The following is a 53,819-nucleotide window of genomic DNA, read 5'->3' on the forward strand; positions in this document are numbered from 1 at the left end:
CGCCACCAGCAGGCCCAGCGCTTCTTCGGAGCCGTAGCGGTTCAGTGTGTAATAGCCCTGCAGGCCCAGCACGAAACCCACGAACAGGCCCGAGACCCCGATGATGAGCAGCGAATGGTTGCCAATGAAATGCACCTGCTGGGCCGTGAGGCGCGGGCGCCGCCACAGGATGCTGCTGCGTGCAAGAATCGCCCCCAACAGGCGGGCAAACGCGCCCAGGCCGGTGATCAGGGTGATGAATCCACGCCCCAGGGTGGAAACGGAGTGCACGAGATTCATGCCCGGAGCCCTTTGCGGTAGTCCGCCAGCCAATGCTCGAACGCCGGCGTGATCGGATAATGAAAGCCGATGGGGCCATCAGGCCGCCCCTGCAGAAACTGCTGCAGATAATCGTCCTTGGCCGCCGAGAGCTCGTCCGGCGTACCGTGCGCAATGAGACGGCCCTGGCCGATGAGATAGACCCGATCCACGATGGCGAAGGATTCGGCGACGTCGTGCGTAATCAGGACGGAGGCACAGTGCAGCTGGTCCGTCATGGTGCGGATAAGCTGCGCGGTAATGCCCAGCGAAATCGGATCCAGCCCGGCGAAAGGCTCGTCGTACAGAATGAGTTCGGGCTCGAGCACCACGGCACGCGCCAGTGCGACGCGCCGAGCCATGCCGCCGGAGATCTCGGAAATGCGCAGATGCGCCGCATGGCGCAAGCCCACCGCCTGCAATTTGTCCAGCACCCGATCAAGGATCTCCGCCTCTGAAACATGGGTGTGTTCACGCAGGGGAAAGGCGACGTTTTCGAAAACGTCCAGGTCGGTGAACAGGGCTCCGCCCTGGAACAGCACCCCCATGCGTTGACGCGTTTCGCGCAGGGCTTCACCGTGCAGGCTGGCCATGTCGCGGCCGAAGACCTTGACGGTGCCTGCGCTGGCCTGCAGCTGCCCGGTGGTCGCCCGCAGCAGCGTGGTCTTGCCGGAACCCGACCCTCCCATCATGGCCACGACCTGTCCCGGCCGCACCTGCAGGTCGACGTCGCGTAATACGGTGAAGTCGCCGTAGGCGAGCGATACGCCGGTGAATTCCACTACGGGAGAAGGATCAGCAGTCGTCATGAGTGCAAAAAGAAGTACCGTTGCCGATTGTACCTGCCGCTGGCAGCCGCACGGACCCAGTTGTGTCCAAATCGTGCCGGACGGGATTGCGCCAAGACCGGACGTGCGGCGACTGCCCTACCAACAAGAGCAGCGATCAACCGCTTATAATGATCGATTGGGCCCACTGTGGGGCCCAAACTTTGTCCATGCCCGCTTTAGATCTGCAACACGTCTCCAAGATTTACGCCCCCAGCCGCCAGCGATGGATCGATCGCCTGCGAGGGCGCCCTGCGCCTCAAGGCTTTCAGGCCCTGCACGAGGTGAACCTGACGGTCGAGCACGGTGAATTCTTCGGCCTGCTGGGCCCGAACGGGGCCGGCAAGACGACGATGATCTCGATTCTGGCGGGTCTTGCGCACGCCACGACGGGTCACGCTGAGGTCTGTGGCTACGACGTGGTCAAGGATTTTCGCCGCGCACGGCAGTCGCTGGGCGTGGTGCCGCAAGAGATCGTCTACGACCCGTTTTTTTCGGTACGCGAAACGTTGCGGCTGCAGTCGGGGTATTTCGGGCTGCATCACAACGACGACTGGATCGACGAAATCCTTGAAAACCTGGGGCTGCTGGACAAGGCCGACGTCAATATGCGGGCACTGTCGGGCGGCATGAAACGCCGCGTGCTGGTCGCGCAGGCGCTGGTGCACCGGCCACCGGTGATCATCCTGGACGAACCCACGGCAGGCGTGGACGTCGATCTGCGCCGTACGCTGTGGGATTTCATCACACGTCTGAATCAGGCCGGACACACGATTCTGCTCACCACGCACTACCTGGAAGAAGCCGAAGCCCTGTGTGGCCGGGTGGCGATGCTCAAGGCTGGCCACATCGTGGCGCTGGACACGACGCAATCCATCATGGCGCGCTTTGGCGGCGGCGATCTCGAAGAAGCCTTCGTGCACATCATGCACGACGACACCATCCGCGACGACACGCTGCCCGAAGTCGGCCAGACGCCGGCACTGGGAGTGGAATCATGATCCGCCCGCTTTCGCAGACCCGCCCCGCCATGGGGTCCGGCTTCCCGACGCTGCTGCACAAAGAACTGATGCGCTTCTGGAAGGTGGCCACGCAGACCATTGCCGCCCCGGTGGTCACGGCGCTGCTGTATCTGCTGATTTTTTCGCACGTGCTCGAAGACCGGGTGCAGGTGTATGGGTCGATCTCGTACACGGCATTTCTCATTCCCGGGCTCATGATGATGAGCATGCTGCAAAACAGCTTTGCCAACCCGTCGTCCTCGCTCATCCAGAGCCGCATCACGGGCAACCTCATCTTCGTGCTGCTGCCGCCTTTTTCGCACCGCCAGATCTTCGCGGCCTATCTGGTGGCCTCGGTGGTACGGGGGCTGATGGTCGGGGCCTGCATCTGGGCAGTGGCGCTCTTTTTCATCACTCTGCCCGTGCACGCGCCGCTGTGGCTGTTGATCTTTGGCGTGCTGTCGTGCTGGATTCTCGGTACGCTGGGCCTCATCGCGGGGCTCTGGTCTGAAAAATTCGATCAGCTCGCGGCTTTTCAAAATTTTCTCATCGTCCCGGCCACATTTCTATCGGGCGTCTTCTACTCGATCTACAGCCTGCCGCCTTTCTGGCAAGCGGTATCACGCTGGAACCCCGTCTTCTACATGATCGACGGCTTTCGCTACGGTTTCTTTGCGATGTCGGACGTGTCACCGTGGCGCGGCTTCGCCATCGTGCTGGCCGTGGCCGTCGCCCTGAGCCTGTTTGCCCTGCGGCTGCTTGCCAGCGGCTACAAATTACGGAGTTGAGCTCATGCAGCCTACCCCTGAACAAGTCCATCAATACATTGCCGAGCATCTGGCCTGCGAACATCTCGAGGTCCAGGGCGACGGCGCCCATTTTCAGGCGCTGATCGTCAGCATCGCCTTCGAAGGCAAGCGCACAGTCGCTCGTCACCAGGTGGTCTACCAGGCTCTGGGTGAGCGCATGCGCGAGGAAATCCACGCACTGTCGATGCGCACGCTCACGCCAGCGGAATACCAGGCTGAAGCCAGCCATGGATAAGCTGCGCATCCAGGGGGGCCAGCCTCTGCGGGGCGAAGTGCGCATCTCGGGGGCCAAGAACGCGGCGCTGCCCATTCTGTGTGCATCGCTGCTGACTGACGAACCCCTGGTGCTCACCAACGTGCCGGTGCTGCGCGACATTGCCACCACGCTGTCGCTGCTGGGCCGCATGGGCATGCGCACACAACGCCATGACGGCGAAAGCGTCACCTTGCAGGCCGACGCCATCCACAGCCAGGAGGCCCCCTACGAGCTGGTGAAGACCATGCGGGCTTCGATCCTTGTGCTGGGGCCGCTGCTGTCGCGCTTCGGGCACGCCCGGGTCAGCCTCCCGGGGGGCTGCGCCATCGGCCAGCGTCCGGTAGACCAGCATATCAAGGGGTTGGCCGCCATGGGGGCCGACATCCGCATTGAACACGGCTTCGTGGAGGCCCGTGCGACCCGGCTCAAGGGTGCCAGGATCCTCACCGACATGGTGACAGTCACGGGGACCGAAAACCTGCTCATGGCGGCCACGCTGGCGGAAGGCCGCACCGTGCTCGAAAACGCGGCCTGTGAACCCGAAGTCGTGGACCTGGCCAACGTACTGGTCGCCATGGGTGCCCGAATCGAGGGCCAGGGCACGGACCGCATCGTGGTCGAAGGCGTATCCCGGCTGCATGGCGCCACGCACCGTGTGGTGCCCGACCGCATCGAGGCCGGTACCTTTCTGTGCGCCGTGGCCGCAGCTGGCGGCGACATCACGCTGCGCGCCGTCCGCCCCGACACCTTGGGCGCCGTGCTCGACAAGCTGCGCGACACCGGGCTGGAAATCACCACCGGGCCGGACTGGATCCGCGCACAGATGCACGGGCGTCCGCATGCCACGGGGTTTCGCACCAGCGAATACCCGGGGTTTCCGACCGACATGCAGGCGCAGCTCATGGCACTGAACACGCTGGCGGACGGCACGGCAGTGATCACCGAAAGCATTTTCGAAAACCGCTACATGCACGTGCAGGAACTTTGCCGCATGGGTGCAGACATCGAAATCGACGGTCACACGGCGGTGGTGAAAGGCATCCCGGAACTGCTGGGGGCCACCGTCATGGCCACCGACCTGCGCGCATCGGCCAGCCTGGTCATTGCCGGCCTGGCGGCGCGCGGCCAAACCACGGTCGAACGCATCTACCATCTGGACCGGGGCTACGAGTGCATGGAGCACAAGCTCCAGGCGTTGGGCGCTCACATCGAACGCGTCTCTTAGACAGGACATTGCATGGCTACCGCACCGCTCACGCTCGCGCTCTCCAAGGGCCGCATCTTCGACGAGACCCTGCCCTTGCTGGCGGCCGCCGGCATCACCGTATCAGAAAGCCCCGAGTCTTCACGCAAGCTGATCCTGCCCACGGATTCCGACGATCTGCGCATCATCATCGTGCGGGCCTCGGACGTCCCCACTTACGTGCAATATGGGGCGGCCGACTTCGGCATCGCGGGCAAGGACGTGCTCTACGAGCACATGGCGCAACACCCGGGCGGGATGTACCAGCCCATCGATCTGAACATTGCACATTGCCGACTGAGCGTGGCCGCCCCGGAGGGCTTCGACTATCAGGCCGCCGTGCATCAGGGTTCGCGCCTGCGCATCGCTACCAAATACCCGCGCGCGGCCCGTGAACACTTCGCCGCCAAGGGCGTGCATGTGGACATCATCAAGCTCTACGGTTCGATGGAACTGGCTCCGCTGGTGGGACTGGCCGACGCGATCGTGGACCTGATCTCCACGGGGGGCACGATCCGTGCCAACCATTTGGTCGAGGTGGAGGAGATCCGCCATATTTCATCGCGGCTGATCGTGAATCAGGCAGCTCTGAAGATGAAGGGCGCACGCCTCCAGCCGATCATCGACGCATTCGACCGCGCTTCGGCCAAGATGTGACGCGCGCGGTGCTGGCGGGGTGGCCCGGGCGCGGGTAGGGAGGCGCCGGATGCTGACGAAGGGAGGGCGGGGGCTTTCGGCGGACATGTCTGAGCCGCGCAGCGGCGAGTTTGTCCGCCGCCCGTCCGTACGAGGCAGATCAGGGCAGCCCGACCAACGGGAGGGCCGCCGACCGTAGCGCCCGGGCCACCCCGCCAGCACCGCAGGTATTTCGACATACGGACGGTAAATCCCGGCGCAGAACAACGGCCGGAGGACACCGCAGACATCTACATACACGATCGACACAACCCGTCAAACAGGCATACACGCTAGAATGAGTGAGTTTCACTTTCTCTGGCTCTGATTTCCCCCGCCATGTCTCTGATCAACCGCCTGGATGCCCGCGACCCGGATTTCGACACGGCGCTCAAGCACCTGCTTGCCTACGACGCCTCGCAAGACGAGGCCATCGAAACCACCGTACGCAACATCTTGCACGACGTGCACACACGCGGCGATGCGGCGGTGCTCGAATACACAGCCCGTTTTGACCACGTCACGGCCGCTTCGGTCGCCGAGCTCGAAATCCCGCACACTGAACTGCAGGCAGCGCTGGCAGGCTTGCCGGCCGACCAGCGTGACGCCCTGGAAGCCGCCGCCGACCGCGTGCGGAGCTACCACGAACACCAGCGGGCACAGACCTGGACCTACACCGAACCCGACGGCACCGTGCTGGGACAGCAGGTCACGCCGCTGGATCGCGTCGGCCTGTACGTACCCGGGGGCAAAGCGGCCTACCCTTCGTCCGTCCTGATGAACGCCATCCCCGCCAAGGTCGCGGGCGTGCCTGAACTCATCATGGTGACACCGACGCCCGGCGGCACGCGCAACGCCATGGTGCTGGCGGCCGCTTCCCTGGGTGGCGTGGATCGCGTCTTTGCATTGGGTGGTGCGCAGGCCGTGGGCGCACTGGCCTATGGCACACAAACATTGCCGGCCGTGGACAAGATCACCGGGCCGGGCAACGCCTACGTGGCCGCCGCCAAGCGCCGCGTGTTCGGTACCGTGGGCATCGACATGATTGCCGGCCCTTCTGAAATCCTGGTCGTGGCCGATGGCAGCACGCCGGCTGACTGGCTGGCGGTCGATCTGTTCTCGCAAGCTGAACACGACGAGCTCGCGCAAGCCATTCTGCTGTGCCCCGACGCGGCGTATCTGGACGCGGTGCAGGCTGCCATGGAGCGCCTCTTGCCCGACCAGCCGCGCGTGGACATCCTGCGTACCAGCCTGTCACAGCGCGGCGCGCTCATCCACGTGCGCGATCTGGCACAAGCCTGCGCCATCGCCAACCACATCGCCCCGGAACACCTGGAGCTTTCCGTCCGCGATCCCCAGGCGCTGCTGCCGCAAATCCGCCACGCGGGCGCCATTTTTCTGGGCGCACACAGCTGCGAGCCATTGGGTGATTACTGCGCGGGCCCGAACCACGTGCTGCCTACGGCCCGCACGGCGCGGTTCTCATCGCCACTGGGGGTGTACGATTTTCAGAAACGCAGCAGCCTGATTCAGGTCTCGCAAGCAGGCTCGCAAACGCTGGGTCGCATCGCCGCCACGCTGGCGCGCGGCGAAGGCCTGTACGCCCACGCACAAAGCGCAAGCCTGCGCCTTACGGATTGAACCTACCATGCGCACCGCCACCGTCGAACGCAATACCCAGGAAACCCGCATCCGCGTCGCCATCAACCTGGACGGCACAGGGGTCCGCACACTGAACACCGGTGTGCCGTTCCTGGACCACATGCTGGATCAGATCGCGCGCCACGGACTGTTCGATCTGGACATCCAATGCGAAGGCGACACGCACATCGACGATCACCATAGCGTCGAAGACGTGGGTATCACCTTGGGCCAGGCCTTTGCACAGGCGGCGGGCAACAAGGCGGGGCTGCGCCGCTACGGACATGCCTACGTTCCGCTGGATGAATCCCTCTCACGCGTGGTGGTCGATCTCTCTGGCCGCCCGGGGCTGTTCTATCACGTGGATTACGCCCGCGCCCGCATCGGTACCTTCGACGTCGACCTGGCGCGCGAATTCTTCCAGGGCTTCGTCAACCACGCCCAGGCCACCGTGCACATCGACAACCTGCGCGGCGAAAACGCCCACCACCAGTGCGAGACCATCTTCAAGGCCTTCGGACGGGCCCTGCGCATGGCGGCCGAACTCGATCCGCGTGCGGGCGGTGCCATCCCTTCGACCAAAGGAGCGCTCTGAGCGCCCACCGGATTTCACACCGTGACACGAATCGCCATCGTTGATTACGGCATGGGCAACTTCCACTCGGTCGCGCGCGCCTTGCAGGCTGCCGCCCCCGAGCAGGACATTCGCCTTGCCCACACAGCGGCCGACATTGCCTCGGCTGACCGCATTGTCTTCCCGGGCCAAGGGGCCATGCCCGACTGCATGCGCACGTTGCGTGAATCCGGCCTGCAAGAAGCGGTGCTGGCTGCCGCCCGCAGCAAACCCTTGCTGGGTGTGTGCGTGGGCGAACAGATGATGTTCGAAGCCAGTGACGAAGGCCCCACTCCGGGCCTGGCACTGTTTGCTGGCCAGGTACGCCGCTTTGCAGGGCAGGCCTTCGACGCCCCACCGGCCGACTCCATGCCGCTGAAGATCCCCCACATGGGCTGGAATGCCGTGACCCAGACCCGGGCACATCCGCTCTGGCAGGGGGTCGCCCAGGACACTCCGTTTTATTTCGTGCACAGTTACTACGCCGTGCCTGCCGAGTCATCGCTGATTGTGGGCACCAGCCTCTATGGGCAAGATTTTTGCTGTGCGATTGCCGCCGAGAATATTTTTGCCGTACAGTTTCATCCAGAAAAGAGCGCCGCGCCCGGCTTGCGCATCTATCGCAATTTCGTACACTGGCAGCCCTGACCTTTATTGATTCCGACTTTCCAGCACTGAACTAGACGACCATGCTCCTCATCCCCGCCATCGACCTCAAGGATGGGCACTGTGTGCGCCTGCGCCAGGGCGACCTGCACGACGCCACCGTGTTTTCCGAAGACCCGGCCGCCATGGCCACCCAGTGGGTCGCCCAAGGCGCCCGCCGGCTGCACCTGGTGGATCTGAACGGCGCCGTCGCCGGCAAGCCCCGCAACCGCGCAGCCATCGAATCCATCGTGGATGCCACAGACGAAGATGTCCCCATCCAGATCGGCGGCGGTATCCGCGACCTGGATACGGTCGAGTATTACCTGGACAACGGTATCTCGTACGTCATCATCGGCACCGCAGCCGTGAAAGACCCGGGCTTCCTCAGCGACGCCTGCTCGGCTTTTCCGGGCCACATCATCGTGGGACTGGATGCACGTGACGGCAAGGTAGCCACCGATGGCTGGTCCAAGCTCACACGCCACGACGTGCTCGACCTGGCCCGCAAGTTCGAAGACTACGGCTGCGAATCCATCATCTATACCGATATCGGTCGCGATGGCATGCTCTCGGGGGTGAACGTCGAGGCCACCGTGCGTCTGGCACAGCACGTGCGCGTACCGGTCATCGCCTCCGGCGGCGTGGCCTCACTGGACGACATCCGGGCGCTGTGCGACGTGCAAGACCAAGGCATAGACGGCGCCATCCTGGGCCGCAGCCTGTACGAAGGGACGCTGCAGTTTGCCGCCGCGCAGGCGCTGGCGGACGAACTCTCCGGCACAGATGACCAAACAGACGAAGACGACGCAGAAGACACGACCGGGGATGCCTGAGCGCGTGCCTTTTTTCACTCGCCACACCGCCCCTGGCACCTCCCGGACCCGCCCATGACAGTTGCCGCTTACCCTGCCACGAGCCCTTCATCCGGATTGTGCTGCCGCATCATTCCCTGCCTGGACGTGAACGCCGGGCGGGTCGTCAAGGGAGTGAACTTCGTCAACCTGGCCGACGCGGGCGACCCGGTCGAGATCGCACGGCGCTACGACGAACAGGGTGCGGACGAACTCACCTTCCTGGACATTACCGCCACCTCGGATGAGCGTGGGCTGATCCTGCCCATCATCGAGGCCGTGGCGCGCCAGGTCTTCATTCCGCTCACAGTGGGGGGCGGGGTGCGTCAGGTGTCAGACATTCAGCGCCTGCTGGATGCAGGCGCCGACAAAGTTTCGATCAATAGCGCTGCCGTCGCACGACCCGAGCTGGTCGCCGAGGCCTCGCGACACCACGGGTCGCAGTGCATCGTCGTAGCCATGGATGCCCGCCGCGTCTCAGCGCCTGGCAAACCGGCCCGGTGGGAAATCTTCACTCACGGTGGGCGCAAGGCCACAGGGCTGGACGCCATCGCCTGGGCTCGCCGCATGGCGGATTCTGGCGCAGGCGAACTGCTGCTCACCAGCATGGACCGCGACGGCACCAAATCGGGCTTCGATCTGGAGCTCACTCGCGCAGTGTCTGATGCAGTCCCTATCCCCGTGATCGCCTCCGGGGGCGTGGGTACGCTGCAGCACCTGGCTGATGGCGTGATTCAGGGGCACGCCAGCGCGGTGCTGGCCGCCAGCATCTTCCACTTTGGCCAATTTTCGATTGCCCAGGCCAAGGCCCACCTGGCCGCACAGGGCATTCCCGTGCGCGGCATTGCCGAGCCCGTTGAATCATGACTTCACCCTCCCTGCCCACTTGGCTCTCCGAACTGCACTTCGATGCGCAAGGCCTCATTCCTGCCATCGCACAGGATGCACATAGCGGCAAGGTGCTGATGATGGCGTGGATGAATGCTGAGGCCATCCAGGAAACCGTGCAGTCGGGCCAGGCGGTGTATTTTTCGCGATCGCGCCAGCGCCTGTGGCGCAAGGGCGAGGAATCCGGCAATACGCAGACGGTGCACGATATCCGGCTGGATTGCGATGGCGACGTGTTGCTGCTCAAGGTGACCCAGAACGGCGGCATCGCGTGCCATACAGGCCGCGAGAGCTGCTTCTTTCGCAGCCTGGAACCCTACGACGGCGATCACACCTGGGTCGTGCAAGAGCCCGTGCTGAAAGACCCGCACGAGATCTACCAGCATCCAGGGCACTCGCATTGACCCATTCCGGCGCGGCCCGGGTTGGCGGTCAGCCCCTGGCTGACACCGATGATATTCACCGCGCCGCGCCACCTCTCTTCACGGATTGATCATCATGACTGTCGAATCCACTTCTGATCTGCTGGCTCGCCTGGCTGATACTCTGGCCACCCGCCGCCCCGATCGCGGCGGCGACCCCAAGACTTCGTACACGGCGCAACTGCTGTCACGCGGGCCGGACGCCTTCCTGAAAAAAATCGGCGAAGAAGCGACCGAACTGGTCATGGCTGCCAAGGACGGCACGCCGGATCGCATCGTGGCCGAGACCGCCGATCTATGGTTTCACTGCCTGGTGGTCTTGACGCACTTCAACCTGCGCCCGGAAGACGTGTTGGCCGAACTCGCTCGCCGCGAGGGACTTTCGGGGCTGGAAGAAAAGGCCGCACGCAAGCACTCAAGCTAACCAAAAAGGAGACTAAGGGCATACCCCGGGCTGCTGTGGCCCAGCGCCCGCCCAAAATGTGGCAAGATATGAGTCTGACGGGCCGACGTTCGGCCGCCTTCCAGAGCGCTATGAGCCACGATTGCCTGTTTTGCAAGATTGCACACCACGAAATCCCGGCCAAGGTGGTGTTCGAAGACGATGAATTCATCGCCTTCCACGACATCAACCCGGCGGCTCCGGTACATCTGTTGCTGGTCCCCAAGCATCACGTGGGCTCATTGGCCGACATCGGCACCAACGACGGTGCCTGGCTTGCCCGCATGATGCAGCTGGTGCCGCGCCTGGCGTTCGAAAACGGCGCCAACCCCTTGCCCGCCGGTGGCTTCCGCATGGTGGCCAACGCAGGGCTCGAAGGTGGCCAGGAAGTCGATCATTTACACTTTCACATTCTGGGCGGCGCACGCCCCTGGAACAAACGCGCGGCTCCGGCTGCTTAGGAGAACCTCATGGGTGGTTTGAGCATTTGGCACTGGCTCATCGTGCTGGTCATCGTGGCGCTGATCTTCGGCACCAAGAAGCTGCGCAATATCGGTGAAGACCTGGGTGGAGCCGTCAAAGGCTTCAAAAAGGGCATGAAAGACGCGCAAGACGAAGCCACCGCACCAGCGGCTGCGAACCCTGCCGTCGCCCAAAAGGTCCAGGACGACAACACTGTTGATGTGCAGGCGCGCGAAAAAACCGACGCCTGATCCTGTCGTCTGATTCCCTTTCTGACCTGGAAACTCCATGTTTGACATCAGTTTCAGTGAGCTGATGGTGATCGGCGTGATTGCGCTCATCGTCCTCGGCCCCGAGCGTATGCCCAAGGTCGCCCGTACTATCGGCCACCTGCTGGGTCGTGCGCAGCGCTACGTCAACGAGGTCAAGTCCGACATCCAGAAAGAAATGGACCTGAAAGACATCGGTGACATCAAGACGCAGATGGAAGACGCGGCCCGTTCGGTGCAGTCTTCTCTGGCTGAGTCCACCGAAGCACTCAAGTCCGCTGTCGAAGCGCCCACGCAAACGTTGAAGGACAGCCTGAACGAGGCCCGGCAAGCCTTGGGCACGGCGGCCCCCGCGGCTGCGGCGGGTGCTTCCAGCACCGAGACACCGTCCCCGACAACCGCCGAGCCCCCGGCAGCAACGCCCGTCCTGACCTCAGAGGCCAGCCCGGTAGCGCCTGCCGTTGCGCCAGTAGCCACAGAAACGGTCGTCGCCTCCAACAAGGCGCCTACCCCTGCTGCCGATCCCACCGCTGCAGCACCCGGGGTGGCCGGCACTCCAGCAGCTGCGGCTCCACCTGAACCCAGCTCCCACAGCCCGGCATGACAAACGCTTCCGAAGACACCCAGGACTCCTTCATCTCGCACCTGGTCGAGCTGCGCTCGCGCCTGATGAAGGCGGTAGCCTCGGTCCTCGTGGTCGCCATTGCCCTGTTCATCTGGCCCGGCTCCGACACCATCTACAACTTGCTCGCCCGCCCGATGCTCGAAGCGTTGCCGCAGGGCTCGCACATGGTGGCCATCGGCATCACGACCACGTTCATCATTCCGCTGAAGGTCACCTTGCTGGTGGCGCTGGTGATCTCGTTGCCCTTCGTGCTCTACCAGATCTGGGCGTTCGTGGCCCCTGGCCTATACCGCAACGAGCAGAGGCTGGCACTGCCGCTTATTGTCTCGAGCACCCTGCTCTTTTTGCTAGGCATGGCGTTCTGCTATTTCGTCGTGTTCCACACGGTCTTTCGTTTCTTTGCCCGGATCGCGCCTTCCAGCATCGAGATGATGCCGGACATCGAACACTACGTGAATTTCGTGCTCACGCTGTTTCTGGCCTTCGGCGCAGCCTTCGAAGTCCCTATCGCGGTGGTACTGCTGGTCAAAACGGGCATGGTCACTGTCGCGAAGCTGCGTGAAGTCCGCGGCTACGTGATCGTGGGCTGCTTCGTGGTGGCCGCCGTCATCACACCACCCGACGTGCTCAGTCAGCTGATGCTGGCCACGCCGCTGTGCTTGCTGTACGAAATCGGCATCATCACCAGCGCCATTCTCGAGAAGCGCAAAAAAGAAACCGACGATGCGGACGCCGCGCGCGAGCTGGTTGCCAACGACCAAGACCCACCGTCTGACGGGCCTGCCGAGCCGTAACGAGCACCCGGCGATCTTCCGATCTTTGCTTGCATGACCCAGCGGGCCTGAATGGAATTTATCTATTCAGTTATCTACCCATGATCTGGAAGCCGAGCGCCCATCAGACTCTCGATGAAACACCTTTCAACCTGAACTCTAACGCGCCGCGAGCACCCGATCCTGGACACGGCCAAAGGCATCGGCTTTCAGGAACCCAACCACCCGAGCCTGCGGAACAAGCCCTTGACGGGGGTCGAAGAAAAGAATCCCTGGGGGCCCAAACAGGTCAAACTGCTTGAGCAAGGCGCGGTCGTCAGGCGTCATTCGGGTGACGTCGGCTTGCAGCAGAATCATGCGGCCCATGCGGGCAGCCACTTGCGGGTCACTGAAAGTGAATTTTTCCATTTCCAGGCACGAGACACACCAGTCGGCGTAAAAATCCAGCATGACCGGGCGGTCGGCCTGCGCAAGGCGCGCCTGCAGATCCTGCACGGAGGCCACTTTGGTGAAGCGTGCGCGAATGGCGGTCGGGTCGCTCAGACCTGCGACGGCACCCACTGCCCTGCCGCCTCCTGCGCCAGTAAAGGGCGCCAGTGGCCTGAACATGTCACCTCCGCCCGCCAGCAGGCCGGCTCCTTGCGCCAGGCCCCACAACGCCAGCGATAGCGCCAGTGCCCGCAACAGCAGACGCAGGGGCGGCATGGTAGCCAGCGTACCGTCGGCAACGCCAGGGTCGGCGCCTTGAAGGCGGCTGCTTCCGGAGGCACCCACCGAGGTCCACAGCAACAGCGCAGCCCAGAAAGCCAACAAAATCCAGCCAGCGACGTAGAGCGTCCCGGCCAGCAGCGGCCGGGCCATCCACCACGCGGTGGCCAGCAGCAGCAGCCCGAATCCCGTCTTGAGCGTCGTCATCCAGGCGCCTGCACGCGGCAGCAGAGCCGCCGAGCCCGCTCCCACAAACAGCAGAATCAGGCCCTCGCCCCAGGCCATGGCAAAGAGCGCGCTGCCGCCCACCACGACGTCGCCGGTCTGTGAGATGAAGAGCAGTACGCCCGCCAGAGGGGCCGCCACACAAGGTCCGACGATGAGCGCTGAAAGCATCCCCATGACGAAAGCGCCGCTGGCATGCCCGCCGGGAATGCGCTGCAGACGCGACTGCAGCCGCGACTGCAGCCCCACCGGTACCTGCAGCGTAAAGACGTCGAGCATCGCCAGCGCGAACAAGGCGAGCAGCAAGGCAAAGGTACCGATCATCCAGGGCGATTGCAGCCACGCCGCCAAACCGGCGCCCAAGAGGCCTGCAGCCACCCCCAGGGCGGTGTAGACCAGGGACATGCCGAGCACGTAGGCCGCGGCAAGGCCCAGGCCACGAAGACGCCCATGCGCCAACTGCCCGCGCCCGGCGATGACGGCCAGCAGAATGGGGATCATGGGCAGAACACAGGGGGTCAGCGACAGCAGCACGCCCAGCAACAGGCTCAGGCCCAGGATCTGCCACAGCGGTGCCTGGTGCAGCCAGGCCGCCATGCCCGTGTCGTCCAGATTGAACCACGCACCAGACCCGGCTGCAGGCGCCGTACCGGCCACACCCGGGGAGGCCTCTGCCGCGAGCAGGTTCAGGCTGTGGCCGGGCGTCTTTGCGGGCATGACCGCCAGGGCGTCCTGCGGCGCAGGAACGCTGGAGCGGACCTGCGGCCCTTGCGCCGTGTACCCTCCCGACGCCGCAGCCAGTGTCAGTGTCTGGGTCATGGGCGGGTAGCAGATCCCCTGGTCCGCACAGCCCTGGCTCGTAATGCTGACCTTGAGTGGTGCGGCCGCGCCCACGCGCAGCGGAATCCGCAGTGTTACCGCACCGTGGTAGATCTCCATGTCCTTCTCGAACGTGGGGTCGTACTTGACGATGCCTTTTGGCAGGACGACGGAGTCAGACCAGAGTGCCCCCGTGGGCCGGTCGGCCGGGTCGGTCAGCGTAGAGGGGCGGTACAGCAGCAACTTGCCCAGCGCGTCATCGACGCGGATTTCGAAGCGCTCCTGGTACATGTAATAGCCGGGCGCGATGGCGTAGTGCACATCCAGCGCCTGCGGGCCAGCCATGGCGGCCGTAGCCACGAATGCCTTGGCCGGGTCGAGGAACTGGTCGCCCGCCTGGGCAGGCGGCACTGCAGCACACAGGCCAAGTACCGCCGCGAGCGTGGCCAGCAGGCAGCGCAACGCACGCAGGCTCACAGCGCCCCCTCTGCGGCAGGACGAGTCGCCTGCGCGACCCAGTCCAGGTAAGACTGGCTGCCTGCCGCGACGCCCAGCACGAGAAACTCCGGCAGCTCGTACGGATGCAGACTGCACAGGCGCGCGTACAGGCGCGGCAATGCGTCAGCCGTGGTCTTGAGCGTGAGCGGGTATTCGTCGCCGCCTTCGAGTTTGCCCTGCCACAGATACATGGCACTGACTGCACTGCCCACATGGGCACAGGCCACCAGCGACTCTTCAACCAGAACGTGGGCAATGCGCTTGGCCAGCAGTCCATCGGGCGCCGTGGTCAGCACCACGACCGTGTCGGCCGGATCCGAGCCCTGGCGCCGCAGCGCCGGCACGGCGCCAAGTGTTTGATCTGTCATGATTTCGGTACAGAAGAAGGCTTCTCATTGTACCTACTTGTACCTATTGCCGAATAACGCCCCAGCCATCATTCAGTCACATTCCTGAGTCTCAGGGTATGCCCTAGTTGGCACGTCCCTACCAGCGGCGTTAAATTCGCTTTACAAACTATTGTTCGTAATCCGAATTTATTAAACCCTGTCCCATGACCTCAGCGCGTCCAGACAACAAGAAGAACACGGTCCAGTCTCTCGCCAAAGGGCTGAAGATCCTGACGACCTTCAGCCCCGGTGAACCCGAGCTCACCATGGCCGAAATCGCGCGGCGCGCCGACGTGGACAACGCCACTGCGTTCCGCTACCTGAACACGCTGGTGGATCTGGGCTACGTCCGCCGCGTGCCAGATTCGCGGCTATTCAGCCTGACGCTGCAAGTGCTGGACCTGGGCTTCAACGCCATCGCCCATTCGAACCTGAGAACCGTGGCGCACCCCATCCTCAGAGAGCTGGTCGGCGAGGTCAACGAGGCCGCGTCCATCGGCGTGCTCGATGGCACGGAAATCTGCTATGTAGAGCGCTTTCAGCGCGGTCTCACCCGCATGGGCGTCGACATCCGGATCGGCACACGCGTTCCGGCATGCACCACGGTCATTGGCCATTCGCTGCTGGCCTGGCTGCCCACGAGTCGCCAGCAGGCCATCTTCAACGGGCACAGAGCAGAAAAGCGCACCGACCGCCATCCCGTAGACCCCGAAACATTGCTGCAGCGGCTCACCGAAGTCCGAGCCCGCGGCTATTCGATCTCTCTGCCAGACCAGTTTCAAGGGTTCTACGCCATCGCGGCGCCCATCCTCGACCAGGACCAGGTCCCCATCGGCGCAATCAGCACTGCCGCGCCCGCTATCTCCATGACGCTCGAACAGTTCGAGGCCAAGTCGGCGGGCCCAGTCTGCCACGCCGCGCGCCAGTTGGGAACGGCTCTTCAATCCCTGGGGGGCTTTGCCCACCTCGACCCATGACTCTTACAGGACACACCGCGTGAGCACGCCCAAAAACCTGGCCGAAACCCGTGCCCGGACATTCCCCATCGTCGATGGCGCTCAGTACTGCCGCTGGAACCGAGAAATCTTCACGCAAATGGCGCAGGGAGGCGTTGCCGTGGCAGGCGCCACGATCGCCTACCACGAAACGCCTTACGAGCTGCTCCTGCGCCTGGGCGAATGGCAACGCCGGTTCCAGGCCTTCAACGACCTGATCCGCCCCTTCGATGCCTCGACCGACATCGAGCAGGCAGGGCAAGACGGGCGCGTGGCCATCTTCTTCGGTGCCCAGAACCCTTCGGTCATCGAAGCCAACATCGATTTCATCCCGGTGTTCCGCCAGCTGGGTCTGCGGATGATGCAAGTCACCTACAACACGCAAAGCCTGCTGGGTTCGGGGTGGCGCGAACCCAATGACAAGGGGCTGACCCTGTTCGGCCAGAAGGTCATCGAGTCCATGAACCGGGCCGGGATGCTGGCCGATCTGGCCCACGCCGGCGAACAGACCATCCTGGATACGGCCGAATTCTCCCCCCTGCCCATCGTCATCTCACATGGCAATCCGCGGAAATTCCGGGATACCGCGCGGAACATCACCGAGCGGGCCATGCGCGCAGTCGCCGACAGCGACGGGCTCATGGGGCTGAGCCTGTACCCGCACCACCTGCCCAAGGGGTCGGACACGACGTTGGCCGAATTCTGCGACATGGTGTCGTTCGCAGTAGAGGTCATGGGAGATCGCCACGTGGCGATCGGCACCGACCTGTGCCAAGGGCAGGCGGATGAAGTTCTGAACTGGATGCGCGCAGGACGCTGGGACCCACCCCACGACCCCGACGGCGAGCCTGAAGTCCGGTGGCCACAGCCACTGGCATGGTTCAAGTCCAATGCCGACTTCCCGAACATCATCGAAGCACTGGTTCATCGGGGTTTTGCGCACGAGACCATCGCCAGGATCGCGGGCGGGAACTGGCTCCGGGTGCTCGCCTCCACACAGCGCACGGCACCCTGCTGAGCCCGACCGGCCCGGACAAGTCATTCATCCATCACACAGTCACAGGATTTCACCAGCATGATCGCAGAAAACCTTTCGCTACCCACCATCGAGAACCCGGCATTTCGCTATTCCAGCGCCCGTGTGCACGACGACGTCATCTGGACGAGCGGACTCATCCCCAAGATCAAGGGGGTGGTAGAGCCCAGCGGGATCGTTGGTGAGAGCATCACGCTGCCGCAGGCGTGCGCCGCCGCGCGGCTGTGCGCACTGCAGGGCCTGGCGATCGCGGTCAGGGCTGCAGGTGGCCGTCGCAGTGCGGTCCGGGGGATGCTGACCTCGACCTGCTACGTCGCCTGCACCGCCCAGTTTGCCGGCATTTCCGACATTGCCGACGCGGCCCAGCAAGTGATGGCAGACGCTTTCGGAAAGTCCCCGGACTACGTGCGATCGACGGTCGGCGTGGTCAGGCTCCCGGCCAATTCGCCTGTGATGTTCGATTTCTCGTTCGTACTCGACCCATCCGCACTCGCCGGCAGTTGATTCCACCGACCAGGCCAGGACTCATCATGAACACTTTCGACAAGATCGTCACCCGCATAGAAAATGCCGCCATGGCCATCGCCGCCATCATCCTGGCGCTCATGGTGCTCGCCGAGACGTACAACGTGGTCATGCGGTACTTTTTCAGCGCGCCGCCCGGGTGGGTCTACCCCGTCGTCACCAACTACGTGCTTGAGGGCCTGTTCTTCCTGGCCATCTCCTGGACACTGCGCACGGACGGTCACATCCAGCTGGATTTGCTCAGCATCCACTTCAGTCATGGCCTGAAGAAGCTCGTCGGCATCGTCTGCAATCTCGTCGCGCTCGCATTTTTTGCCACCATTCTCTATCTGGGCGCACTCCGCACACTGGAGGCCATCATCCACTGGGACATCAGCCCGGACGTTTTGCGCTGGCCCCTGTGGACCTCGTACATCTTCGTGCCCATCGGCTGCGGCATCATCTGCCTGCGCCTGTTGTACCGCATCGCGGCCGCCACACCCATCGTCAGCCACGAAGCGCCCCCAAATTGACCCGCGACAAACACCTTCCCCCAGGAAAGGCGCCAGGTCGAAATTCCACCCGTCAAAAGGAGCAACGAACATGAAACATCTCATTCGCGGCGCGGCCGCCATTACCGTCCTCAGTCTTGCAACGAGCTCAGCGCTGGCACTGACCGTCAGCGGAAAGGACGGGCAAAAAACCTATGAACTCAAGGTGGCCGACTGGTTCCCCACCAGCAACCCCATTTCGGTGGATGGCGCGAAATTCTGGATGAACGAGGTCACTCAGGCCAGCAAGGGCGCCGTAAAGTTCAAGTACTACCCCGCAGGTCAGCTCGCTGCGGCGCGGGACCTTCTCTCGATTACGCAAAGCGGCCTGACCGATATCGGCGCAACCGCGCCCGAATTCAACGCCGACAAGCTGCCGCTCTCCACAGTCGGAAACCTCCCGGGGCTGTTCGAAGAGTCGTGCCGCGGGACGCGCGTGCTCTGGAAGATGTCGACTGAAGGCGGCATTCTGTTCGAGAAGGAATTCAAGCCGCAGCACATTCATCCGCTGATCCTTGCCGTCACGCCGCAATACGAGCTTTTGTCGGCCTCCAAGCCGATCAGGACTCCCGCCGACGCCAAGGGGCTGACCATACGCTCGGCAGGCGGCACGAAAGACCTGACGATCCAGGCGATCGGCGCGACCCCGGTTTCCATCTCACCCGCCGAGATGTACCAGGCTCTGAAACTCGGGACGGTCAACGCAGTAGCGTTTCCCTACTCCAACGCAGCCGCCTACAGCCTGCAGGAAGTCGCCAAATTCGGAACTGAGGGCGCCAATCTGGGTTCGTTCGTCGACCTGTATGCCATCAGCGACAAGACCTGGAACAAGCTGCCCAAAGAGATACAGCAGATCATGATGCAGGCGGGCGAAAAGACCAGCATGCACCTGTGCCAGGCACTCAACGACGACACCACCAGCAAGATCAAGCTCTTCGAGCAGGCCGGAACCAAGATCGACAAATTCGACGCCCAAGGCGTCGCGGCCTGGAAAGAAGCCACAAGCGGGGTCATCGCCAAGTGGGTGAAGCAATACAGCGCACAAGGGCTGCCCGCACAAGAAGTGATCGACAACCTGAAGACCATCCAGCAGAGCCTGCAATGAGGGCCACCACCCTCCACCACGCCGGCCGACACTGACGACACACTCCATCCGGGACAAAGCATGACCATCTTGCTGGGTGCAACATCCTTACTCTTCATTCTCCTGCTCGCAGGGATGCCCATCGGCTTTGCCATCGGGGCATCTGGCGCGATCGGTTTGTTCCTGACCGGAGGCTGGGATGCCATGAACAGCGTCCTGAGCACCTCGCCTTATACGGCAGTGGCCTCGTTTTCGCTGGGTGCGATCCCCATGTTCATCTTCATGGGAGAGATGGTCAGCCATGGCGGTGTGACCGATGAGCTGTTCGAAACCACAAGCGCCTGGACCGGGCGGCTGCCTGGCGGGCTGGGCATTGCGACCGTGATCTCTGGCGCGGCCTTCGGCGCAATCTCGGGCTCCAGCACCGCCGGGGCCGCCACGCTCGCACCCACGACCATCCCGCAGCTGGTCAAAAACGGGTATTCGCGCAAACTCGCCAACGGCCTGGTGGCCACGGTCGGCACCCTGGCCATGATGATACCGCCCAGCATTGCCCTCATCCTGTACGGATTACTGGCAGAGAAGAGTATTGGCAAACTGCTGATTGCAGGCATCATCCCCGGCCTGATCCTGTCGGTGGCCTTGTGCCTCACCCTGCTGCTCATCATCCGGCGCGACGGCTCGCTGGTCACGAAAGGCCATAAATACAGCTTCGCAGAGAAGCTCAAGGCGCTCTCCACGACCTGGTCCTACTTCATCCTGTTCCTGATTGTCTTCGGGACGATTTACCTGGGGGCCGCCACTCCGACCGAAGCCGCCGCCATCGGGGCCTTCGGCACCGTGGTGCTCAACGGCCTGCGCAAGCGCCTGAGCCGCAAGATTCTCGTGGCCGCGCTGACGGAAACGGCCAGCATTACGGCCATGATCTCCATGATGCTGGTGGGCGCCTACATCTTTGGCTATTTTCTGGTGCTCAACGGCGTCACGCAGGATCTGACTCAGTTCATCACCGGCCTTGGGTGGAACAGGTATCTCATCCTGATTCTTTTCGGGGTGCTGTACCTGGTTCTGGGTGCCTTCATGGACCAGGTCGCCATCCTGACCCTGACGGTCCCGCTGGTCGTGCCCATCATTACCGGGCTGGGATTCGACCCGATCTGGTTCGGTGTCATGGTGATCCTGTTTGCCGAGATCGGGATGATCACCCCGCCGTTCGGTATGAACGTCTTTGTGGTGGCGCGGTGTACCAACCAGCCGGCCGCATCGGTCTTTGCGGGGGTCTGGCCATTCGTCGGGGCGCTGCTGGTAGTCGCGGTCATCCTTTCTGCCTTCCCCTCCATCGTCCTGTGGCTGCCCCACTTCATGTAAGGTGCAGCACGCAAGCGCCCGCCCGGCCTTGCTCGTCACGACAAAAAGCCCGAGGGCGGATACCGTCCTCGGGCTTTGATGAAACCATTCGTCAAACCGCCTGGCTAGGCAGGACCTTGCCGGCCCTGCAGCAGAACGGCTGCACCGATCACTCGGCAGCAGCCTCCTCGGCGGCCGGGCGGTCGACCAGTTCCATGAAGGCCATGGGCGCATTGTCGCCTTGGCGAAAGCCCATCTTCAGGATGCGGGTGTAGCCGCCGTTACGCGCCTGGAAGCGCGGCGCGATGTCGCCGAACAGCTTGGCCACGGCATCGCGGTCACGCAGGCGGGCATAAGCCAGGCGGCGGTTGGCCAACGAAGGCGTCTTGCCCAGCGTGATCAGGGGTTCGACAACGCGGCGCAGCTCTTTGGCCTTGGGCAGCGTGGTCTGAATAGCTTCGTGGGTCAGCAGCGACACAGCCATGTTGCGGAACATGGCCAGACGGTGGCTGCTGGTACGGTTGAGTTTGCGAAGGCCAGAACGATGGCGCATTTTGATTTCCTTTGAATCTGAAACCCGGATCTTCTATCGCACAAGGCGCGGCCCGGGTGGGGTGACGACACCTGCCCCCAACGGGCAGGCGCAAGATTTTAGCATGGGCAAGGCCAGCGCCCCACCCATGCCGACTTAGGGGCGTTCCAGCCCGACAGGCGGCCAGTTCTCGAGCTTCATGCCCAAGGTCAGACCACGTGCAGCCAGAACTTCCTTGATTTCGTTGAGCGACTTGCGGCCCAGGTTCGGGGTCTTGAGCAGCTCGTTTTCAGTGCGCTGGATGAGATCGCCGATGTAATAGATGTTCTCGGCCTTCAGGCAGTTGGCCGAACGCACCGTGAGTTCGAGGTCGTCGACCGGGCGCAGCAGCACGGGGTCGATGGCAGCATCTTGTCCCAGCGGGCTGCTGGTGATGAGTTGACCCGAATCCTTGTCGGCGAGCGACGCAAACACCGAAATCTGATCCATCAGGATGCGAGCCGATTGACGCACCGCTTCTTCAGGACTGATCACGCCGTTAGTCTGGATGTCCAGCACCAGCTTGTCGAGGTCGGTGCGCTGTTCGACGCGGGCGTTTTCAACGGCATAGCTGACGCGATACACCGGGCTGAACGAAGCATCGAGCACGATCTGGCCGATCGTGGCGGAATGGTCGTCCGTCAGGGCGCGCACGTTGCCAGGCACATAGCCACGGCCTTGCTCGACCTTGATCTGCATTTCGACGCGGCCCGTATCGGTCAACGTCGCGATGACGTGTTCCGGATTGAGGATCTCGACGTCGTGCGGCAGTTCGATATCGCCGGCAAGGACTTCGCCCGGGCCCTGCTTGGTCAGTTGCAGCGAGACTTCCTCGCGGTTGTGCAGCTTGAAGACCACACCCTTGAGGTTCAACAGAATGTCGACAACGTCTTCGCGCACACCAGGAATGGTGGAGTATTCGTGCACCACGCCGCTGATCTGGACTTCGGTGGGCGCGTAACCCGTCATGGACGACAGCAGGATGCGACGCAGGGCGTTACCCAGCGTGTGACCGTAGCCGCGCTCGAAAGGCTCCATCACGACCTTGGCGTGATTGGCGCCAATGGATTCGACCGAAATGGTGCGGGGTTTCAGAAAACCTTGTGCAGACATGAAGATTCCTTTTCAATACCCTCGGCTCGTTACACCGATAAGGCTGACGGAAATGGGCCGACCAGCGGCCCGGAACAAGACCACAGCCCACTTCGTGAAAGAAGCGGGCTGCAGGGATAACGGCACTGATGCGATTAACGCGAGTAGAGCTCGACGACCATCGATTCGTTGACGTCGTGTGCCACGTCAGCGCGATCCGGAGCCTGTTTGAAGGTACCGGTGAGCTTGGTCGCGTCGACTTCGACCCATTGCGGCAGGCCGTTGCCGGTCGCCAGATCCAGTGATTCTTTGATGCGCACTTGGCCCTTGGCCTTTTCACGCACCGAGATGATGTCACCGGCGCTGACCAGCATGGAGGCGATGTCGGCCGTACGACCGTTGATTTCGATCGAGCGGTGGTTCACCAGTTGGCGAGCTTCGGCGCGCGTGCAGCCAAAGCCCATGCGGTAGACGACGTTGTCCAGGCGCGACTCGAGCAGCTGGATGAGCGTTTCACCCGTGTTGCCACGGCGACGCTCGGCTTCCTGGAAGTAGCGGCGGAACTGACGTTCTTGCACGCCGTACATGCGCTTGAGTTTTTGCTTTTCACGCAGCTGCAGACCGAAGTCGGAGGTACGCGAACCCGAAGTACGGCCATGTTGGCCGGGCTTGGATTCGAGCTTGCATTTGGAGTCCAGCGAGCGACGGGCGCTCTTCAAGAACAGGTCGGTGCCTTCACGACGCGAAAGCTTGCATTTGGGTCCGATATAACGAGCCAAGATGTTCCCCTTAGATACGACGACGCTTTGGCGGGCGGCAGCCGTTGTGCGGCACCGGCGTGATGTCTGAAATGCTGGAGATGCGAATCCCCAAGGCATTCAGGGCACGGACGGACGATTCACGGCCAGGGCCAGGGCCCTTGATGCGGACTTCGAGCGTCTTGATGCCGTATTCTTGCGCCACGCGGCCAGCCGACTCGGCAGCCACCTGAGCCGCGAACGGCGTGGACTTGCGCGAGCCCTTGAAGCCTGCGCCACCCGAGGTCGCCCACGACAGGGCATTGCCCTGACGGTCGGTGATGGTAATGATGGTGTTGTTGAACGAAGCGTGGACGTGCGCGATGCCGTCGGAGACGTTCTTCTTGACCTTTTTGCGGACGCGACCGGCGCCGCTAGCTTGAGCTTTCGCCATGTGAATTCCTTGGTTATTTCTTCAGGGACGCGGCTGCGCGACGCGGCCCCTTGCGGGTACGAGCATTGGTACGGGTGCGCTGACCGCGTACGGGCAGACCACGCTTGTGGCGCATGCCGCGATACGTGCCCAGGTCGATGAGGCGCTTGATGGAGAGCTGCACTTCGCGGCGCAGATCGCCTTCGACCGAGTAGGAGTGCACTTCGGCACGAACCTTTTCGAGTTCGTCGTCGGTGAGATCCTTGATCTTCTTGGAGTATTCGATGCCGCTTGCATCGCAGATCTTGCGTGCACGTGCGCGACCCACCCCGAAGATCGCGGTCAAGCCGATCTCAGCGTGTTGATGCGGCGGAATATTGATGCCAGCAATACGGGCCATGATTGTTCCTCGTGATATCCGTGATGCCCGGGCTTAGCCTTGGCGTTGCTTGTGACGCGGGTCCGTGCAAATGACGCGAACCACCCCGTGACGTTTGATGATTTTGCAGTTGCGGCAGATCCGCTTTACCGATGCCATTACCTTCATGGTGATCTCCTGGTTTTTGACCGGCCGCCTATTTGGAGCGGAAAACTATTCTGGCACGCGACAGATCATAGGGCGTGAGCTCCACTGTGACCTTGTCACCCGGCAGAATCCGGATGTAATGCATACGCATCTTGCCCGAAATGTGGCCCAGCACCATGTGACCATTTTCGAGTTTGACACGAAACGTTGCGTTGGGAAGGTTCTCGAGGACTTCCCCTTGCATCTGAATGACGTCGTCCTTGGACATAATCGTTAGCGCATGGGCAAGCCTGCACCCTTGAAGTTGGCCTTCCGCAGGAGCGAGTCATACTGTTGAGACATGACATACGCCTGTGCCTGCGCCATGAAATCCATCGCGACAACCACGATAATCAGCAGCGACGTGCCACCGAAATAGAACGGCACGTTCCAGCGCATCTGCATCAGTTCAGGCAGCAGGCAAACCAGGGTGACATAGATCGCGCCAACCAGCGTCAGACGCATGAGGATCTTGTCAATGTAGCGGGCGGTCTGTTCGCCGGGACGAATCCCGGGGACGAAGGCACCACTCTTCTTCAGGTTGTCTGCCGTCTCGCGGCTGTTGAACACCAGAGCCGTGTAGAAGAAGCAGAAGAAAATGATCAAGCCAGAATACAGCGTGACGTACAGCGGCTGTTGCGGCGAGAGCGCGGCAGCAAGATCCCCGAGCCAACGCATGTTGGGACTGTTCGAGAACCAGCTCGTGACTGTCGCCGGCAACAGGATGAGCGACGATGCAAAGATCGGCGGAATCACCCCGGACATGTTGAGCTTCAGCGGCAGGTGGGACGACTGGCCACCATACAGCTTGTTGCCCACCTGGCGCTTGGCGTAGTTCACCGTGATGCGGCGCTGTCCACGTTCGACATAAACGACGAAGTAGGTAACGGCAAACACGAGGGCCAGGATGAACAGGGCCGACAGCACCGACATGGAATCGGTACGGACCAGATCGAGCATGCCGCCCAGCGCGCCAGGCAGACCTGCCACGATACCCGCGAAGATCAGCAGCGAAATGCCGTTGCCCAGACCACGTTCGGTGATTTGTTCGCCCAGCCACATGATGAACATGGAGCCAGTAACCAACGTGACGATGGTGGTCACACGGAACGTCAGCCCCGGGTCGATGACCAAACCGGGCTGCGACTGCAGCGCGACCGAGATCCCGACTGCCTGGAACAATGCCAGAAAGACGGTACCATACCGCGTGTACTGGGTGATCTTGCGTTGCCCCGACTGGCCTTCTTTCTTGATGGCTTCGAGGCTGGGCACGACCACGGCCAGCAGCTGCATGATGATGGCTGCCGAGATGTACGGCATGATGCCCAGCGCGAACACCGAGAAGCGCTCGAGAGCACCCCCGGAGAACATGTTGAACAGCCCGAGGATGCCGCCCTGGTTTTGCTGGAAGAGATTTGCCAGCGCGTCAGGGTTGATCCCCGGCACGGGGATGTGAGTCCCCAGACGGTACACGACCAGGGCCATCACCAGAAACAGGATGCGGCGCTTGAGGTCGCCGTATCCTGCGCTGGGCTTATGAGCCTTATCCTTGGCCACTGCTGCCCCTTACGCCAGCGAACCGCCAGCAGCTTCGATCGCGGCGCGTGCGCCGGCCGTCGCATTGATGCCCTTGAGGGCTACCTTGCGGCTCAGTTCGCCCGTCTTGATGACCTTGACGTAGCGGACCATTTCGCCCACGACGCCAGCAGCCTTCAGGACTTGCACGTCGATTTCGTCGACTGGCAATGCCTGCAGGTCGGACAGACGGACTTGTGCATACAGGTGACGGCCCAGCGGCGTGAAACCGCGCTTGGGCAGACGACGCTGCAGCGGCATTTGGCCGCCTTCGAAGCCGACTTTATGGAAACCGCCAGCACGAGACTTCTGGCCTTTGTGACCGCGGCCAGCCGTCTTGCCCAGACCGGAACCAATGCCGCGACCCACCCGACGGCGGGGGCGCTTGGAACCTTCGGCCGGAGCGAGGGTGTTCAGTTGAGTAATCGCCATCTGAATTCCTTTGTTCAGGCTTCCGAAACCGCGACCAGATAATCCACCTTACGGATCATCCCACGGACTTCGGGAGTGTCGATCAGGACGCGGCTGCTGTTGACCTTGCCCAGCCCCAGGCCACGAACGGTATCGCGGTGGGATTTGAGCGTGCCAATGGTCGAGCGCACGAGCGTGACTTTGATTTGTTTCTGTTCAGCCATGTCTTACCCCAGAATTTCTTCGACAGTCTTGCCGCGCTTGGCGGCGATTTCTGCCGGGGTGGAGCAGGCGCGCAGGCCGTTGAGCGTTGCGCGAACCATATTGTAGGGGTTGCTGGAGCCGAGGCTCTTGGCAACGACGTTGCGCACACCCATGACTTCGAAGATGGCGCGCATCGGGCCGCCGGCGATGACGCCGGTACCTTCAGCCGCCGGCGAAATCAGTACGGTGGAAGCGCCATGCTTGCCCACGACTGTATGATGCAGAGTGCCGTTCTTCAGGGCAACCTTGAGCAAGCCGCGACGCGCCTGTTCCATGGCCTTTTGCACGGCAACCGGCACTTCACGCGCCTTGCCCTTGCCCATGCCGATACGACCATCGCCATCACCCACCACGGTCAACGCCGCAAAGCTCATGGTGCGACCACCCTTGACGACTTTGCTGACGCGGTTGACCGCGATCATTTTTTCGTGCATGCCGTCATCGCGTTCCTGATCGGCGTGCTTGCGTTGTTCTTTAGCCATGTGATTCCCTTAGAACTTCAAGCCGGCTTCACGCGCGGCTTCGGCCAGCGCCTTGACGCGGCCATGGTAACGGAAGCCCGAACGGTCGAAAGCGACGAGTTCGATGCCGGCAGCCTTGGCCTTTTCAGCCACGCGCTTGCCGACCAGGGTGGCCGCCGAGGCGTTGCCGCCGTTGGCCTTCTGGCTGGCGAGTTCTTTGCGGACCTCGGGCTCGAGCGTGGAAGCGCTCACGAGCACGTGGTCGCCTTCCGGCGAAATGATGTTGGCGTAAATGTGCAGATTCGTGCGATGCACCGAGAGACGATGCACGCGCAGCTCGTGAATCTTGCGGCGGGTTGCCGTAGCACGACGCAAACGAGAAAGTTTTTTGTCCATGATTCGTCCTTGCCTGCGCGCTTATTTCTTCTTGGTTTCTTTGAGGATCACGCGCTCGTCGGCGTAGCGCACACCCTTGCCCTTGTAGGGTTCGGGTTCGCGATAAGCGCGGATTTCAGCAGCCGTCTGGCCGACAACTTGCTTGTCGGCGCCCTTGACCACGATTTCCGTCTGTGACGGGCACTCGACCTTGATGCCATCGGGGATCTCGTGCAGCACATCGTGCGAGAAGCCCAACTGCATCTTCAGTGTCTTGCCTTGCACCTGAGCGCGGAAACCCACGCCTACCAGGCTCAAGCGGCGCTCGAAACCGGCGCTGACGCCCGTGACCATGTTGTGCACCAGGGCGCGCAGGGTTCCGGACATTGCGTTGGCTTCGCGGGATTCGTCGGCTGCCGTGAACTTCAGGTGGCCGTCTTCCTGGGCGATGCGCACGCGGCCATCGAGGGGCTGCGTCAGGGTGCCCAGCGGGCCCTTGACAGCGATCTGGCCGGCGCTGACCGTGGCTTCGACGCCTTTGGGCAACGCGACCGGGTATTTAGCGATACGTGACATAGTGATGACCTCCTTATGCCACGTAGCAGAGCACTTCGCCGCCCACGCCCGTGGCGCGAGCCTTGCGATCGGTCATCACGCCACGCGGCGTGGACACGATGGCCACGCCCAGGCCGTTCATGACCTGAGGAATCGTGGCGCTGCTCTTGTAGATACGCAGGCCAGGGCGCGAGACGCGGTCGATGCGCTCGATCACCGGGCGACCGGCATAATATTTCAGGGTGATTTCGAGTTGCGGCTTGGCTTGTTCGCCCGCCACGCGGAAATCTTCAATGTAGCCTTCGTCCTTCAGCACAGCGGCAATGGCCGCCTTCAGCTTGGAGGAGGGCATGGAAACCGACGTCTTGTTGACCATTTGTGCATTACGCACGCGGGTCAGCATATCGGCGATGGGATCGCTCATGCTCATGAATGGTTCTCCTACCAGCTTGCCTTGGTCATGCCGGGGATTTCCCCACGCATGGCCATTTCACGCAGTTTGTGGCGCGTCAGCCCAAACTTGCTGTAAACACCCCGAGAACGGCCCGTGACCACGCAGCGATTGCGCTGGCGGGTGGGGTTCGCATTGCGGGGGAGTTGTTGCAGTGCAAGGCGAGCTTGATAACGTTCTTCGTCCGTCTTGGACTGATCGTCGATGATCGCCTTCAGGGCGGTGCGGCGAGCAGCAAACTTGGCTGCCAGCTTGGCGCGCTTGATATCGCGATTGATGAGGGAAAGTTTTGCCACGTCAGCCCCTTAGTTGCGGAAGGGGAAGCTGAATGCGCTCAAGAGCGCCTTGGCTTCCTCGTCAGTCTTTGCGGTGGTGGTGATGCTGATGTTCATCCCGCGAACCGTATCGATCTTGTCGTATTCGATTTCCGGGAAGATGATCTGTTCTTTCACACCGATGTTGTAATTGCCACGGCCATCGAAGGCACGACCCGACACACCCCGGAAGTCACGAACGCGCGGCAGCGCGACGGAAATCAGGCGGTCCAGGAATTCGTACATGCGGGCGCCACGCAGGGTCACCATGCAGCCGATGGGATAGTTTTCGCGGATCTTGAACCCTGCAATAGCCTTGCGGGTGTGGGTCACCACGGGTTTCTGACCAGCAATCTTGGTCATGTCGCCCACGGCGTTTTCGATGATCTTTTTGTCAGCGACCGCTTCGGACACACCCATGTTCAGGGTGATCTTGGTGATGCGGGGCACTTGCATGACCGAGTCGTACTTGAACTTGGTCTGCAGATCGGAGACGATCGTGGAGCGGTAGAGATCTTGTAAACGAGCCATTGTTGCGCCCCTTATGCCTTCGCGCCAACGACAGCGCCGTTGGAGCGGAAAATGCGGACCTTGGCCCCGTCGACGACCTTGACGCCGACGCGGTCGGCCTTGCCGGTTTCGGGGTTGAAGAGCGCCACATTAGAGATGTGGATGGGCAGGGTCTTGTCGACGATGCCGCCCTGGGTACCCGCCATGGGGTTGCCGCGAGTGTGCTTCTTTACGACGTTGACGCCTTCGACCAGCACCTGGTCGGTGCCGACCATGGCCAGCACCGTGCCGCGACGGCTGCGATCGCGGCCGGACAGAATGATGACCTCGTCGCCTTTACGAATGTTTTGCATGATCGGTTCCTTACAGCACTTCGGGCGCCAGGGACACGATCTTCATGAACTTCTCGGTGCGCAGTTCGCGCGTGACCGGTCCGAAGATGCGCGTGCCGATGGGCTCGAGCTTGGCGTTGAGCAATACGGCCGCGTTGCCGCCAAAGCGGATCAACGAGCCATCTTTGCGGCGCACGCCCTTGGCGGTACGCACCACCACGGCGTTGTAGATTTCGCCCTTTTTGACGCGCCCGCGAGGGGCCGCTTCTTTGACGGACACCTTGATGACGTCGCCAATCGCGGCATAACGGCGCTTGGAGCCGCCCAGCACCTTGATGCACATGACGGATCGTGCACCGGTGTTGTCGGCCACATCCAGCGTGGTCTGCATTTGGATCATGATTTTTCCTGTTCCAACTTAACAGCGAAGCCGGGTGCCCTGTTACGAGTTTGCCGCGGCCGCGCAGCCAGTTTTGGTCCCGTCAAGCCTGCACAATGTGCACGCTCTGGGTTGAAATTCCTGCCGATGTGAACCCTTCCACACCTGGCAATGACGCTACTTGTTCACTGCGATCTGGTTGCCAAGGCAACTGGCGCAAATTGACCAAGACCGCCATCATACAGGAAGGTGAACCGTATGGCAAGCATAATGTGGGGCATGCCACCACATGGAGAACAAGCTAAAGAACAGGCTGTTCTTTATTGCGCCCGAGGCAGTGCCCCGTACTCCATCACCATCTGGCGCGCCGAAGGATCATCTGCGTCATCCACATACACCCGCATCCCCATGCCGATGGCGGTTTCCGTCACCGCCACCATCATCTGCACTCCGCCGGGGCTGGAGAGCAGATCCCGCACGAAGGCGCCACCCAGCTTCACGTAGGCAAAATCCACTTCGTGCAGCTTGCTCAGCGCTTCAGGCTCTTGAGCCAGGCCGCGTAGACCCAGGTGCAGACCCGCCTCGGCTGCACCGCTGGCGAACGCTCGAAAGACCTCCGGGTGATGACACAGGCCAAAGGCATCCAGTTCGACGATGACGCGTCCCAGCAATTCCGGATCGGCATGCTGGCAGACCTCGTGCACCTGATCGAGAAACTGGGCATCCAGAAGGGACGAGGCCGACATGCGGATCACCAGGACCGCGCCTGGGTGCTCGCCCACCCAACCCAAGGCCAGGCAGAGGGCCCGCACGTCGCAAGCGGAGGACAAGCCTAGTCGCATGGCCACTGGCATGAACAGTTGTGCCAGCATCGCTGGCTGGTCGAGATCGTCTTCCTGCAGGGCAAGCGTGCTTTCGTAACGCGCCTCGATGTCGTCGCCTTCATACTGCACGCGGCGCACCTCGAGCGAAATGCGGTCGTGTTCGAGCGCCCGAGTGATGAGGGCGTTCCAGGATGCCTCGCCCATGCGCAGATGCGCGTCGTCGCGGTCGGCATGCGACAGGAACTCGATGTCGGCGTGCCCAGCGCTCTCGGCCACCATCAACGCCTGATCCAGACGTGTGAGTACTTCCTTGGACGTGCACTGCGAGGTGTAATCGGTGAGCGCGAAAGCCCAGCGTGACAGATGCTGGCTGTCGAGCTTCACTCTCAGCGTTTCCATCAGATCGCGCAGCCGCTGCACGGGGCGCATGACTTCAGGGCCACCCCCCACCGGAAACAGGACGACAAAATCGGCCCCATTCAAGCGTGCCGGCAGAGCCTGAGCTTCGGGGTATTCACCCAGCACTTCGACCAGCCGCCGACCCAACAGGCGCAGCCAGTCATCCAGCTCGTCGCGGCGGTTCTGGTTCTGCAGAAGCGCCATGTCACGCTGGCGCATCAACAATACATAACCACCGACGGCACCCTGGTGCGTATCGTCGCGCAACGTGCGCTTGAGTTCGTTGAGAAAATAGCCTCGGTTGGCCAGCCCCGTGACAGGATCGCGATTGAGCTCGATCTCGAGCCGCTCGACTCGCGCTCTCTGTTCCTCGACCGTAGGCGGAACGGGCTCGGGGATCTCGTCGAGCAGCTCGGCCGATTCATGGGCAGGCTCGGGCTTGACACGGATTTCGGGGGCCGCCTCGGTCGTGATTTCACTGAGCGCATGGCGCAAGCGCGAGAGCAGCGCGGCCACGAACAGGGCCCAAAAGGCCGCGATCCCCAGGGCCAGCCAGGTCCATTGCAGCACGTGGGTCCATAAAGCATCGCTCGCGGGGCCGGAATCCAGTACCAACGACACCTGCCCCACGCCTGGAATCGTGCGATGCGCGAGATGGGGGTGGACCCGGGTCATGGCCTGAAACCAGGAAGGGGCATCCGCTACGCCACGGGTGCTGCGGTGCGCCTCAAACAGGCCGACCCCATTGGGAGCGGCCAACGACAGCTTCGCAAACCGCCCCTGCTGAAAGGCAGCCCCCAGCACACGCTCGCGCGCGGCCGCGTCAGGCTGTGCACTGAGCAGCAAAGAGAGCGTGGCCACCGTGTTTTCCGCGTCGGTCTGCGCCTGTTCGTCGAGCTTGCGCTCCATCAGCCCAGTGCCCGTCGCCAGCATCACAATCAGAATGCAGGCGATCACCAGCGACGAGATCACCAGCAACTGACGTATGGAAGCCATCCAGAACCCCTAGTCTCATTTTTTATGACGTGTGCCACCGCAGTCCCTGTTCGGGTCGCAGTGTGACAAGCAAGAAAGTGTATCTTCTTCGCCCCGATTCCCCAAGCGAAAACCCCAATGGCCACTTGCGTGTTCCAGTCATGGTACACAGGGTGTCGGCACAAACGGGCTTCATGCCCGCACTCGGCGGGTACGGCCCCTCGGTGGGCTATCATGACCCAAGGGTCGCCTGGATCTGGCCCTCAGGGAGTCACAGCAATGACGATTGTGCTGATTCTGATTGTGCTTGCGCTGATTGCAGCCACGATTCTGCTCAAGAACCGGTCCTGGCGCACTCGACGCTTGAGCCGCCCGCTGTATCAGGTGTTTCGACGCATCCTGCCGCGTATGTCCGACACCGAACGAGAAGCGCTCGAAGCAGGCACTGTCTGGTGGGATGGCGCACTCTTCAGCGGCCGGCCGAGCGCGCGCGCACTGCACGCCATCCCGCCTCCCCGCCTGACTGATGAAGAGCAGTCCTTCCTGGACCACGAGGTGAACACGCTGTGCGCCATGGTGCACGACTGGCAGGTGACGCGCAAAGATCTGGACCTGCCGCCCGAGGCCTGGGACTACATCAAGGCGCATCGGTTCTTCGGCATGATCATCCCCAAGGAATACGGCGGCCTGGGTTTTTCCGCCAGCGCCCACTCGGCCGTGGTGACGCGGCTCGCCTCGCGCAATTCGGCCTTGTCGGCCACGGTCATGGTGCCCAATTCCCTGGGGCCGGCCGAGCTGCTGCTGAAATACGGTACCGACGAGCAGAAGAACCACTACCTGCCCCGACTGGCGCGCGGAGAAGAAATCCCCGCCTTCGGACTCACCAGCCCCTGGGCGGGGTCGGATGCCGCCGCCATCCCCGATCACGGTATCGTCTGCAAGGGCGAATGGCAGGGGCAAGAGGTAATGGGCATGCGCGTGACCTGGGACAAGCGCTACATCACTCTGGGCCCGGTCTGCACGGTGCTGGGCCTGGCCTTTCACCTGTATGACCCCGACGCCCTGTTGGGTGACCAGCCCGACCTGGGCATCACCTGCGCCCTGGTTCCTGCCCACCATCCGGGCGTGGAGACAGGGCGGCGACACTTCCCGCTGGACGCCATGTTCATGAATGGACCCACGCGGGGCCACGATGTGTTCATGCCACTGGATTTCATCATCGGAGGGCCGGAGCGTGCGGGCCAGGGCTGGCGCATGCTCATGGAGTGCCTGGCCGCCGGGCGTTCGATTTCGCTGCCTTCTTCCTACGTGGGCATGGCGCAACTCACGGCCCGCGCAGTGGGCGCCTACAGCGTGGTGCGCGATCAGTTCCGCACCCGCATTCACAAGTTCGAGGGCATCATCGAGCCGCTGGCACGCATTGCGGCCCACACCTACCTGATGGACGCGGCCCGCACCATGACGGCGGGCGCACTGGACCTCGGCGAACAGCCCGCAGTGGTGTCCGCCATTGTCAAGTATCACGTGACCGAACGCGGCCGCACCGTCGTCAACGATGGCATGGACGTGATCGGCGGCAAGGGCATCATTCTGGGGCCGCAAAACTTCCTGGGGCGGGCCTACCAGCAGATCCCGGTGGGCATCACCGTCGAGGGTGCCAACATCCTCACCCGCAGCCTCATCATCTTTGGTCAGGGCGCCATCCGCTGCCACCCCTACGTGCTGGCCGAGATGCGGGCAGCCCAGGCCAGCGATCCAGATCAAGGGCTGGCCGATTTCGACCGCGCCTTCTGGGGGCACATGCGGCATACCACCGGCAATGGCCTGCGTGCGACGCTGCATGGGTGGACGGGTGCGTGGTTTGCTGGCCCCGACACCGCCGTTGCACCCGAGATGACCCGCTACTACCGGCAGCTCACCCGCTTTTCGGCCGCGTTCGCCACGCTGGCCGACGTCGCCATGCTGGTGCTGGGCGGGTCGCTCAAGCGCCGCGAATCAATCTCGGCACGCCTGGGCGACGTACTCTCGCAGCTCTACCTGGTTTCGGCCACGCTCAAACGCTACCAGGACGAAGGCCGCCAGACCGCCGATGCACCGCTGGCACACTGGGCCATCCAGGACGCATTCTGCCGTGCACAAGAGGCCTTCTTCGGGGTGCTGCAGAATTTCCCGAACCGCATGATCGCGAGCCTGCTGCGCGGTCTGCTGTTCCCCTGGGGCCGACCCTTCAAGGCACCTTCCGATGCGCTGTCTGCGGCCGTGGCCGAAGCGCTGTGCCAGCCGGGTGGCACGCGCGACCGGCTGACCCACACGGCCTATGTGCCCACCGCGCTGGAAGAGCCCGTCGGTGCAATCGAAGCCGCATTTCAGGCGGTTCTGGACAGCCTGCCGCTGGATGCCCGGATGCGCGAATTCGAAAAAGCCGGAAAGGTCCCCACGGGCGACCCACGTGCCAACGTGCGCGACATGGCTGATGCCATTCACGCAGCGGGCGGCCTGAGCGACGAAGAGCATGCGCTGATTCGAGCCCGCAATGCGCTGCGCGATCGGGTGATCGGGGTGGATGATTTCGCGCCCGACTTCGAAGGGCCTTCGCATACGGAAGAGCTCGCCGACTCTGCTCCCCCGTCGCCCGAACCTCCGACAGCCGAGTCGGGTCACTGACGCTGCCGCCGTCACCAGAGGCTCCCGCCTCTTCACAGGAGGACATCATGGATCGCATCTGGCTACAGCACTACCCTGAAGGGGTGCCCGCGGACGTCACGGACATGGCGGCGGGTTATACGTCGCTGGTCGACCTGTTCGAGCAAAGCTGTCAGACGCACGCACAGCGCACGGCTTACCTCAGCATGGGGGTGGCACTGCGCTACGCCGAGCTGCAAGACAAGGCCCGGGCTTTTGCCGCCTGGCTGCAGTCTCAAGGCGTTGCCAAAGGCGACCGGGTGGCGCTCATGATGCCCAACCTGCTGCAATACCCCATCTGCCTGTTCGGCACGCTCATGGCGGGTGCCGTCGTGGTCAATACCAACCCGCTCTACACCGCCCACGAGCTCAAGCATCAATTGTCGGATTCCGGGGCCACAACCGTGGTGGTGGCCGAAAACTTCGCTCACACGCTGCAAGAAGCGCTACCCGGTACGGCCGTGCAGCATGTGGTCGTGACCTCGCTCGGAGAGCTGCTGGGGTTTCCCAAAGGCTTGATCACCGACTTCGTGGTGCGCCAGGTCCGCAAAAAAGTGCCTGCCTGGCGGATTCCGGACACCCACCGGCTGCGCGACGTCTTGGCGGCGGGCGCACGGGCCCGCTACCAGAAGCCTGCCCTCGAACGCAACGACCTGGCCGCGCTGCAATACACAGGAGGCACCACGGGGGTCGCCAAGGGTGCCATGCTCAGCCATGGCAACCTGATTGCCAACGTATGCCAGGCCTGCAGCTGGGTACTGCCGTTCTGCAAGGGCGAACAGGAATGCATCGTCACGGCACTCCCGCTCTACCATATCTTCGCCCTGACGGCGAACTGCCTGACCTTCATCAAACTGGGAGCGAGCAACCTGCTCATCGTAGATCCCCGCGACATCCCGGCCTTCGTGAAAGCCATGGGCACCGTGCCCTTTACGGCGCTCACCGGGGTCAACACGCTCTTCAACGCTCTGCTGAACAACCCTGGATTCGGCCGCCTGAACTTCAGCCGGCTGCGGATCGCGCTGGGTGGCGGTGCAGCGGTACAAGAAGCCGTTGCGCGGCACTGGGTCGAGGTCACCGGTGTCCCCATCGCCCAAGCCTACGGTCTCACCGAAACCTCGCCCGCAGTGACCATCAACCCGCTGGACAAGGTCGACTTCAACGGCTCCATCGGGCTGCCCGTACCCTCGACCGACGTGGCCATCCGGTCCGACAACCAGACAGTTCCTTTGGGCCAACAGGGCGAAATCTGCGTCAAGGGCCCCCAGGTCATGCAAGGCTACTGGAACCGCCCCGACGAAACGGCCAAGGTGTTCGATGCCGACGGCTGGCTGCTGACCGGTGACATCGGCACCATGAACGAGCGTGGACAGGTCTTCATCCTGGACCGCAAGAAAGACATGATTCTGGTGTCGGGCTTCAACGTCTACCCCAACGAAGTCGAGGCAGCTGCCATGGAGCACCCCGGCATCCGGGAAGCGGCCGCCATCGGGGTACCCGACGAACGCTCAGGCGAAGCCGTGAAGCTCTATGTCATCCGCAAAGACCCCACACTCACCGAAGCGCAGGTCATCGCCCACTGCCGCACTTTGCTCACGGGATACAAAGTACCCAAGTACGTGGAGTTCCGCAACGACCTGCCGCGCAGCAACGTGGGCAAGATCCTTCGTCGTGCACTGAAGGACGAAACGAAAGAACCTAGCTGATCAGACTGACCTTGCCCGTCTTAAGTCGATACACGCCCCCGATGATCTTCAGCTTTCGGGCCTGTACTGCCTTTGCGATGATGTCGGATGTTGACGCCAGATCGGCCATGCTGTCGCGGACGTTCTGTTCGATGGCGGCCTCGAGCAAGCCAGGTTTTTGCGGGTCCAGTCTCTGGACCGCCGGCGTGATCGCAGCCACCAGCGATTGAATCTGGCCCGGGAATTTCTCGCCGTGGGTGACCGCCTTGACTGCAGCATCCACCGCACCGCATTTTTCGTGCCCCAGCACCAGAATGACAGGTACGCCCAGCACCGCCACGGAATACTCGAGGCTGCCCAGTATGTCGTCATTGACGAAATTGCCGGCCACCCGGGTCACGAAAAGATCGCCCAGCCCGCTATCGAAGGCATATTCTGGCGAAACGCGCGAATCCGCGCAGCCCAGAATGGCCGCGTAGGGGTTCTGGCCGCTGACCAGGACCCGCCGCTCATGCACAAGATCGTGATTCCGTGTCTTGCCCGATACATAACGCTGGTTGCCTTGGATCAGGCGTTCGATGGCCTTGTCGGGGGCAATTGCATTCCCCGGTTTGGGCAAGCCAGCCGCCTGTGCTGCCGAGGCGACGAAGCCGCTTAACCCGGATGCCGTCAGGGCTAGCGCCAACGCCGTGGATGAACGCAGAAACGTGCGCCGGGATGTAGATTCTACGTGCAAGCAACCTGGTGAGTCACACATGATGCCCCCTGTGGGTAGAGTTGGACAAGATTGGACAAGGCTGGACAAGGTTGGTGACTGCGACAATAGCATGGTTTGGACACAATGCGGCAACCAGATTTTCCTTGCGAGATCACCTCTAGGAAGGTGGCGCGGTCGTACCCCGCAAGATCAGGTTTGCCTCGAGTTCATGTGGGCAGGACCGTACCGATCAGTCGAGTACGGCGCGAACGCAAAGCGCGCGCCGCCCCATTGGGCATGTACCCCAGCCGGACGGCCGCCGACTTGACACTGGCCAGCGTCTCGATCTGGACCTTTTGAGGTCAGAGAGTGCCCTGGATGCCGTAGTAACCGACACCTGCGCCAACGCTGCCCAGACTGAGATCGTTTCCTTTTTGGTTCCAGAAAGCACCATGCAGACCTAGGGAACTTACTAGGTTGTACGCCGAGTTTTCAACGATCATAATGCAATGGAATCGTTTTCATAAATAGCCGATTCTTCATGAACATCATTTTGCATATTCCGGAATCAGCATGACCCACGCACCGCAACAACGTCGCGTTGCCGTCGTTACGGGCGGCCGACGCGGCATTGGACGCTCCATCTGCTATCACCTAGCCGAGGCGGGCTTCGACCTGCTGATCAACGACATACTCACGGATGCGGCGCTCGACGAAACACTGGCCGGGGTCCGCAGTCGCGGCGCGACCGCGCAGGTGTTCTCAGGCAGCGTGGCGGACGTCAGCCTGCACAAGCGTCTGGCCGACACCGCCTACGACCATTTCGGCCGGCTGGACGTGCTCGTCAACAATGCAGGAATTCAGGTTCGCAACCGTGGCGACCTGCTTGATGTCACCACCGAGCACTTCGATGAAATCCTGAACACCAACCTTCGCGGTACCTTTTTCCTGACCCAGCACATCGCGGGGCGCATGCTTTCCGACGGGCAACCGACCGAAGGCCGTTCCATCATCGTCATTTCTTCGTCCAACGCCATCATGGTGTCGACCGAAAAGGGCGAATACTGCATCTCCAAAAGTGGCCTGTCGATGACCGCAAAACTGTTCTCGGTACGACTGGCCGAAGCCGGCATCGGCGTGTTCGAAATCCGGCCCGGGCTGATCCGGACCGACATGACCGCTGCAGTCAGGGAACAATACGGCGCTCTCATCGAAGAAGGCATCTCTCCGATCCGTCGCTGGGGCGAACCTGCAGACGTCGGGCGCACGGTGAAGACTCTGGTCTCGGGAGACATTCCGTTTGCCACGGGGATTTCCATCAATATCGACGGAGGGCTCATGGTACCCAGACTGTAACGGTCGCCCGCACTTTTTCTGATCGGTGGCAACGCCGATCACCCACGGCAACCAGGATCAGCTCCAGGGATGCCGCTTCCACCGTAGATGGCACGCCGCCGCAGGCGCGGCCCAGCCATCACACCACCACTCAGGAGACGAAAATGAAATCTCATCTGTTCATGCGTTCGCTGGCCGTCGCGCTTGGCGCCTGCCTGGCATTCACGGTACCCACCATCAGCCAGGCCGCCAACTCAACCCAGAAGCTGGAAGTGGCGCGCGTGGGGCTCCTGCCCAACGCCGAAACCGCCGCCATACGGCTGGGTGATAAAAAGGGCTTCTTCAAAGAGGCCGGCATCGACCTGAAAATCACTGACACCAGCAGCGGCGCTGCTGCGATCACGGCCCTCATCGCCGGGCAATTCGATGTCGTGTTCGCCAACACGGTCTCCGTCATGCAAGGACGCGACAAAGGATTGCCCCTGATCATGGTCGACGCCGCATCAACCTCCACGGGCATCAACGGCAAGGACTTCTCCGCACTCGTCGTAAGTTCCAAGAGCAAGTTCAAGACAGCCAAGGATCTTTCCGGCAAGACCATCGCCAGCAACACCGTGAAAAACATCGGTGAGGTCACGGCACGACTGTCCGTCGCCAAGGCTGGTGGGGACGCGGCCAGCGTCAAGGTGGTCGAAATGCCGTTTTCCAATATGGAACAGGCGCTGGAATCCGGCCAGATCGACGCCGCCTGGATGGTCGAGCCCTTCCACACCACCGCCAAAGAGCACGGGCTGCGCGACATTGCATCCAATTACGTGGACACGGCCCCCCACCTGACGGCGGCGGCGTTCGTGTCGACCGACGGCATCGTGAAAAGCAAGGCTGACATGATCAAGCGATTCAGGGCAGCCATGGCCAAGACAGCTGACTACGCAAATTCACACCCCAAGGAAATTCGCGAAATCATCCCGACTTTCACCAAGATCACGCCAGAAATCGCGAACACCTTCGTCATCCCGCGCTACGACTCGGCGGTGAACGTGGCATCACTCGAAGCGATGCTCCCGGAAATGAGAAAACTCGGCATGATCTCGAAGAATTTCAAGGTCGAGTCGGTCATTTACAAGTAATGTGATTGGTGAGCAGCATGGTACCTTCAGTTTCGGCTGCTCGAAAGGCGATTCCACCCACCCTTGGCGCCCGGGCAACCCATCCGCGGGCACAAAAGGAGCATCACGTCATGGCGCGAGGCGAAGCAAAATCAGGCACACTGGTTTCTCGCGCCAAGTTCCGTGGCTTCATGGGTTTCCTCGCCTTTCTAGCCATCTGGGAAGTCCTGCCAGACATCGGCGTATTGCCGGCCCGCTACTTCCCGCCTTTTCACCAAGTACTCCAGGCGCTGGCCAGCATCTCGCAGGGCGCCGTGTTCTGGCACTCGGTTCTGTACACGACCCAGGCCTGGTTCATCGGCCTGGCGTTGGCGTTCCTCGCCGCTACGCTGGTCGGCCTGCTGCTAGGATCCATCCCGGTCCTTTGGCGCTACACGGAATCCACCATCGAGTTCCTTCGGCCCATTCCCTCGGTTGCATTGATTCCGCTGGCGGTGCTGATGTTCGGGATCGACATCAAATCAGCACTCCTGCTGATCGTCTACGCCTCATTCTGGCAAATCCTGATCCAGATCCTGTACGGGGTCAAAGACGTAGACCCGGTTGCGATGGACACCGCTCGCGTCTATGGCCTGAGCCGGTGGAGCCGCATCCGGCACGTCGCCTGGCCGACGGCGCTGCCCTATGCCATCACGGGGTTCCGGCTGGGCGCATCGGTCGCGCTCGTACTCGCGGTCACGGCTGAACTGGTCATCGGCAACCCTGGAATCGGCCACCAGGTGGCGCTTGCACAGTCCGCCATGGCATTGCCCGAGATGTACGCGCTCGTGATCGTGGCAGGCATCATGGGCGTGCTGGTCAACGTCATGGCCCGGGCCATCGAGCGCAAGGTGCTCGCCTGGCATCCGTCGGTCCGATCAGAAAAATAGGGAGGCAATCGTGCAGAAATTCGGCCATCGACTGGCAACGATATTCGTCCTGCCCGTCGTCCTGTTCGTGCTGTGGTACTTCTCTTCTCAGCACAGCAGCAACTTTTTCTTCCCGCCGCTGGACAAGATCCTGGGCGCCTTTGACCGCATCTGGCTCAGCCCATCGGGAGCAACCGACATCTACGCAAGCCTGGGACGGCTGGCGGTGGGCTTCGTTTCATCGCTGATTTTCGCCCTGGCAGCCGGGGTGCTGCTCGGCTCTTCCAAGGTGATCCGCGACTACACCGAGCCTGTGTTCGAATTCTTCCGGGCCATTCCACCCACCGTGATGATCCCGGTGCTGCTCGTCATCTCCGGTATCGGCGACACGTCGAAGATCGCAGTCATCAGTTTCGGCTGCCTGTGGCCCATGCTGTTGAACACCATCGAGGGCGTGCGCTCCGTCGACCAGGTGCTCAAGGACACCTGCGAGGTCTACCACATCCAGGGCATTCGCCGCCTCTTCGTGCTGACGCTCCCGGCGGCAAGCCCCCAGATCGTGACGGGAATGCGCACAGGGCTTTCCATTGCCATCATCCTGATGGTCATCAGCGAAATGTTTGCCTCCCGCAATGGCATCGGCTTCGCAATCATCCAGTTCCAGCGCACTTTCTCCATTCCGGAAATGTGGAGCGGCATCCTGCTCCTGGGCCTGATCGGCGTGTTGCTTTCGCTCTTGATGCGCCTGATCGAGCGGTGCGTATTGAACTGGTACGAAGGGCTACGCGCCCGTTGACAAGGAACGAAACGGACATGAATGACGCAGTCACGGCCCCCCAGGACTCCACCCTCCTGAACCTGAACACTCCCATGCTGGCCATCAGCCACCTGAGAAAAGTGTATGAAAGCAGTGGCCGCACCGTGGAAGCAATCGGCGACGTCAGCTTCAGCGTGCGCGAGCGTGAGCTCGTGTGCATCGTCGGTCCATCGGGCGCAGGCAAGACGACACTGCTGCGCTGCATCGCCGGGCTCCTGGCACCTACGAGCGGCGAGATTCAGCTCTCAGGAAACCCGGTCTCCGGTCCATCGCCAGGAATGGCGGTCGTCTTCCAGGAATACGGGCGCAGCCTGTTTCCCTGGATGCGCGTCGCAGAGAACGTCGAACTGCCACTCAAAGAGAAGGGCAAACCAGCCGCAGAGCGGCGCCGGCTCGTGGCCGAAAGCCTGGAAGCCGTGGGGCTGCGCGACGCAAGAAAGGCCTACCCGTGGCAGCTTTCGGGCGGGATGCAGCAGCGTGTCGCCATCGCACGGGCCATCGCCTATGAACCCAAGGTACTGCTGATGGACGAACCTTTTGCCTCAGTAGACGCCCAGACCCGGGCCGAACTGGAGGACCTGGTCCGTGCGATCTGGGCACGCCTTGGCGTGACTATCGTTTTCGTCACGCACGACATCGACGAATCGGTCTATCTGGGCGATCGGGTGGTCGTGCTGTCCGCCTCACCGACCACGGTCATGCAAGACGTGCACATCGATCTCGGACACGACCGCGATCAACTGAAGACCCGGGCAGATGCCCGCTTTGGCGAGCTGCGCAGCCTGATCTACACACTGATCAAGGGCGCAAAGCAGGTCGCTCGGTAAGCACCCGCCAAGGCCGAGCGGGCATCGAAATTCTGGTAGGCCGTATCGCGCGTCAGGCCCGCTGTAGAACGCCTGGACAATGCGTGAAGCGCCCGGATCTGCTTTTCATGCAGTGCCGGGACCTGGGCATGATGCGGTGTGCTCTCCGTAAAATCAGATCATCCAGTCGATGATATCGATTTCATTCCCGGTGATCAACGTCCCTTTTTGGAGCTTTCTTGATCCTCTCAGTACCCTAACGCTGCCCCATCGGGGTTGCGGGGGTCGGCCGCTCCGTAGAGCACACCGTCACGGACCTGGATGGTCTCGGTCTTGCCCATGGTGGGTTTGACAACGACATGCTGCCCATAGCTGCGCAAAAGCGCCAGCGTATCCGGGCTGATGCCTTTTTCAACGCGCAATTCGTCGGGCCACCACTGGTGGTGAAAGCGTGGGGTTGCAGCGGCTTCGGCTGGGTTCATTCCGAAATCGATGGCATCGACCACGGTTTCGAGCACGGTGGTGATGATGTGTGAACCGCCGGGGCTGCCGGTAACAAGCCAGGGGCGATCACCCTTCATCACGATGGTGGGCGTCATGGACGATAGCGGGCGCTTGCCGGGCTCGATGGCGTTGGCCTCACCGCCGATCAGACCATACACGTTGGCCACCCCCGGTTTGGCTGAAAAATCATCCATCTCGTTGTTGAGCAGAATGCCCGTACCCGCAGCCACGATGCCACTGCCGAAGTTCGTATTCAGGGTGTAGGTAACTGCCACGGCATTGCCCGCCGCATCCACCACCGAATAGTGCGTGGTCTGGCTGCTTTCGTAAGGCTGGGGATGGCCTGGCAGAATGTCCTTGGAAGGGCGCGCATGAGTCGCGCTGATGGTGGCCGCGAGCGACCGGGCATAGGCCTTGGAAATCAGACCTGCCACGGGCACCCTCACGAAATCGGTATCCCCCAGGTACTTGGAACGATCGGCATAGGCGAGCTTCATCGCCTCGGCCATGTGCTGGATCGTCTGCGCGCTGCCGGCACCCCATTTGCCCACCGGCCAGCCTTCCATCATGTTGAGGATCTGCACCAGGTGGATGCCGCCCGAACTGGGCGGCGGCATGGTGACCACACGATAGCCGCGATATGTCCCCACGATGGGTTTGCGCTCGACGGCGCGATAGTTCTTCAGGTCGGCCGCAGAAATCAGGCCGCCATGGCGATCCATTTCGGCCACGATCTTGTGTGCAATGGCACCTCGATAAAACGGCGTGGCCCCTTGTTGCGCAATCAGGCGCAAAGACCCGGCAAGATCGTGTTGCACCAGGCGATCACCTGTCTGCAAGGGCCTGCCGTCACGCCAGAAGATGGCGCGCGTGGCGGGCCACTGGCCCATGATCTTTGCCGATTTGGAAAGCGCTTCAGCGAGCGTGGCGCTCACGGGATAGCCCTGCTCGGCCAGACGAATGGCCGGCGCCATGACGCGATCCAGCGGCAGCTTGCCCCATTCATGCTGCGCATGAGTGAGCCCGGCCACTGTGCCTGGCACACCCACCGCCAGCGGCGTGAACAAGGACCGACCATTGACCACCTTGCCCTGGGAATCCAGATACATGTTGCGCGACGCGCGGCCCGGCGCCATCTCGCGAAAATCCAGCGCAATGTCCCGCCCTGTGCGGGCCTCATGCACCATCATGAAGCCACCCCCCCCGAGATTCCCGGCATTGGGGAGCACCACGGCGAGCGTAAAGCCGACCGCCACGGCGGCGTCGACGGCGTTGCCCCCGGCGCGCAGAACTTCAAGCCCTGCTTCGCTTGCCAGACGCTGCTCGGAGACCACCATGCCGTGATGAGCCACGACCGGATGGAAGATATCCATGTCGTAGTCGTACGCCGCGGCGGCAACCTGGGCCGCCGGCGTCGTCGTGGGCGCGGCCTGTGACTGGAGCGGCTGCCCGGGCGCGGTGCAGGCCGAGAGCAAAGCAACGAGCAGCAGGGACGACAGATGGGGCGCAACGGTCCGTTTCATGGCTTCTCCTCCGATTCCAAACCGAGGGTCTTCGAGGCTCGGCCTCGCAGCCTTCGGCACATTTTCATCGAAAGAGCGTATCACCAAACACCGAACGGGCCACCGACTGCAAGCCGGTGGCCCGTGACGAACCCGAAAACGCCAATGCTTAGCTGTTTGGCAAGCCACCAAGCCGGCGACTGACCCACAGTGCAGCCAAGGTACACACCGCCCCCGACAGCAGGTACAGGCCCACGTAGCCTACGCCTTGCCAGGAAGCAAGCCACAGCGCCACTACCGGGGCGAAACCCGCGCCAATGAGCCAGCTGAGGTCAGAGGAGAAATGCGCGCCGGTATAACGGAATTCGCGGCGGAAGCTCGCCGTCACTGCACCAGACGACAATGCATGCGAGAAACCCAGCAGGGCAAAGCCGATCAGAATGAACAGATAGCTGCCGAACCGGCCACCTGACAGCAGCACGGCCGTCCAGCCGCTATAGACGGCAATGGCCGCTGCAAACAGCCCCAGAGTGATGCGTCGGCCAAGCTTGTCGGCCACCCAGCCCGAGATCAGCATGCAGGGGATCGCCACCAGCGCCCCTACGATCTGCACCGACAGGAATTCGGTCAGTGAATACTGCGTGTAGAGCAGCACCCAGGCCAAGGTGAAGATCGTCACCAGGTTGAGCAGCGCATAGCTGGCCAGTGGCGCGAAAGCGCCCAGCACCATGTATTTGCCCTGCGCATCCCATAGCTTGCCAATGGGCGCAGGGGCGAGTTCGCGCTGTTTGAATTCGGCGCGGTATTCAGGGCTGACGACCAGGCGCAGACGGGCGAAGAGCGCCACCACATTGACGGCAAAAGCGGCAAAGAACGGATAGCGCCAGCCCCAGTCGAAGAATTCTTGGGACGTGAGGCTGCTCCACAGATACAGGAAGAGCCCGGCCGCACAAATGAAGCCAATGGGCGCGCCCAGCTGAGGGATGGCGGCATACCAGCCGCGCCTGTGGCCTGGCGCCTTCATGGCCAGCAACGAGGCCAGGCCGTCCCAGGCCCCCCCCGTGGCAAACCCCTGGCCAATGCGCAGCACGCACAGCGCAAGGATGGAGGCTCCTCCGATGGAGGCGTAGCCGGGCAAAAACGCCACCCCCACCGTGGCCGACCCCAGGATGAACAGGGCGATGGTGAGCTTGGTGGCCCGCCCGTAATGGCGCTGCACCGGCAGGAAGAACAAGGCGCCTATGGGCTGCGCAACGAACCCGAGGGCAAAAATGGCGAACGCGTAGAGCATGCCATCGAGCTCGCTGGCATTCGGGAAGAACACCTTGGGAAACACCAGCGCGCAGGCAATGCCGAACACGAACATATCGAAGAAACTGGCCGTTCGCCCGACCACCACACCAACAGAAATGTCACTAGGTGTAATTTCGAGAGAATGGGGTTCTGAATGGCCTGTGTGAGAGGGAACGCCGAGGGCCACAGCGGCCTGAATGGGGGTGCTAGACATATCGTTTCCGTTGAACAAACGGTTGGGCAAGCTGTCCAATCGCAAAAACATTGTCGTTGAGAAGACTATTATATGAGCCGTTTTCGTGTGGTCCTTGAGTTCGCGCCATGAAGCTGAAATTTTTGCGTAACGCGCTGTTGCTCCCGTCCTTGCTTGCGCTCGGGGGTTGCCAACAGGTCTTGTTGAACCCTTCAGGCTACGTCGCACGCCAGCAAAGCGACATCATGCTGCTCACCACCGGAATCATCGCGCTGATCATCGTGCCGGTGCTGATTGCCATCGCCATCGTGGCCTGGCGCTATCGGGCATCCAACACTGCAGCCAAATACGACGCCCATTGGGACCACTCGCCCAAGCTCGAGCTCATCGTCTGGGCGGTACCCATGCTCATCATCATTGCCGTGGGCGCCGTGAGCTGGGCGGGCACCCACCAGCTGGACCCGTACCGTCCCCTGACACAGATTTCGGCCCACGAACCCGTCCCCGCAGACGTCAAGCCGCTGCAGGTCGAAGTCGTGTCGCTGGAATGGAAGTGGCTGTTCTTCTACCCGCAGTACGGGATCGCCACCGTCAACGAGATGGCTGCACCCGTGAATGTCCCCATCCAGTTCCATCTGACCTCCGACACCATGATGGATTCCTTCTTCGTGCCGGCCATGGCAGGGCAGATCTACGTCATGCCGGGCATGCAGACCGTGCTGCACGGGGTCATCAACGAGCCGGGCAACTACGATGGCTTCTCTGCCAATTACAGCGGTGCCGGCTTCACCGATATGCGGTTTCGTTTCTACGGCATGAGCGCGCACGATTTTGCGGCGTGGGTGGCCAAGGCGCGCACGAGCGACAAGACACTGGATCGCAGCGCCTACGACCATCTGCGTCAGCCCACGCGTGCAGAGCCGGTCCACGTTTACTCCCATTTCAGTCCGGATCTCTATCAGCGCATCCTCAACCGCTGCGTGGACCCGGGTGAAACCTGCATGAGCCAGATGATGGCTGACAACTCCATGCACCAACCTGCCGCGCAGCCTGCCTCGACGCCCGCTGTCGCAACACACTGAACTGTCTTTCGAGATGCACCATGCCTGACCGTTCCGCTCTTCTCAATTTTTTCCTTGGCCGGCTGACGCTGGAGTCCCTGCCCCTGGACAACCATATCGTGGTGGGCACCTTCGTCGTGGTGGCGCTCATCGGCATTGCCATCCTTGCCTTTGTCACCGTCAAAGGCTATTGGGGTTATCTGTGGCATGAGTGGCTCACCAGCGTAGACCACAAGAAGCTGGGCATCATGTACATGATCCTCGCCACGGTCATGCTGCTGCGCGGGTTCTCGGACGCCATCATGATGCGCTCGCAGCAGGCCATCGCCTTTGGCAGCAACCTGGGATACCTGCCGCCGCACCACTACGACCAGATTTTCTCGGCGCACGGTTCGATCATGATCTTCTTCGTGGCCATGACCTACATCATAGGGCTCATGAACTACGTCATGCCGCTACAGATCGGCTCGCGCGATGTGGCCTTCCCCTTTCTCAACAACCTGAGTTTCTGGCTGACCTTCTCCGGCGTCATCCTCTTCATGCTGTCGCTGTTCGTGGGCGATTTTTCCACGGCCGGGTGGCTCGCCTACCCGCCCGTGTCCGAGCTGCAGCAGAGCCCGGGGTCGGGGGTGGATTACTACATCTGGGGCCTGCAGTTATCAGGGATAGGCACGCTGCTCACGGGCATCAACTTCGTCGTGACCGTAGTGAAGATGCGCGCCCCCGGCATGACGCTCATGAAGATGCCCATGTTTTGCTGGACCACGCTGTGCACCAGCGGGCTCATCGTAGTGACCTTCCCGATTCTCACTGCCGCTCTTTTCCTGCTGTCGCTGGACCGTTACCTGGGAATGCATTTCTTCACTAACGGGTTCGGCGGCAACCTGATGCTCTACATCAACCTGATCTGGGTCTGGGGCCATCCCGAGGTCTACATCCTGGTCCTGCCGCTGTTCGGGGTGTTCTCGGAAATCGTCCCGACTTTCTCACGCAAGCCGCTCTTTGGCTACGCCTCCATGGTCTATGCCACGGCCGCCATCATGGTGCTGTCGTACCTGGTATGGCTGCACCATTTCTTTACCATGGGCTCGGGGGCAGACGTGAACTCGTTCTTCTCGCTCACGACCATGATCATCTCGATCCCGACAGGGGCGAAAATCTTCAATTGGCTCTTTACCATGTACAAGGGTCGCGTGCGGTTCACGGTGCCCATGTACTGGACGATGGGGTTCCTGTTCACGTTCACGATCGGCGGGATGACGGGTGTGATGCTCTCGGTGGCGCCCGCCGACTTTCTGCTGCACAACAGCCTGTTCCTGATCGCCCACTTTCACAACGTCGCGATCGGCGGCGTGGTGTTCGGCATCTTTGCAGGCATCAACTACTGGTTTCCCAAGGCCTTCGGCTTCTACCTGGATGAATTCTGGGGCAAGGCCTCGTTCTGGTTCTGGCAGATCGGCTTCTGGTTTGCCTTCGGCCCGCTGTATGTGCTGGGGCTGATGGGCGTGACGCGTCGCCTGAGCCACTTCGACGACCCCAGTCTGCAGATCTGGTTCGTGCTGGCGGCATTCGGTGCCTTCCTGATCCTCCTGGGCATCCTGGCGTTCATCATGCAGCTTTACGTCAGCATCCGCCGGCGTGAAGAATACAAAGTGGGCAATGACCCCTGGGGCGGCCGCACGCTGGAATGGGCTACGACCTCTCCTCCACCCGCTTACAACTTTGCCTTTATCCCGCAAGTCCGCGAACGTGATGCCTGGTTCGACATGAAGACCCACGGCGTGACGAGACTGCTCGAAGGTTTCAACGACATCCACCTGCCGCGCAACACGGGCGCGGGTCTCATCATCGGGTTGCTGGGCCTTGCCTTCGGGTTCGGCATGGTCTGGTACATGTGGTGGCTGGCAGTGCTGTCCTTCATCGGTATCCTGGCCGTGGCCATCTACCACACCTTCGACTACCACCGTGAAGAAAGCGTTTCCGCTTCTGAAGTGGAGCGGGTCGAACACACCGGGATCTGGACTGCCAACGCTGAAGGGGCGATCGCATGAGCACCATGGCCAACCAGGCGGCGCGCGGCCTGCCTGCCTTCTACTGTCGCGAAGAACCCCACGCCCACAACGGTACCTTGCTGGGGTTCTGGATCTACCTCATGAGCGATTGCTTCATCTTCGCATCGCTCTTCGTCAGCAACGCCGTGCTAGGTACACGCTACGCCGGGGGACCCACCGGGGCCCAGGTACTGGATCTGACGGGGCTCGCCTGGAACACGGCGCTGCTGCTGCTGTCGTCCGTGACCTTCGGCTTTGCCATGCTGCAGATCCGGCAGGGCAACAAACGCGCAATGCTGGGGTGGCTGACAGTGGCTGGCCTGCTGGCCGCCGGCTTCGTCGGGCTTGAGATTCACGAATTCGCCGACATGATCGCGATGGGTGCGGGTCCGGGCCGCAGTGCCTTCCTGTCATCCTTCTTTGCGCTCGTCGGTACCCACGGCCTGCACGTCAGTGTAGGGATTCTGTGGCTGATCGTGCTCATGACGCAGCTCGGTCGCCACGGCCTGAATTCGGCCAACATTCGCCGGCTTCAATGCCTGAGCATGTTCTGGCACTTTCTGGACCTCATCTGGGTGGGCGTCTTCAGTTACGTGTATCTGGTAGGAGTATTGCGATGAGTTCGGTTTCTGTATCCGAGGCCACTGCCGCTGGCCGCGAAGACCAGTCTTCCCAGATTCACCAGGGGTCGTTTGCCAGCTACGTGACCGGGTTCGTTCTGGCTGCCGTCCTGACCATTGCGGCCTTCTGGCTGGTGATGGCGCATGTCTTCGAGAACCGCTGGGTCACGATTCTGCTGGTGCTGGGGCTTGCCGTGGTTCAGATCGGAGTTCACATCCATTATTTTCTGCACCTGGACACACGCTCTGAAGAAGGCTGGAACATGCTGGCCTTCATCTTCGCGGCGGTGCTGGTGCTGATCGTGCTGGGCGCTTCGATCTGGGCCATATACCAGGAAAACCAGAACATGATGCCGCGCGTCCAGGCCCTGCAGGCAGTCACTTCGGCTGGTGCGACGACGATGCCGTCCATGCCCACCGCGCCTTCCATGCCCTCCATGCCTGAAAAATGAGCACGCTGGCTTCACGGCAGCGGAGTTCTGCCGTCACCGCCAGGAGGATGTTCTGGTTGCTGGTGGCGGCCGCACTGTGCACTGGCTTCATCCTGCTGGGCAACTGGCAGCTGCGACGCCTCACGTGGAAGCTCAAGCTCATTCATGACGTGAGCACGCGGGTGCACGCACCGCCCGAAGCCCCCCCGGGCCCCTCCATGTGGCCGATGGTCCGAGAGGGTCACCTGCAATACCTGCACGTGCGTCTGAACGGCCACTTCATGGCGGGGACGCCCACACTGGTCCACGGCACCAGCCCCGATGGCTATGGATACTGGCTCATGGCGCCCTTCCAGACGGAAGACGGTTTCATCGTACTGATCAACCGCGGGTACGTGCCCGCCAATTGGGGCCTGCCGTCGGCGCGCGGCCTTCTTGCTTCTCCCGGCAACGTGCGCACCATCACCGGACTGCTTCGATTCTCCGAACCCAAAGGTGGATTCTTGCGCTCGAACCAGCCGGCCACCAACCAATGGTATTCGCGCGACGTGGACGCGATTGCACAGGCTCAGGGGCTATCGATCGGATTGACTGCGCCCTACTTCATCGACGAAGACGCCCACCCCGGCGTGCATGCCTGGCCTGCGGGCGGGCTGACCAAGATCCACTTCCGCAATGCCCACCTGGGATATGCCATCACCTGGTATGGGATGGCACTCACCGTGCTAATTGGAGCAGGCATCCTGACATGGCGCTCCATGCACCCCAAGCGTGCGGACACACGCAATTCCGCAGACGGCGGCTCGCCCGAACCTGAGCATTCATGAAAAAACCTCGCCGAAGCGAGGTTCCATGAAACAGCAGGCGGGCGGATACTGCTGCGACCCGCCTCGAGGCCTGGCTTGCGCCCGGCCCCGACACATCATCAGATGACGTGAACGGCTTCAATCAGGCGCACCACCGTCCAGGACTTGGCCTTGGAGATGGGACGACCTTCAGCGATCTCTACCGTATCGCCTTCGTTGTACTGATTGGTTTCGTCATGCGCCTTGTACTTGGCAGAACGCTTGACGAACTTGCCCAGCACCGGGTGCTGAACACGGGTCTCGACGCTGACGACGACCGTCTTGTTCATCTTGTTACTGACGACCTTGCCGATCAGCGTCCGTTGACGCTTGGCAGTGCTCTTTTCAGTTGAGGGGGTCATGTTACTTTCCTGCGTTCTCAGTCTGGATGGTGCGGATGCGCGCGATGTCGCGACGCACCTTGCCCAACTGACTGGTGTTGGAAAGCTGCTGGGTGGCACGCTGCATGCGCAGGTTGAATTGTGCCTTCAGCAGACTCTCGAGCTCGGATTGCAGCCCGGCGGCGTCTTTTTCACGCAGTTCACTGGCTTTCATAGTGGCTCCTAGGCGCCCGCGCGACGCGACACGAAGGTCGTCGCGATAGGCAGCTTGGCGGCAGCAAGGCGGAAGGCTTCGCGTGCGGTTTCTTCCGTCACGCCTTCCATTTCGTACAGCACCTTGCCGGGTTGGATTTCGGCGACCCAGTATTCCGGATTGCCCTTGCCGTTACCCATCCGGACTTCGGCGGGTTTCTGCGAAATGGGCTTGTCCGGGAAGATACGGATCCAGATCCGGCCGCCACGCTTGATGTGGCGGTTGATCGCACGACGGGCGGCTTCGATCTGGCGAGCGGTCAGACGGCCACGACCCGTGGCCTTCAGACCGAATTCACCAAAGGACACCTGGGCGCCACGCGTGGCAAGACCCGTGTTGCGGCCCTTTTGCTCTTTGCGATACTTCCTGCGAGCGGGTGACAGCATGTTTTATTCTCCTTCAGGCGCCGGCGCAGCAGAAGCCGCATCACGACGCGGGCCACGACCACGGCCACCGGGACGACCCGGACGGTCGCTGCGCGGACGGCGCGGACGGCGTTCTTCGTCGCGAGGCGCGGCAGTCTCGGGGGGCATTTCGCCATTTGGCAGCATGTCGCCCTTGTAGACCCAGACCTTGATCCCGATGATCCCGTACGTCGTTTGGGCTTCAGAGAAGCCATAATCGATGTTCGCACGCAGCGTATGCAGAGGCACACGGCCTTCGCGGTACCACTCGGTGCGGGCGATCTCGATGCCGTTCAGACGACCGGAGCTCATGATCTTGATACCTTGAGCGCCCAGACGCATGGCGTTCTGCATGGCGCGCTTCATGGCGCGTCGGAACATGATGCGTTTTTCGAGCTGCTGGGCAATCGAGTCGGAAATGAGCTGAGCGTCGGTTTCCGGCTTGCGGATCTCTTCGATGTTGACGTGCACAGGCACGCCCATCAGGCGCTGCAGATCGGTCTTCAGGTTTTCGATGTCCTCGCCACGACGGCCGATCACCACGCCCGGACGAGCCGAGTAGACGGTGATACGGGCGTTCTTGGCCGGACGCTCGATGACGATGCGACCCACTGAAGCCTGCTTGAGCTTCTTCTTCAGGTATTCGCGAACGCGGATGTCTTCGGCCAGCATGCTGCCGTAGACCTTGTCGTTGGCATACCAGCGGGAAGTCCAGTTGTGATTGACCGCAAGGCGGAACCCAATCGGGTGAATTTTCTGTCCCATTGTGACTCCTTAAGCCCCGACCTTGACCACGATGTGGCAAGTCTGCTTTTCAATGCGGTTGCCACGGCCTTTGGCGCGGGCCGAGAAGCGCTTCATCGACTGGGCCTTGTCGACGTGAATCGTCGTGACCCGAAGTTCATCGATGTCGGCACCGTCGTTGTGCTCCGCGTTGGCGATGGCCGATTCCAGAGCCTTTTTCAGGATGGTGGCGGCCTTCTTGGGGCTGAACGTCAGGATGTTGAGCGCGTGCGCCACGGATTTTCCGCGAATCAGATCCGCCACGAGGCGGGTCTTCTGCGCAGAAATATGGACGCCGCGAATGACTGCGGTGGTTTCCATGGCTTACCTCTTGGCCTTTTTGTCCGCCGCGTGACCCTTGAAGGTACGCGTCAGGGCAAATTCGCCGAGCTTGTGACCGACCATGTTCTCGTTGACGTAGACAGGAACGTGCTGGTGGCCGTTGTGCACGGCAATCGTCAACCCGATGAAGTCGGGCAGGATGGTGGAACGGCGCGACCAGGTTTTGATCGGCTTCTTATCTTTGCCCGCGACGGCGGCATCGACCTTTTTGATCAGATGCGCATCGACGAACGGGCCTTTCTTGATCGAACGTGACATAGCTCGCCTCTTATTTCCGCTTGCGACGCGAGACAATCATATTGTCCGTGCGCTTGTTTCGACGGGTCCGATAGCCCTTGGTGGGAGTACCCCACGGGCTGACCGGAACGCGGCCCTCGCCGGTGCGGCCTTCGCCACCACCATGCGGGTGATCCACCGGGTTCATGACGACACCACGGACCGTAGGACGAATCCCACGCCAACGCGTGGCACCAGCCTTACCAATCTGGCGCAGGCTGTGATCACCGTTGCCCACTTCACCAATCGTGGCGCGGCAATCGATGTGCACTCGGCGGACTTCACCGGAGCGCAGGCGGACCTGAGCGTAGACACCTTCGCGGGCCAGCAAGACGGCCGATGAACCCGCGGAGCGAGCCATCTGGGCGCCCTTGCCGGGCAGCATTTCGATGCAGTGAATCGTGGCACCCACGGGGATGGCACGAATCGGCAGCGTGTTGCCGGTACGGATCGGAGCTTCGAGACCAGAGACGACCTTGGCACCGACTTCGAGACCTCGCGGGGCGATGATATAGCGACGTTCGCCGTCGGCATAGCACAGCAGTGCCAGGTGAGCCGTCCGGTTGGGGTCGTATTCAAGGCGTTCGACCTTGGCGACGATGCCGTCCTTGTTGCGACGGAAATCGACGACGCGGTAGTGCTGCTTGTGACCGCCACCCCGATGGCGCACGGTGATGTGGCCATTGTTGTTGCGGCCTGAGCCACGCGATTGGCTTTCCAGCAAAGGTGCGTGCGCCGGGCCCTTATGCAGCTCGGGGTG

The 53,819-nt window shown here is 62.0% G+C and carries 67 protein-coding genes (1 of these 67 running past the window's edge); 34 read left to right on the forward strand and 33 right to left on the reverse strand.

Features of this window, described 5'->3' with window-relative positions:
• Positions 1–279 (reverse strand): ABC transporter permease (locus tag VF285_RS09370; protein WP_346952359.1); only part of this gene is annotated, 279 nt, incomplete at its 3' end.
• Positions 276–1,106, reverse strand: coding sequence for an ABC transporter ATP-binding protein (locus VF285_RS09375; RefSeq protein ID WP_346952360.1), 831 nt, complete (start codon positions 1,104–1,106; stop codon positions 276–278). The genes VF285_RS09375 and VF285_RS09370, both read right to left, overlap by 4 nt.
• Positions 1,107–1,294: 188 nt before the next feature.
• On the opposite strand from VF285_RS09375, the gene VF285_RS09380 reads away from it, so the two are divergent.
• From VF285_RS09380 to tatC, 16 genes are all read left to right on the forward strand, one after another.
• Positions 1,295–2,125: an ABC transporter ATP-binding protein gene (locus VF285_RS09380; RefSeq protein WP_346952361.1), complete on the forward strand. Its 831-nt coding sequence runs from the start codon at positions 1,295–1,297 to the stop codon at positions 2,123–2,125.
• Entirely contained in the window at positions 2,122–2,913 is a 792-nt protein-coding gene (locus VF285_RS09385) for an ABC transporter permease (RefSeq protein WP_346952362.1), read from the forward strand. Before VF285_RS09380 ends, VF285_RS09385 begins: the two co-directional genes overlap by 4 nt.
• Positions 2,914–2,917: 4 nt before the next feature.
• On the forward strand, positions 2,918–3,169 hold the full coding sequence (locus tag VF285_RS09390; protein WP_346952363.1) for a BolA family protein: 252 nt from the start codon (positions 2,918–2,920) through the stop codon (positions 3,167–3,169).
• Complete coding sequence (gene murA, locus VF285_RS09395; RefSeq protein ID WP_346952364.1) at positions 3,162–4,415, forward strand: UDP-N-acetylglucosamine 1-carboxyvinyltransferase; 1,254 nt, start codon at positions 3,162–3,164, stop codon at positions 4,413–4,415. The genes VF285_RS09390 and murA overlap by 8 nt, the downstream gene beginning before the upstream one ends.
• A 12-nt stretch (positions 4,416–4,427) precedes the next feature.
• Positions 4,428–5,090, forward strand: a complete 663-nt coding sequence (hisG, locus tag VF285_RS09400; protein ID WP_346952365.1) for an ATP phosphoribosyltransferase — start codon at positions 4,428–4,430, stop codon at positions 5,088–5,090.
• Between the two features lie 357 nt (positions 5,091–5,447).
• Positions 5,448–6,749: a histidinol dehydrogenase gene (gene hisD / locus VF285_RS09405; protein ID WP_346952366.1), complete on the forward strand. Its 1,302-nt coding sequence runs from the start codon at positions 5,448–5,450 to the stop codon at positions 6,747–6,749.
• A gap of 7 nt (positions 6,750–6,756) precedes the next feature.
• On the forward strand, positions 6,757–7,344 hold the full coding sequence (gene hisB / locus VF285_RS09410; RefSeq protein ID WP_346952367.1) for an imidazoleglycerol-phosphate dehydratase HisB: 588 nt from the start codon (positions 6,757–6,759) through the stop codon (positions 7,342–7,344).
• A gap of 21 nt (positions 7,345–7,365) precedes the next feature.
• Complete coding sequence (hisH, locus tag VF285_RS09415) at positions 7,366–8,010, forward strand: imidazole glycerol phosphate synthase subunit HisH (RefSeq protein WP_346952368.1); 645 nt, start codon at positions 7,366–7,368, stop codon at positions 8,008–8,010.
• Between the two features lie 41 nt (positions 8,011–8,051).
• A complete protein-coding gene (hisA, locus tag VF285_RS09420) occupies positions 8,052–8,843 on the forward strand; it encodes a 1-(5-phosphoribosyl)-5-[(5-phosphoribosylamino)methylideneamino]imidazole-4-carboxamide isomerase (protein ID WP_346952369.1) in 792 nt (263 codons plus the stop codon).
• 54 nt (positions 8,844–8,897) lie between these two features.
• On the forward strand, positions 8,898–9,728 hold the full coding sequence (gene hisF / locus VF285_RS09425) for an imidazole glycerol phosphate synthase subunit HisF (protein ID WP_346952370.1): 831 nt from the start codon (positions 8,898–8,900) through the stop codon (positions 9,726–9,728).
• On the forward strand, positions 9,725–10,153 hold the full coding sequence (gene hisI, locus VF285_RS09430) for a phosphoribosyl-AMP cyclohydrolase (RefSeq protein WP_346952371.1): 429 nt from the start codon (positions 9,725–9,727) through the stop codon (positions 10,151–10,153). Before hisF ends, hisI begins: the two co-directional genes overlap by 4 nt.
• A gap of 94 nt (positions 10,154–10,247) precedes the next feature.
• Positions 10,248–10,595, forward strand: coding sequence for a phosphoribosyl-ATP diphosphatase (locus VF285_RS09435; RefSeq protein WP_346952372.1), 348 nt, complete (start codon positions 10,248–10,250; stop codon positions 10,593–10,595).
• A gap of 110 nt (positions 10,596–10,705) precedes the next feature.
• Positions 10,706–11,074, forward strand: coding sequence for a histidine triad nucleotide-binding protein (locus tag VF285_RS09440; protein WP_346952373.1), 369 nt, complete (start codon positions 10,706–10,708; stop codon positions 11,072–11,074).
• A gap of 9 nt (positions 11,075–11,083) precedes the next feature.
• Entirely contained in the window at positions 11,084–11,326 is a 243-nt protein-coding gene (tatA, locus tag VF285_RS09445) for a Sec-independent protein translocase subunit TatA (protein ID WP_346952374.1), read from the forward strand.
• Between the two features lie 37 nt (positions 11,327–11,363).
• Positions 11,364–11,948: a Sec-independent protein translocase protein TatB gene (tatB, locus tag VF285_RS09450; protein WP_346952375.1), complete on the forward strand. Its 585-nt coding sequence runs from the start codon at positions 11,364–11,366 to the stop codon at positions 11,946–11,948.
• The gene (gene tatC, locus VF285_RS09455; protein ID WP_346952376.1) at positions 11,945–12,763 is read left to right on the forward strand and encodes a twin-arginine translocase subunit TatC; all 819 of its coding nucleotides are present in this window, start codon (positions 11,945–11,947) and stop codon (positions 12,761–12,763) included. Before tatB ends, tatC begins: the two co-directional genes overlap by 4 nt.
• Before the next feature lie 138 nt (positions 12,764–12,901).
• Here the strand turns inward: tatC and VF285_RS09460 are convergent, their stop codons facing one another.
• Together VF285_RS09460 and cutA are read right to left on the reverse strand one after the other, a co-directional pair.
• On the reverse strand, positions 12,902–14,971 hold the full coding sequence (locus tag VF285_RS09460; protein WP_346952377.1) for a protein-disulfide reductase DsbD domain-containing protein: 2,070 nt from the start codon (positions 14,969–14,971) through the stop codon (positions 12,902–12,904).
• Positions 14,968–15,360: a divalent-cation tolerance protein CutA gene (gene cutA, locus VF285_RS09465; RefSeq protein ID WP_346952378.1), complete on the reverse strand. Its 393-nt coding sequence runs from the start codon at positions 15,358–15,360 to the stop codon at positions 14,968–14,970. Before cutA ends, VF285_RS09460 begins: the two co-directional genes overlap by 4 nt.
• Positions 15,361–15,545: 185 nt before the next feature.
• On the opposite strand from cutA, the gene VF285_RS09470 reads away from it, so the two are divergent.
• The 6 genes from VF285_RS09470 (at position 15,546) to VF285_RS09495 (ending at position 20,919) form a co-directional block, all read left to right on the forward strand.
• The gene (locus tag VF285_RS09470) at positions 15,546–16,358 is read left to right on the forward strand and encodes an IclR family transcriptional regulator (RefSeq protein ID WP_346952379.1); all 813 of its coding nucleotides are present in this window, start codon (positions 15,546–15,548) and stop codon (positions 16,356–16,358) included.
• A gap of 19 nt (positions 16,359–16,377) precedes the next feature.
• Entirely contained in the window at positions 16,378–17,394 is a 1,017-nt protein-coding gene (locus VF285_RS09475; protein ID WP_346952380.1) for a membrane dipeptidase, read from the forward strand.
• A gap of 57 nt (positions 17,395–17,451) precedes the next feature.
• Positions 17,452–17,916: a RidA family protein gene (locus tag VF285_RS09480; protein ID WP_346952381.1), complete on the forward strand. Its 465-nt coding sequence runs from the start codon at positions 17,452–17,454 to the stop codon at positions 17,914–17,916.
• 26 nt (positions 17,917–17,942) lie between these two features.
• Positions 17,943–18,449 carry a TRAP transporter small permease gene (locus VF285_RS09485; RefSeq protein ID WP_346952382.1) on the forward strand — a complete coding sequence of 169 codons (507 nt, stop codon included), beginning with the start codon at positions 17,943–17,945 and terminating at the stop codon, positions 18,447–18,449.
• Positions 18,450–18,519: 70 nt separating this feature from the next.
• Positions 18,520–19,572, forward strand: a complete 1,053-nt coding sequence (gene dctP / locus VF285_RS09490) for a TRAP transporter substrate-binding protein DctP (protein ID WP_346952383.1) — start codon at positions 18,520–18,522, stop codon at positions 19,570–19,572.
• A 60-nt stretch (positions 19,573–19,632) separates the two neighbouring features.
• Positions 19,633–20,919 carry a TRAP transporter large permease gene (locus tag VF285_RS09495; protein WP_346952384.1) on the forward strand — a complete coding sequence of 429 codons (1,287 nt, stop codon included), beginning with the start codon at positions 19,633–19,635 and terminating at the stop codon, positions 20,917–20,919.
• Between the two features lie 148 nt (positions 20,920–21,067).
• Here the strand turns inward: VF285_RS09495 and rplQ are convergent, their stop codons facing one another.
• The 19 genes from rplQ to VF285_RS09590 all read right to left on the reverse strand — a co-directional run bounded on the left by rplQ (position 21,068) and on the right by VF285_RS09590 (position 32,142).
• On the reverse strand, positions 21,068–21,451 hold the full coding sequence (rplQ, locus tag VF285_RS09500) for a 50S ribosomal protein L17 (protein WP_346952385.1): 384 nt from the start codon (positions 21,449–21,451) through the stop codon (positions 21,068–21,070).
• A 135-nt stretch (positions 21,452–21,586) separates the two neighbouring features.
• Positions 21,587–22,582, reverse strand: coding sequence for a DNA-directed RNA polymerase subunit alpha (locus VF285_RS09505; RefSeq protein WP_346952386.1), 996 nt, complete (start codon positions 22,580–22,582; stop codon positions 21,587–21,589).
• Positions 22,583–22,716: 134 nt separating this feature from the next.
• A complete protein-coding gene (rpsD, locus tag VF285_RS09510; RefSeq protein WP_346952387.1) occupies positions 22,717–23,340 on the reverse strand; it encodes a 30S ribosomal protein S4 in 624 nt (207 codons plus the stop codon).
• 10 nt (positions 23,341–23,350) lie between these two features.
• The gene (rpsK, locus tag VF285_RS09515) at positions 23,351–23,752 is read right to left on the reverse strand and encodes a 30S ribosomal protein S11 (RefSeq protein ID WP_346952388.1); all 402 of its coding nucleotides are present in this window, start codon (positions 23,750–23,752) and stop codon (positions 23,351–23,353) included.
• A 13-nt stretch (positions 23,753–23,765) separates the two neighbouring features.
• Positions 23,766–24,131 carry a 30S ribosomal protein S13 gene (rpsM, locus tag VF285_RS09520; protein ID WP_346952389.1) on the reverse strand — a complete coding sequence of 122 codons (366 nt, stop codon included), beginning with the start codon at positions 24,129–24,131 and terminating at the stop codon, positions 23,766–23,768.
• 33 nt (positions 24,132–24,164) lie between these two features.
• On the reverse strand, positions 24,165–24,278 hold the full coding sequence (gene rpmJ / locus VF285_RS09525) for a 50S ribosomal protein L36 (protein WP_003805360.1): 114 nt from the start codon (positions 24,276–24,278) through the stop codon (positions 24,165–24,167).
• 28 nt (positions 24,279–24,306) lie between these two features.
• Entirely contained in the window at positions 24,307–24,525 is a 219-nt protein-coding gene (gene infA / locus VF285_RS09530) for a translation initiation factor IF-1 (RefSeq protein WP_346952390.1), read from the reverse strand.
• A 5-nt stretch (positions 24,526–24,530) separates the two neighbouring features.
• Positions 24,531–25,853, reverse strand: coding sequence for a preprotein translocase subunit SecY (gene secY, locus VF285_RS09535; protein ID WP_346952391.1), 1,323 nt, complete (start codon positions 25,851–25,853; stop codon positions 24,531–24,533).
• 9 nt (positions 25,854–25,862) lie between these two features.
• Complete coding sequence (gene rplO / locus VF285_RS09540) at positions 25,863–26,303, reverse strand: 50S ribosomal protein L15 (protein WP_346952392.1); 441 nt, start codon at positions 26,301–26,303, stop codon at positions 25,863–25,865.
• 14 nt (positions 26,304–26,317) lie between these two features.
• Positions 26,318–26,506: a 50S ribosomal protein L30 gene (rpmD, locus tag VF285_RS09545; protein ID WP_346952393.1), complete on the reverse strand. Its 189-nt coding sequence runs from the start codon at positions 26,504–26,506 to the stop codon at positions 26,318–26,320.
• A 3-nt stretch (positions 26,507–26,509) separates the two neighbouring features.
• A complete protein-coding gene (gene rpsE, locus VF285_RS09550) occupies positions 26,510–27,028 on the reverse strand; it encodes a 30S ribosomal protein S5 (protein ID WP_346952394.1) in 519 nt (172 codons plus the stop codon).
• A gap of 9 nt (positions 27,029–27,037) precedes the next feature.
• Positions 27,038–27,403 carry a 50S ribosomal protein L18 gene (rplR, locus tag VF285_RS09555; protein ID WP_346952395.1) on the reverse strand — a complete coding sequence of 122 codons (366 nt, stop codon included), beginning with the start codon at positions 27,401–27,403 and terminating at the stop codon, positions 27,038–27,040.
• A gap of 21 nt (positions 27,404–27,424) precedes the next feature.
• The gene (rplF, locus tag VF285_RS09560; protein WP_346952396.1) at positions 27,425–27,958 is read right to left on the reverse strand and encodes a 50S ribosomal protein L6; all 534 of its coding nucleotides are present in this window, start codon (positions 27,956–27,958) and stop codon (positions 27,425–27,427) included.
• 13 nt (positions 27,959–27,971) lie between these two features.
• Positions 27,972–28,367 (reverse strand): 30S ribosomal protein S8, encoded by a 396-nt coding sequence (gene rpsH / locus VF285_RS09565; protein ID WP_298014719.1) that lies wholly within the window; start codon positions 28,365–28,367, stop codon positions 27,972–27,974.
• 11 nt (positions 28,368–28,378) lie between these two features.
• The gene (rpsN, locus tag VF285_RS09570) at positions 28,379–28,684 is read right to left on the reverse strand and encodes a 30S ribosomal protein S14 (RefSeq protein WP_346952397.1); all 306 of its coding nucleotides are present in this window, start codon (positions 28,682–28,684) and stop codon (positions 28,379–28,381) included.
• 9 nt (positions 28,685–28,693) lie between these two features.
• A complete protein-coding gene (rplE, locus tag VF285_RS09575; RefSeq protein ID WP_346952398.1) occupies positions 28,694–29,233 on the reverse strand; it encodes a 50S ribosomal protein L5 in 540 nt (179 codons plus the stop codon).
• Positions 29,234–29,244: 11 nt separating this feature from the next.
• A complete protein-coding gene (gene rplX, locus VF285_RS09580; RefSeq protein WP_346952399.1) occupies positions 29,245–29,565 on the reverse strand; it encodes a 50S ribosomal protein L24 in 321 nt (106 codons plus the stop codon).
• Positions 29,566–29,575: 10 nt separating this feature from the next.
• Positions 29,576–29,944 carry a 50S ribosomal protein L14 gene (gene rplN / locus VF285_RS09585; RefSeq protein ID WP_043678954.1) on the reverse strand — a complete coding sequence of 123 codons (369 nt, stop codon included), beginning with the start codon at positions 29,942–29,944 and terminating at the stop codon, positions 29,576–29,578.
• A gap of 299 nt (positions 29,945–30,243) precedes the next feature.
• The gene (locus tag VF285_RS09590) at positions 30,244–32,142 is read right to left on the reverse strand and encodes an EAL domain-containing protein (protein WP_346952400.1); all 1,899 of its coding nucleotides are present in this window, start codon (positions 32,140–32,142) and stop codon (positions 30,244–30,246) included.
• Between the two features lie 258 nt (positions 32,143–32,400).
• On the opposite strand from VF285_RS09590, the gene VF285_RS09595 reads away from it, so the two are divergent.
• The gene (locus VF285_RS09595) at positions 32,401–34,785 is read left to right on the forward strand and encodes an acyl-CoA dehydrogenase (RefSeq protein WP_346952401.1); all 2,385 of its coding nucleotides are present in this window, start codon (positions 32,401–32,403) and stop codon (positions 34,783–34,785) included.
• Between the two features lie 47 nt (positions 34,786–34,832).
• Positions 34,833–36,509: an AMP-binding protein gene (locus tag VF285_RS09600; RefSeq protein WP_346952402.1), complete on the forward strand. Its 1,677-nt coding sequence runs from the start codon at positions 34,833–34,835 to the stop codon at positions 36,507–36,509.
• Here the strand turns inward: VF285_RS09600 and VF285_RS09605 are convergent.
• Positions 36,502–37,245, reverse strand: coding sequence for a carbonic anhydrase (locus VF285_RS09605; RefSeq protein WP_346952403.1), 744 nt, complete (start codon positions 37,243–37,245; stop codon positions 36,502–36,504). The genes VF285_RS09600 and VF285_RS09605 overlap by 8 nt on opposite strands.
• Positions 37,246–37,758: 513 nt before the next feature.
• Between VF285_RS09605 and VF285_RS09610 the strand changes: the two genes are divergently transcribed.
• The 5 genes from VF285_RS09610 to VF285_RS09630 all read left to right on the forward strand — a co-directional run bounded on the left by VF285_RS09610 (position 37,759) and on the right by VF285_RS09630 (position 42,181).
• Complete coding sequence (locus VF285_RS09610) at positions 37,759–38,541, forward strand: 3-ketoacyl-ACP reductase (protein WP_346952404.1); 783 nt, start codon at positions 37,759–37,761, stop codon at positions 38,539–38,541.
• Positions 38,542–38,684: 143 nt separating this feature from the next.
• Positions 38,685–39,650: an ABC transporter substrate-binding protein gene (locus VF285_RS09615; RefSeq protein WP_346952405.1), complete on the forward strand. Its 966-nt coding sequence runs from the start codon at positions 38,685–38,687 to the stop codon at positions 39,648–39,650.
• A 110-nt stretch (positions 39,651–39,760) separates the two neighbouring features.
• The gene (locus tag VF285_RS09620) at positions 39,761–40,558 is read left to right on the forward strand and encodes an ABC transporter permease (protein ID WP_346952406.1); all 798 of its coding nucleotides are present in this window, start codon (positions 39,761–39,763) and stop codon (positions 40,556–40,558) included.
• Positions 40,559–40,568: 10 nt separating this feature from the next.
• Positions 40,569–41,333, forward strand: coding sequence for an ABC transporter permease (locus tag VF285_RS09625; RefSeq protein WP_346952407.1), 765 nt, complete (start codon positions 40,569–40,571; stop codon positions 41,331–41,333).
• A 17-nt stretch (positions 41,334–41,350) separates the two neighbouring features.
• Positions 41,351–42,181, forward strand: a complete 831-nt coding sequence (locus VF285_RS09630) for an ABC transporter ATP-binding protein (RefSeq protein WP_346952408.1) — start codon at positions 41,351–41,353, stop codon at positions 42,179–42,181.
• 227 nt (positions 42,182–42,408) lie between these two features.
• On the opposite strand, the gene ggt is transcribed toward VF285_RS09630, so the two are convergent.
• Positions 42,409–44,187 carry a gamma-glutamyltransferase gene (ggt, locus tag VF285_RS09635; RefSeq protein ID WP_346952409.1) on the reverse strand — a complete coding sequence of 593 codons (1,779 nt, stop codon included), beginning with the start codon at positions 44,185–44,187 and terminating at the stop codon, positions 42,409–42,411.
• Between the two features lie 148 nt (positions 44,188–44,335).
• Positions 44,336–45,673, reverse strand: coding sequence for an MFS transporter (locus VF285_RS09640; RefSeq protein ID WP_346952410.1), 1,338 nt, complete (start codon positions 45,671–45,673; stop codon positions 44,336–44,338).
• A gap of 107 nt (positions 45,674–45,780) precedes the next feature.
• Between VF285_RS09640 and cyoA the strand changes: the two genes are divergently transcribed.
• From cyoA to VF285_RS09665, 5 genes are read left to right on the forward strand one after another with little or no spacing between them, the layout of a single operon-like run.
• A complete protein-coding gene (gene cyoA / locus VF285_RS09645; protein WP_346952411.1) occupies positions 45,781–46,734 on the forward strand; it encodes a ubiquinol oxidase subunit II in 954 nt (317 codons plus the stop codon).
• 20 nt (positions 46,735–46,754) lie between these two features.
• Positions 46,755–48,764 carry a cytochrome o ubiquinol oxidase subunit I gene (cyoB, locus tag VF285_RS09650; protein WP_346952412.1) on the forward strand — a complete coding sequence of 670 codons (2,010 nt, stop codon included), beginning with the start codon at positions 46,755–46,757 and terminating at the stop codon, positions 48,762–48,764.
• Positions 48,761–49,384, forward strand: coding sequence for a cytochrome o ubiquinol oxidase subunit III (gene cyoC, locus VF285_RS09655; RefSeq protein ID WP_346952413.1), 624 nt, complete (start codon positions 48,761–48,763; stop codon positions 49,382–49,384). Before cyoB ends, cyoC begins: the two co-directional genes overlap by 4 nt.
• Positions 49,381–49,836, forward strand: a complete 456-nt coding sequence (gene cyoD, locus VF285_RS09660) for a cytochrome o ubiquinol oxidase subunit IV (protein ID WP_346952414.1) — start codon at positions 49,381–49,383, stop codon at positions 49,834–49,836. Before cyoC ends, cyoD begins: the two co-directional genes overlap by 4 nt.
• Positions 49,837–49,883: 47 nt before the next feature.
• The gene (locus VF285_RS09665; protein ID WP_346952415.1) at positions 49,884–50,642 is read left to right on the forward strand and encodes an SURF1 family protein; all 759 of its coding nucleotides are present in this window, start codon (positions 49,884–49,886) and stop codon (positions 50,640–50,642) included.
• Between the two features lie 98 nt (positions 50,643–50,740).
• On the opposite strand, the gene rpsQ is transcribed toward VF285_RS09665, so the two are convergent.
• The 7 genes in view from rpsQ to rplB are tightly spaced (at most 10 nt apart) and all read right to left on the reverse strand, a layout consistent with a single transcriptional unit that may run on beyond the window.
• Positions 50,741–51,022: a 30S ribosomal protein S17 gene (gene rpsQ, locus VF285_RS09670; protein ID WP_346952416.1), complete on the reverse strand. Its 282-nt coding sequence runs from the start codon at positions 51,020–51,022 to the stop codon at positions 50,741–50,743.
• Between the two features lies 1 nt (position 51,023).
• Positions 51,024–51,215, reverse strand: coding sequence for a 50S ribosomal protein L29 (rpmC, locus tag VF285_RS09675; RefSeq protein ID WP_346952417.1), 192 nt, complete (start codon positions 51,213–51,215; stop codon positions 51,024–51,026).
• A gap of 8 nt (positions 51,216–51,223) precedes the next feature.
• Positions 51,224–51,640 (reverse strand): 50S ribosomal protein L16, encoded by a 417-nt coding sequence (gene rplP, locus VF285_RS09680; protein ID WP_346952418.1) that lies wholly within the window; start codon positions 51,638–51,640, stop codon positions 51,224–51,226.
• Positions 51,641–51,643: 3 nt separating this feature from the next.
• Positions 51,644–52,423, reverse strand: coding sequence for a 30S ribosomal protein S3 (gene rpsC, locus VF285_RS09685; RefSeq protein WP_346952419.1), 780 nt, complete (start codon positions 52,421–52,423; stop codon positions 51,644–51,646).
• A gap of 9 nt (positions 52,424–52,432) precedes the next feature.
• Complete coding sequence (gene rplV, locus VF285_RS09690; RefSeq protein ID WP_346952420.1) at positions 52,433–52,762, reverse strand: 50S ribosomal protein L22; 330 nt, start codon at positions 52,760–52,762, stop codon at positions 52,433–52,435.
• Between the two features lie 3 nt (positions 52,763–52,765).
• Positions 52,766–53,041, reverse strand: a complete 276-nt coding sequence (gene rpsS, locus VF285_RS09695) for a 30S ribosomal protein S19 (protein ID WP_346952421.1) — start codon at positions 53,039–53,041, stop codon at positions 52,766–52,768.
• A 10-nt stretch (positions 53,042–53,051) separates the two neighbouring features.
• On the reverse strand, positions 53,052–53,819 hold the 3' portion of the coding sequence (gene rplB / locus VF285_RS09700) for a 50S ribosomal protein L2 (protein WP_346952422.1). Its footprint extends 60 nt past the window's final position; only the last 768 of its 828 coding nucleotides appear in the window; its start codon lies beyond the right edge, outside the window; the stop codon is at positions 53,052–53,054.

Origin of the sequence: Castellaniella sp. (genome assembly GCF_036379515.1) — a bacterium.
In the GTDB taxonomy this organism is placed as follows: domain Bacteria; phylum Pseudomonadota; class Gammaproteobacteria; order Burkholderiales; family Burkholderiaceae_B; genus Castellaniella.

Excerpts from the sequence above, each read along its gene's own strand:
- tatA (WP_346952374.1), top strand. The coding sequence starts at position 11,084 with ATGGGTGGTTTGAGCATTTGGCACTGGCTCATCGTGCTGGTCATCGTG.
- VF285_RS09620 (WP_346952406.1), top strand. The coding sequence starts at position 39,761 with ATGGCGCGAGGCGAAGCAAAATCAGGCACACTGGTTTCTCGCGCCAAG.
- cutA (WP_346952378.1), bottom strand. The coding sequence starts at position 15,360 with ATGACAGATCAAACACTTGGCGCCGTGCCGGCGCTGCGGCGCCAGGGC.
- rpsE (WP_346952394.1), bottom strand. The coding sequence starts at position 27,028 with ATGGCTAAAGAACAACGCAAGCACGCCGATCAGGAACGCGATGACGGC.
- rplO (WP_346952392.1), bottom strand. The coding sequence starts at position 26,303 with ATGGCGATTACTCAACTGAACACCCTCGCTCCGGCCGAAGGTTCCAAG.
- VF285_RS09615 (WP_346952405.1), top strand. The coding sequence starts at position 38,685 with ATGAAATCTCATCTGTTCATGCGTTCGCTGGCCGTCGCGCTTGGCGCC.
- murA (WP_346952364.1), top strand. The coding sequence starts at position 3,162 with ATGGATAAGCTGCGCATCCAGGGGGGCCAGCCTCTGCGGGGCGAAGTG.
- VF285_RS09605 (WP_346952403.1), bottom strand. The coding sequence starts at position 37,245 with ATGTGTGACTCACCAGGTTGCTTGCACGTAGAATCTACATCCCGGCGC.
- VF285_RS09600 (WP_346952402.1), top strand. The coding sequence starts at position 34,833 with ATGGATCGCATCTGGCTACAGCACTACCCTGAAGGGGTGCCCGCGGAC.
- hisG (WP_346952365.1), top strand. The coding sequence starts at position 4,428 with ATGGCTACCGCACCGCTCACGCTCGCGCTCTCCAAGGGCCGCATCTTC.
- rplN (WP_043678954.1), bottom strand. The coding sequence starts at position 29,944 with ATGATCCAAATGCAGACCACGCTGGATGTGGCCGACAACACCGGTGCA.
- hisI (WP_346952371.1), top strand. The coding sequence starts at position 9,725 with ATGACTTCACCCTCCCTGCCCACTTGGCTCTCCGAACTGCACTTCGAT.
- rplF (WP_346952396.1), bottom strand. The coding sequence starts at position 27,958 with ATGTCACGTATCGCTAAATACCCGGTCGCGTTGCCCAAAGGCGTCGAA.
- VF285_RS09505 (WP_346952386.1), bottom strand. The coding sequence starts at position 22,582 with ATGTCTGCACAAGGTTTTCTGAAACCCCGCACCATTTCGGTCGAATCC.
- VF285_RS09495 (WP_346952384.1), top strand. The coding sequence starts at position 19,633 with ATGACCATCTTGCTGGGTGCAACATCCTTACTCTTCATTCTCCTGCTC.
- rpsS (WP_346952421.1), bottom strand. The coding sequence starts at position 53,041 with ATGTCACGTTCGATCAAGAAAGGCCCGTTCGTCGATGCGCATCTGATC.
- VF285_RS09485 (WP_346952382.1), top strand. The coding sequence starts at position 17,943 with ATGAACACTTTCGACAAGATCGTCACCCGCATAGAAAATGCCGCCATG.
- rplE (WP_346952398.1), bottom strand. The coding sequence starts at position 29,233 with ATGGCTCGTTTACAAGATCTCTACCGCTCCACGATCGTCTCCGATCTG.
- VF285_RS09640 (WP_346952410.1), bottom strand. The coding sequence starts at position 45,673 with ATGTCTAGCACCCCCATTCAGGCCGCTGTGGCCCTCGGCGTTCCCTCT.
- VF285_RS09630 (WP_346952408.1), top strand. The coding sequence starts at position 41,351 with ATGAATGACGCAGTCACGGCCCCCCAGGACTCCACCCTCCTGAACCTG.
- VF285_RS09375 (WP_346952360.1), bottom strand. The coding sequence starts at position 1,106 with ATGACGACTGCTGATCCTTCTCCCGTAGTGGAATTCACCGGCGTATCG.
- dctP (WP_346952383.1), top strand. The coding sequence starts at position 18,520 with ATGAAACATCTCATTCGCGGCGCGGCCGCCATTACCGTCCTCAGTCTT.
- hisF (WP_346952370.1), top strand. The coding sequence starts at position 8,898 with ATGACAGTTGCCGCTTACCCTGCCACGAGCCCTTCATCCGGATTGTGC.
- VF285_RS09665 (WP_346952415.1), top strand. The coding sequence starts at position 49,884 with ATGTTCTGGTTGCTGGTGGCGGCCGCACTGTGCACTGGCTTCATCCTG.
- cyoC (WP_346952413.1), top strand. The coding sequence starts at position 48,761 with ATGAGCACCATGGCCAACCAGGCGGCGCGCGGCCTGCCTGCCTTCTAC.
- ggt (WP_346952409.1), bottom strand. The coding sequence starts at position 44,187 with ATGAAACGGACCGTTGCGCCCCATCTGTCGTCCCTGCTGCTCGTTGCT.
- VF285_RS09435 (WP_346952372.1), top strand. The coding sequence starts at position 10,248 with ATGACTGTCGAATCCACTTCTGATCTGCTGGCTCGCCTGGCTGATACT.
- VF285_RS09380 (WP_346952361.1), top strand. The coding sequence starts at position 1,295 with ATGCCCGCTTTAGATCTGCAACACGTCTCCAAGATTTACGCCCCCAGC.
- VF285_RS09385 (WP_346952362.1), top strand. The coding sequence starts at position 2,122 with ATGATCCGCCCGCTTTCGCAGACCCGCCCCGCCATGGGGTCCGGCTTC.
- rpsC (WP_346952419.1), bottom strand. The coding sequence starts at position 52,423 with ATGGGACAGAAAATTCACCCGATTGGGTTCCGCCTTGCGGTCAATCAC.
- VF285_RS09470 (WP_346952379.1), top strand. The coding sequence starts at position 15,546 with ATGACCTCAGCGCGTCCAGACAACAAGAAGAACACGGTCCAGTCTCTC.
- rplR (WP_346952395.1), bottom strand. The coding sequence starts at position 27,403 with ATGGACAAAAAACTTTCTCGTTTGCGTCGTGCTACGGCAACCCGCCGC.
- rplP (WP_346952418.1), bottom strand. The coding sequence starts at position 51,640 with ATGCTGTCACCCGCTCGCAGGAAGTATCGCAAAGAGCAAAAGGGCCGC.
- VF285_RS09610 (WP_346952404.1), top strand. The coding sequence starts at position 37,759 with ATGACCCACGCACCGCAACAACGTCGCGTTGCCGTCGTTACGGGCGGC.
- rpmJ (WP_003805360.1), bottom strand. The coding sequence starts at position 24,278 with ATGAAGGTAATGGCATCGGTAAAGCGGATCTGCCGCAACTGCAAAATC.
- rplX (WP_346952399.1), bottom strand. The coding sequence starts at position 29,565 with ATGCAAAACATTCGTAAAGGCGACGAGGTCATCATTCTGTCCGGCCGC.
- rpsQ (WP_346952416.1), bottom strand. The coding sequence starts at position 51,022 with ATGACCCCCTCAACTGAAAAGAGCACTGCCAAGCGTCAACGGACGCTG.
- hisA (WP_346952369.1), top strand. The coding sequence starts at position 8,052 with ATGCTCCTCATCCCCGCCATCGACCTCAAGGATGGGCACTGTGTGCGC.
- rpmC (WP_346952417.1), bottom strand. The coding sequence starts at position 51,215 with ATGAAAGCCAGTGAACTGCGTGAAAAAGACGCCGCCGGGCTGCAATCC.
- VF285_RS09590 (WP_346952400.1), bottom strand. The coding sequence starts at position 32,142 with ATGGCTTCCATACGTCAGTTGCTGGTGATCTCGTCGCTGGTGATCGCC.
- rplV (WP_346952420.1), bottom strand. The coding sequence starts at position 52,762 with ATGGAAACCACCGCAGTCATTCGCGGCGTCCATATTTCTGCGCAGAAG.
- rpsK (WP_346952388.1), bottom strand. The coding sequence starts at position 23,752 with ATGGCGAAAGCTCAAGCTAGCGGCGCCGGTCGCGTCCGCAAAAAGGTC.
- infA (WP_346952390.1), bottom strand. The coding sequence starts at position 24,525 with ATGTCCAAGGACGACGTCATTCAGATGCAAGGGGAAGTCCTCGAGAAC.
- VF285_RS09440 (WP_346952373.1), top strand. The coding sequence starts at position 10,706 with ATGAGCCACGATTGCCTGTTTTGCAAGATTGCACACCACGAAATCCCG.
- rpsH (WP_298014719.1), bottom strand. The coding sequence starts at position 28,367 with ATGAGCATGAGCGATCCCATCGCCGATATGCTGACCCGCGTGCGTAAT.
- cyoA (WP_346952411.1), top strand. The coding sequence starts at position 45,781 with ATGAAGCTGAAATTTTTGCGTAACGCGCTGTTGCTCCCGTCCTTGCTT.
- cyoD (WP_346952414.1), top strand. The coding sequence starts at position 49,381 with ATGAGTTCGGTTTCTGTATCCGAGGCCACTGCCGCTGGCCGCGAAGAC.
- VF285_RS09480 (WP_346952381.1), top strand. The coding sequence starts at position 17,452 with ATGATCGCAGAAAACCTTTCGCTACCCACCATCGAGAACCCGGCATTT.
- VF285_RS09390 (WP_346952363.1), top strand. The coding sequence starts at position 2,918 with ATGCAGCCTACCCCTGAACAAGTCCATCAATACATTGCCGAGCATCTG.
- hisB (WP_346952367.1), top strand. The coding sequence starts at position 6,757 with ATGCGCACCGCCACCGTCGAACGCAATACCCAGGAAACCCGCATCCGC.
- rpmD (WP_346952393.1), bottom strand. The coding sequence starts at position 26,506 with ATGGCTGAACAGAAACAAATCAAAGTCACGCTCGTGCGCTCGACCATT.
- cyoB (WP_346952412.1), top strand. The coding sequence starts at position 46,755 with ATGCCTGACCGTTCCGCTCTTCTCAATTTTTTCCTTGGCCGGCTGACG.
- tatC (WP_346952376.1), top strand. The coding sequence starts at position 11,945 with ATGACAAACGCTTCCGAAGACACCCAGGACTCCTTCATCTCGCACCTG.
- rpsM (WP_346952389.1), bottom strand. The coding sequence starts at position 24,131 with ATGGCCCGTATTGCTGGCATCAATATTCCGCCGCATCAACACGCTGAG.
- tatB (WP_346952375.1), top strand. The coding sequence starts at position 11,364 with ATGTTTGACATCAGTTTCAGTGAGCTGATGGTGATCGGCGTGATTGCG.
- VF285_RS09595 (WP_346952401.1), top strand. The coding sequence starts at position 32,401 with ATGACGATTGTGCTGATTCTGATTGTGCTTGCGCTGATTGCAGCCACG.
- rplQ (WP_346952385.1), bottom strand. The coding sequence starts at position 21,451 with ATGCGCCATCGTTCTGGCCTTCGCAAACTCAACCGTACCAGCAGCCAC.
- hisD (WP_346952366.1), top strand. The coding sequence starts at position 5,448 with ATGTCTCTGATCAACCGCCTGGATGCCCGCGACCCGGATTTCGACACG.